General features: G+C 63.9%; 48 protein-coding genes and 1 tRNA gene (1 of these 49 running past the window's edge). 25 read left to right on the top strand and 24 right to left on the bottom strand.

Features of this window, described 5'->3' with window-relative positions; translation table 11 throughout:
* From AC5ZG1_RS35770 to AC5ZG1_RS35760, 3 genes are all read right to left on the bottom strand, one after another.
* Window positions 1–166 carry the 5' end (the start) of a hypothetical protein gene (locus AC5ZG1_RS35770; protein WP_496135691.1) on the bottom strand. The gene continues 167 nt to the left of window position 1, outside the view, so only the first 166 of its 333 coding nucleotides appear in the window; its start codon is at window positions 164–166; the stop codon falls past the left edge of the window.
* A gap of 148 nt (window positions 167–314) precedes the next feature.
* A complete protein-coding gene (locus AC5ZG1_RS35765) occupies window positions 315–1,730 on the bottom strand; it encodes a hypothetical protein (RefSeq protein ID WP_496135690.1) in 1,416 nt (471 codons plus the stop codon).
* A 192-nt stretch (window positions 1,731–1,922) separates the two neighbouring features.
* Window positions 1,923–2,147 (bottom strand): hypothetical protein, encoded by a 225-nt coding sequence (locus tag AC5ZG1_RS35760; RefSeq protein ID WP_496135689.1) that lies wholly within the window; start codon window positions 2,145–2,147, stop codon window positions 1,923–1,925.
* Between the two features lie 401 nt (window positions 2,148–2,548).
* Here AC5ZG1_RS35760 and AC5ZG1_RS35755 point away from each other — a divergent pair, with 401 nt between their 5' ends.
* On the top strand, window positions 2,549–2,842 hold the full coding sequence (locus AC5ZG1_RS35755) for a hypothetical protein (RefSeq protein WP_496135688.1): 294 nt from the start codon (window positions 2,549–2,551) through the stop codon (window positions 2,840–2,842).
* 138 nt (window positions 2,843–2,980) lie between these two features.
* On the opposite strand, the gene AC5ZG1_RS35750 is transcribed toward AC5ZG1_RS35755, so the two are convergent.
* The 3 genes from AC5ZG1_RS35750 to AC5ZG1_RS35740 all read right to left on the bottom strand — a co-directional run bounded on the left by AC5ZG1_RS35750 (window position 2,981) and on the right by AC5ZG1_RS35740 (window position 6,769).
* Window positions 2,981–3,056, bottom strand: a tRNA-Lys gene (locus tag AC5ZG1_RS35750).
* Window positions 3,057–3,313: 257 nt separating this feature from the next.
* Window positions 3,314–5,992 carry a glycosyltransferase gene (locus AC5ZG1_RS35745; protein ID WP_496135687.1) on the bottom strand — a complete coding sequence of 893 codons (2,679 nt, stop codon included), beginning with the start codon at window positions 5,990–5,992 and terminating at the stop codon, window positions 3,314–3,316.
* Window positions 5,993–6,181: 189 nt separating this feature from the next.
* Window positions 6,182–6,769 (bottom strand): hypothetical protein, encoded by a 588-nt coding sequence (locus AC5ZG1_RS35740; protein WP_028165526.1) that lies wholly within the window; start codon window positions 6,767–6,769, stop codon window positions 6,182–6,184.
* A 244-nt stretch (window positions 6,770–7,013) separates the two neighbouring features.
* On the opposite strand from AC5ZG1_RS35740, the gene AC5ZG1_RS35735 reads away from it, so the two are divergent.
* Window positions 7,014–8,639, top strand: a complete 1,626-nt coding sequence (locus AC5ZG1_RS35735; RefSeq protein ID WP_496135686.1) for a glycoside hydrolase family 17 protein — start codon at window positions 7,014–7,016, stop codon at window positions 8,637–8,639.
* On the opposite strand, the gene AC5ZG1_RS35730 is transcribed toward AC5ZG1_RS35735, so the two are convergent.
* Together AC5ZG1_RS35730 and AC5ZG1_RS35725 are read right to left on the bottom strand one after the other, a co-directional pair.
* Window positions 8,599–8,979 carry a hypothetical protein gene (locus AC5ZG1_RS35730; RefSeq protein ID WP_028165524.1) on the bottom strand — a complete coding sequence of 127 codons (381 nt, stop codon included), beginning with the start codon at window positions 8,977–8,979 and terminating at the stop codon, window positions 8,599–8,601. The genes AC5ZG1_RS35735 and AC5ZG1_RS35730 overlap by 41 nt on opposite strands.
* Window positions 8,980–9,075: 96 nt before the next feature.
* Window positions 9,076–10,404 carry a hypothetical protein gene (locus AC5ZG1_RS35725; protein ID WP_496135685.1) on the bottom strand — a complete coding sequence of 443 codons (1,329 nt, stop codon included), beginning with the start codon at window positions 10,402–10,404 and terminating at the stop codon, window positions 9,076–9,078.
* A gap of 168 nt (window positions 10,405–10,572) precedes the next feature.
* Here AC5ZG1_RS35725 and glmU point away from each other — a divergent pair, with 168 nt between their 5' ends.
* The 4 genes from glmU (at window position 10,573) to AC5ZG1_RS35705 (ending at window position 15,996) form a co-directional block, all read left to right on the top strand.
* On the top strand, window positions 10,573–11,931 hold the full coding sequence (gene glmU / locus AC5ZG1_RS35720; RefSeq protein WP_496135684.1) for a bifunctional UDP-N-acetylglucosamine diphosphorylase/glucosamine-1-phosphate N-acetyltransferase GlmU: 1,359 nt from the start codon (window positions 10,573–10,575) through the stop codon (window positions 11,929–11,931).
* 415 nt (window positions 11,932–12,346) lie between these two features.
* A complete protein-coding gene (glmS, locus tag AC5ZG1_RS35715; RefSeq protein WP_456644878.1) occupies window positions 12,347–14,173 on the top strand; it encodes a glutamine--fructose-6-phosphate transaminase (isomerizing) in 1,827 nt (608 codons plus the stop codon).
* Between the two features lie 92 nt (window positions 14,174–14,265).
* On the top strand, window positions 14,266–15,048 hold the full coding sequence (locus AC5ZG1_RS35710) for a DUF502 domain-containing protein (RefSeq protein ID WP_165435607.1): 783 nt from the start codon (window positions 14,266–14,268) through the stop codon (window positions 15,046–15,048).
* 90 nt (window positions 15,049–15,138) lie between these two features.
* A complete protein-coding gene (locus AC5ZG1_RS35705) occupies window positions 15,139–15,996 on the top strand; it encodes a DUF1932 domain-containing protein (RefSeq protein WP_496135683.1) in 858 nt (285 codons plus the stop codon).
* A gap of 111 nt (window positions 15,997–16,107) precedes the next feature.
* On the opposite strand, the gene AC5ZG1_RS35700 is transcribed toward AC5ZG1_RS35705, so the two are convergent.
* Together AC5ZG1_RS35700 and recG are read right to left on the bottom strand one after the other, a co-directional pair.
* Window positions 16,108–16,323 (bottom strand): GIY-YIG nuclease family protein, encoded by a 216-nt coding sequence (locus AC5ZG1_RS35700; protein WP_496135682.1) that lies wholly within the window; start codon window positions 16,321–16,323, stop codon window positions 16,108–16,110.
* Between the two features lie 183 nt (window positions 16,324–16,506).
* Window positions 16,507–18,615 carry an ATP-dependent DNA helicase RecG gene (recG, locus tag AC5ZG1_RS35695; protein WP_496135681.1) on the bottom strand — a complete coding sequence of 703 codons (2,109 nt, stop codon included), beginning with the start codon at window positions 18,613–18,615 and terminating at the stop codon, window positions 16,507–16,509.
* Between the two features lie 207 nt (window positions 18,616–18,822).
* On the opposite strand from recG, the gene AC5ZG1_RS35690 reads away from it, so the two are divergent.
* The 3 genes from AC5ZG1_RS35690 to AC5ZG1_RS35680 all read left to right on the top strand — a co-directional run bounded on the left by AC5ZG1_RS35690 (window position 18,823) and on the right by AC5ZG1_RS35680 (window position 23,246).
* Window positions 18,823–19,107 (top strand): FAD assembly factor SdhE, encoded by a 285-nt coding sequence (locus tag AC5ZG1_RS35690; RefSeq protein WP_028163490.1) that lies wholly within the window; start codon window positions 18,823–18,825, stop codon window positions 19,105–19,107.
* Entirely contained in the window at window positions 19,104–22,622 is a 3,519-nt protein-coding gene (mfd, locus tag AC5ZG1_RS35685) for a transcription-repair coupling factor (RefSeq protein ID WP_496135680.1), read from the top strand. Before AC5ZG1_RS35690 ends, mfd begins: the two co-directional genes overlap by 4 nt.
* A gap of 309 nt (window positions 22,623–22,931) precedes the next feature.
* Window positions 22,932–23,246 carry a hypothetical protein gene (locus AC5ZG1_RS35680; RefSeq protein WP_496135679.1) on the top strand — a complete coding sequence of 105 codons (315 nt, stop codon included), beginning with the start codon at window positions 22,932–22,934 and terminating at the stop codon, window positions 23,244–23,246.
* 9 nt (window positions 23,247–23,255) lie between these two features.
* Here the strand turns inward: AC5ZG1_RS35680 and AC5ZG1_RS35675 are convergent, their stop codons facing one another.
* The gene (locus tag AC5ZG1_RS35675) at window positions 23,256–23,576 is read right to left on the bottom strand and encodes a hypothetical protein (protein ID WP_496135678.1); all 321 of its coding nucleotides are present in this window, start codon (window positions 23,574–23,576) and stop codon (window positions 23,256–23,258) included.
* Window positions 23,577–23,955: 379 nt separating this feature from the next.
* Here AC5ZG1_RS35675 and AC5ZG1_RS35670 point away from each other — a divergent pair, with 379 nt between their 5' ends.
* Window positions 23,956–27,012 carry an autotransporter outer membrane beta-barrel domain-containing protein gene (locus AC5ZG1_RS35670; RefSeq protein WP_496135677.1) on the top strand — a complete coding sequence of 1,019 codons (3,057 nt, stop codon included), beginning with the start codon at window positions 23,956–23,958 and terminating at the stop codon, window positions 27,010–27,012.
* 299 nt (window positions 27,013–27,311) lie between these two features.
* Complete coding sequence (locus AC5ZG1_RS35665; protein WP_496135676.1) at window positions 27,312–28,706, top strand: mercuric reductase; 1,395 nt, start codon at window positions 27,312–27,314, stop codon at window positions 28,704–28,706.
* Between the two features lie 28 nt (window positions 28,707–28,734).
* Here AC5ZG1_RS35665 and AC5ZG1_RS35660 read toward each other — a convergent pair whose 3' ends face one another.
* The 3 genes from AC5ZG1_RS35660 to AC5ZG1_RS35650 form a co-directional block, all read right to left on the bottom strand.
* On the bottom strand, window positions 28,735–29,961 hold the full coding sequence (locus AC5ZG1_RS35660; protein ID WP_130229492.1) for a GGDEF domain-containing protein: 1,227 nt from the start codon (window positions 29,959–29,961) through the stop codon (window positions 28,735–28,737).
* 211 nt (window positions 29,962–30,172) lie between these two features.
* The gene (locus AC5ZG1_RS35655; RefSeq protein WP_456644887.1) at window positions 30,173–31,675 is read right to left on the bottom strand and encodes an AMP-binding protein; all 1,503 of its coding nucleotides are present in this window, start codon (window positions 31,673–31,675) and stop codon (window positions 30,173–30,175) included.
* A gap of 49 nt (window positions 31,676–31,724) precedes the next feature.
* The gene (locus tag AC5ZG1_RS35650) at window positions 31,725–33,440 is read right to left on the bottom strand and encodes an extracellular solute-binding protein (protein WP_496135705.1); all 1,716 of its coding nucleotides are present in this window, start codon (window positions 33,438–33,440) and stop codon (window positions 31,725–31,727) included.
* 378 nt (window positions 33,441–33,818) lie between these two features.
* On the opposite strand from AC5ZG1_RS35650, the gene AC5ZG1_RS35645 reads away from it, so the two are divergent.
* The gene (locus AC5ZG1_RS35645; RefSeq protein ID WP_456644888.1) at window positions 33,819–34,649 is read left to right on the top strand and encodes an invasion associated locus B family protein; all 831 of its coding nucleotides are present in this window, start codon (window positions 33,819–33,821) and stop codon (window positions 34,647–34,649) included.
* 110 nt (window positions 34,650–34,759) lie between these two features.
* Here the strand turns inward: AC5ZG1_RS35645 and hspQ are convergent, their stop codons facing one another.
* The gene (hspQ, locus tag AC5ZG1_RS35640) at window positions 34,760–35,092 is read right to left on the bottom strand and encodes a heat shock protein HspQ (protein WP_028166473.1); all 333 of its coding nucleotides are present in this window, start codon (window positions 35,090–35,092) and stop codon (window positions 34,760–34,762) included.
* 118 nt (window positions 35,093–35,210) lie between these two features.
* Between hspQ and AC5ZG1_RS35635 the strand changes: the two genes are divergently transcribed.
* A complete protein-coding gene (locus AC5ZG1_RS35635) occupies window positions 35,211–36,164 on the top strand; it encodes an AEC family transporter (RefSeq protein ID WP_496135675.1) in 954 nt (317 codons plus the stop codon).
* A gap of 6 nt (window positions 36,165–36,170) precedes the next feature.
* Here AC5ZG1_RS35635 and AC5ZG1_RS35630 read toward each other — a convergent pair whose 3' ends face one another.
* Window positions 36,171–37,361 carry a UbiH/UbiF family hydroxylase gene (locus tag AC5ZG1_RS35630; protein ID WP_496135674.1) on the bottom strand — a complete coding sequence of 397 codons (1,191 nt, stop codon included), beginning with the start codon at window positions 37,359–37,361 and terminating at the stop codon, window positions 36,171–36,173.
* 134 nt (window positions 37,362–37,495) lie between these two features.
* On the opposite strand from AC5ZG1_RS35630, the gene pcsA reads away from it, so the two are divergent.
* The 3 genes from pcsA (at window position 37,496) to AC5ZG1_RS35615 (ending at window position 40,013) form a co-directional block, all read left to right on the top strand.
* Window positions 37,496–38,236 carry a phosphatidylcholine synthase gene (gene pcsA / locus AC5ZG1_RS35625; protein WP_051397005.1) on the top strand — a complete coding sequence of 247 codons (741 nt, stop codon included), beginning with the start codon at window positions 37,496–37,498 and terminating at the stop codon, window positions 38,234–38,236.
* A complete protein-coding gene (locus tag AC5ZG1_RS35620; RefSeq protein WP_496135673.1) occupies window positions 38,233–38,958 on the top strand; it encodes a TerC family protein in 726 nt (241 codons plus the stop codon). The genes pcsA and AC5ZG1_RS35620 overlap by 4 nt, the downstream gene beginning before the upstream one ends.
* 80 nt (window positions 38,959–39,038) lie before the next feature.
* Window positions 39,039–40,013: a quinone oxidoreductase family protein gene (locus AC5ZG1_RS35615; protein ID WP_028166468.1), complete on the top strand. Its 975-nt coding sequence runs from the start codon at window positions 39,039–39,041 to the stop codon at window positions 40,011–40,013.
* 105 nt (window positions 40,014–40,118) lie between these two features.
* Here the strand turns inward: AC5ZG1_RS35615 and AC5ZG1_RS35610 are convergent, their stop codons facing one another.
* From AC5ZG1_RS35610 to rimO, 3 genes are all read right to left on the bottom strand, one after another.
* Entirely contained in the window at window positions 40,119–41,315 is a 1,197-nt protein-coding gene (locus AC5ZG1_RS35610; RefSeq protein WP_496135672.1) for an acetylornithine transaminase, read from the bottom strand.
* Between the two features lie 225 nt (window positions 41,316–41,540).
* Entirely contained in the window at window positions 41,541–42,182 is a 642-nt protein-coding gene (locus AC5ZG1_RS35605) for a hypothetical protein (RefSeq protein ID WP_496135671.1), read from the bottom strand.
* 276 nt (window positions 42,183–42,458) lie between these two features.
* Window positions 42,459–43,778, bottom strand: coding sequence for a 30S ribosomal protein S12 methylthiotransferase RimO (gene rimO, locus AC5ZG1_RS35600; protein WP_496135670.1), 1,320 nt, complete (start codon window positions 43,776–43,778; stop codon window positions 42,459–42,461).
* Window positions 43,779–43,974: 196 nt separating this feature from the next.
* Here rimO and AC5ZG1_RS35595 point away from each other — a divergent pair, with 196 nt between their 5' ends.
* From AC5ZG1_RS35595 to AC5ZG1_RS35575, 5 genes are all read left to right on the top strand, one after another.
* Window positions 43,975–44,565: an ANTAR domain-containing response regulator gene (locus AC5ZG1_RS35595; protein WP_027578578.1), complete on the top strand. Its 591-nt coding sequence runs from the start codon at window positions 43,975–43,977 to the stop codon at window positions 44,563–44,565.
* A complete protein-coding gene (locus AC5ZG1_RS35590; protein WP_496135669.1) occupies window positions 44,562–45,728 on the top strand; it encodes a CmpA/NrtA family ABC transporter substrate-binding protein in 1,167 nt (388 codons plus the stop codon). The genes AC5ZG1_RS35595 and AC5ZG1_RS35590 overlap by 4 nt, the downstream gene beginning before the upstream one ends.
* Window positions 45,729–46,073: 345 nt before the next feature.
* Window positions 46,074–47,852: a NirA family protein gene (locus AC5ZG1_RS35585; protein ID WP_496135668.1), complete on the top strand. Its 1,779-nt coding sequence runs from the start codon at window positions 46,074–46,076 to the stop codon at window positions 47,850–47,852.
* Complete coding sequence (locus AC5ZG1_RS35580) at window positions 47,849–49,444, top strand: sulfite reductase subunit alpha (RefSeq protein WP_496135667.1); 1,596 nt, start codon at window positions 47,849–47,851, stop codon at window positions 49,442–49,444. The genes AC5ZG1_RS35585 and AC5ZG1_RS35580 overlap by 4 nt, the downstream gene beginning before the upstream one ends.
* 176 nt (window positions 49,445–49,620) lie before the next feature.
* A complete protein-coding gene (locus AC5ZG1_RS35575) occupies window positions 49,621–49,773 on the top strand; it encodes a hypothetical protein (protein ID WP_165435523.1) in 153 nt (50 codons plus the stop codon).
* A gap of 146 nt (window positions 49,774–49,919) precedes the next feature.
* On the opposite strand, the gene AC5ZG1_RS35570 is transcribed toward AC5ZG1_RS35575, so the two are convergent.
* Genes AC5ZG1_RS35570 through pxpB form a run of 3 tightly spaced genes read right to left on the bottom strand, consistent with a single transcriptional unit; the run spans window position 49,920 to window position 52,503 of the window.
* On the bottom strand, window positions 49,920–50,693 hold the full coding sequence (locus tag AC5ZG1_RS35570; protein ID WP_496135666.1) for a LamB/YcsF family protein: 774 nt from the start codon (window positions 50,691–50,693) through the stop codon (window positions 49,920–49,922).
* Window positions 50,694–50,728: 35 nt separating this feature from the next.
* Window positions 50,729–51,772, bottom strand: a complete 1,044-nt coding sequence (locus tag AC5ZG1_RS35565; RefSeq protein ID WP_496135665.1) for a 5-oxoprolinase subunit C family protein — start codon at window positions 51,770–51,772, stop codon at window positions 50,729–50,731.
* Window positions 51,769–52,503, bottom strand: a complete 735-nt coding sequence (pxpB, locus tag AC5ZG1_RS35560; RefSeq protein WP_496135704.1) for a 5-oxoprolinase subunit PxpB — start codon at window positions 52,501–52,503, stop codon at window positions 51,769–51,771. The genes AC5ZG1_RS35565 and pxpB overlap by 4 nt, the downstream gene beginning before the upstream one ends.
* Before the next feature lie 210 nt (window positions 52,504–52,713).
* Here pxpB and AC5ZG1_RS35555 point away from each other — a divergent pair, with 210 nt between their 5' ends.
* Both AC5ZG1_RS35555 and AC5ZG1_RS35550 read left to right on the top strand, forming a co-directional pair.
* Window positions 52,714–53,412, top strand: a complete 699-nt coding sequence (locus AC5ZG1_RS35555; protein ID WP_496135664.1) for a ribonuclease activity regulator RraA — start codon at window positions 52,714–52,716, stop codon at window positions 53,410–53,412.
* 23 nt (window positions 53,413–53,435) lie between these two features.
* Window positions 53,436–53,840 (top strand): (R)-mandelonitrile lyase, encoded by a 405-nt coding sequence (locus AC5ZG1_RS35550; RefSeq protein ID WP_028166457.1) that lies wholly within the window; start codon window positions 53,436–53,438, stop codon window positions 53,838–53,840.
* 132 nt (window positions 53,841–53,972) lie between these two features.
* Here the strand turns inward: AC5ZG1_RS35550 and AC5ZG1_RS35545 are convergent, their stop codons facing one another.
* Together AC5ZG1_RS35545 and AC5ZG1_RS35540 are read right to left on the bottom strand one after the other, a co-directional pair.
* A complete protein-coding gene (locus AC5ZG1_RS35545; RefSeq protein ID WP_496135663.1) occupies window positions 53,973–54,788 on the bottom strand; it encodes a DUF2147 domain-containing protein in 816 nt (271 codons plus the stop codon).
* 185 nt (window positions 54,789–54,973) lie between these two features.
* Complete coding sequence (locus AC5ZG1_RS35540) at window positions 54,974–55,756, bottom strand: transporter substrate-binding domain-containing protein (RefSeq protein WP_496135662.1); 783 nt, start codon at window positions 55,754–55,756, stop codon at window positions 54,974–54,976.
* A 92-nt stretch (window positions 55,757–55,848) separates the two neighbouring features.
* On the opposite strand from AC5ZG1_RS35540, the gene AC5ZG1_RS35535 reads away from it, so the two are divergent.
* A complete protein-coding gene (locus tag AC5ZG1_RS35535) occupies window positions 55,849–56,358 on the top strand; it encodes a DUF1993 domain-containing protein (RefSeq protein ID WP_496135661.1) in 510 nt (169 codons plus the stop codon).
* Window positions 56,359–56,586: 228 nt separating this feature from the next.
* The coding region (locus AC5ZG1_RS35530) for a helix-turn-helix domain-containing protein (RefSeq protein ID WP_496135703.1) at window positions 56,587–56,702 on the top strand (116 nt) is incomplete at its 3' end.

The following is a 56,702-nucleotide window of genomic DNA, read 5'->3' as shown; positions in this document are numbered from 1 at the left end:
TGAAGAGCGACTTGAATATGTCCACACCCGCAATCAGAAACGCGACCAGGTACATCAGTGCTACGACGGCGGTTTTTGAGAAGATAGTTCTCTTCGCTATAGCGAGAACTTCGGTGACGATCTGATCATATTCTTGGTCCGAAATCTCGTTTGAAGTCGTGGTCATTGTCTGCCCCCCAGAATCTTTAGTTGCTCTAGTTTGTAACCCGCGAAACCTACCTTGGCGTAATCGCTCCGTGCAAGCCGCCCTTCATGATCCGCCCAGCGCGGGCTGCCTTCTTGTTTCTGATCTACCCGAGCAACCATGCGGGACTTCAAGCATGTTGCGTCTCGTCTCTCGGCGCCAGCCACCAGAGCGCGATGAGTAGTGCGAGCCCATTGGACAACATAGTCGTGGAAAGCGGCACGTTCATAAGCGTGAACGGAATGATTGCCCCCGAAGTGAGAATGAAGCGCGGCGACAATCCAGCCGAAGCCTTATTGGCGAGAGAAAGCAGGAGCCCACAGAAGAATGTCGTTAGCGGCATCCAGACCGGCCCGACAGAGGCCAAGCCTTCGGTGGCGAACAGAGAAGCGTTCATGTTGCCCATCTTGTATTCGTTGGCGAACACCACTCCAAGCTGGTCGGAGTATGGACAGGCCATTACCGGCTTGAGAAACGATAGCTGACAGAAGTAGGTCAGATGATGGTGGCTGAAAAACTCGAAGTAGTGATCAAGGGAGATCGACGGGATCGCCAGCAATCGGAAGTTCAGAAGTCCGAAGATGCGCTGTTGCGTAACGTCGATACCGTACAAATCGACTCCCGCGATGCTAAAAACTCCAATGGATAGGGGTACGATAAGCGACGCGACAACCGCAATCCTTGGCTCTAGCCACGCCGAAATCGCCCACATAAAGACTATGAAGGGGGCCGCAAACAGGGCCGTCTTGGTGAATGTGATCGGGAAGTAAAGCAGGGATACGATGCACAGCAGAGCCGCCATCCAGCGCCGCCCGTACAATAGGGAATAGGCAATTGCGAACGGGATCAGCGCGCCATTCACATTACCGATCGCATATTGAATGAGGCGATGATGGTCGACGGCTTCCCGAAGCGAATCCACCTCGTTTAAGCTAAAGGTCAGATGAAAACCGTTGAAAGAGCACAACAGCAACAAGATGGCTGAACCCGCAAGGGTTATCATAGGCAATCGATCAAGCGCGCTTTTCGATAGTCTCGGCCCCGGGCTTCCTCCGTGAATCGCGAGCGTAGGTAGCAGAAATGCAACCGTAGAAACCGCAGAGACGAGGAGCGCTTGCTTGTGATCGTAATCAAGCAAGCTGAACATGTTGAGCCAGAAATACCCGGCCATCATTGCGAACAGATAGAAACCTGCGAAATAGCCGAAGGTAAAGCGGGAAAAGACGAACAAGAGGCCGACAGCGCTCGTGAGCCAAACTGGAATTAGCCCGAGGTTCGACCAGTTCTCGCTAAAGCCGACATGATAAGTCGGCCGGAGCTGCGAGACTTTGAAGAGGCTGTAAAAGAACAAACAAAAAAAGACCAGAAGGATGGCGGCCCGTGCCGCGCGCCCGTCTGACCTTGGTTCGGAAAGGCCCGTGTGTGTCGCGAGGCAATCCAAGCTTCGCGTTCCGCTAAGAATTTCCTCGATCGCCGCCTTCGCCTCGCTTGATGAGTTCTTCGCCAGCGCAGAGGCCCATCGGTCGAAATCTCTGTTGTTTTTCATGCTCGCGCGCCGTGGCTCCCGAGCATGAATTATCACCCACAACTATTCCGAGCAAGCGCAGGTAGTGGCCGTAAAGCAACAGTTGCCAACTTTTCCCGAGCGTCCCATGCCAGACCTCAACGCCCTGACCCTGGGCAAACAGGCGGTCTGCCGCGGCTCACGCCGGCAAAAACTGGCGGCGCCGCTGCGGGGCTAAAGCCGAAGTTCTTGCACGCTCGTCGTGTGGGGCTTCGAGTTCTCTTCGTGGTCGATCGCTGCCTCGATTGCCTCGATCACCTGTTGCACGAGCGCTAGGTTCTGAAGGGTTTCGTGCGTCTCTTCGCCAGCCCAGACGCCTTTTAGGCTGCAGGCCAATGTTCGCCGGTTCTGAATTGCTTCCAGTCGCGCTTTCCGCAGATCGTCAAGAACTCCGCTCATCTTCTCTAGCCTTTTTTGGTGCTGGTTATTGGCGGCGGGTCACGAAAGGATACGGCAACCTATACGCGCGCGAAAGCGCCTCCAAGGGAGGGGTTGATTATTTACCGAATCGGGGCAAGGTTGTCCGTGGGCTTGATAACCCGGACTGAAGATACCGGCCTGCGACCTTTGGCGAGGTTGCCGCCGTAGTGCGTAGATGGGCTTTGGCGAGCCTGACACGCAACGTGGTGCACCTTGGCGGGTGCGACCGACCTGGCAGGCAATATGCCGGGAGCGTCGCAACATGTCCAGAGCCTTAGGGCTTAAAATTGCGCCGGACCGTCTCTTCAGCGGTTTATCAACTCCCGGCTGCCGGTCTGCCACTGGCATTGGCCTTGATAAGCCAAACTGAAGAGCATGAAATGATCACCGCCACCCTTCCGGCCACCGAATCCGCTGACTTCAAACCAACGCGCTCCTACGTCGCCTCCGAAATTTGGAGCCTGAGAAACGGCTTCGCCATTCTGCTAGGGCAGATCCGCGATATGCGCGCTATGGACGACATCAGCGCCGAATACCTTGACCGACTGATATGGACCGCCGACCACGTCAAGGGTGAGCTTGAGGAGGCCTATAAGCACGCGGAGGAGCTATCCGATGACGAGCGCGCGGAAGTAGCCGCCAGCCGGTTCGGGCTTGCACAGGCGGCTGAGTAGCCGTTCTGGTCGGTAACGGTTTGGCCCGCCTCACTCGCAAGGGGCGGGCTTCTCTTTGCAGTGTGCATGGCGTGTGCACGACCGGATTTTGATCTAGATTTTCGTTGTCGGATTTTGGGTTAAGATATTGATTTTGTTTGGTGAGCGCGGAGGGACTCGAACCCTCGACCCCATGATTAAAAGTCACGTGCTCTACCGCCTGAGCTACGCGCTCACTTCCTGGAGGTAACGACGTTCTAAACCGTCACCCCGTTCCAGCTCTTGTCTGACCATGATCCGCCGGAAACCGACTCCCGCCTTTCCGGATCATGCTCCAGCCCGCGCTGTGTAGGGGGCGGGGGCCGACGGGTCAATAGCGCAGAGGGCGGCAAATGCGTGGTCGTGCGGGCCCGGGATTGCCCTGAGATAGCTGGCGGTTAGTCCCGCTTCATCAAGCCCGACCGCGAAATCAATCCACGGCCGGATAGCGCCTCAGTTGGCGTCGCGGCGGATTTCGGAGGCGGCCTGCTGGGAAGGAGCGGCGATCGTGGGCATCGCGACCGGGCGCAGACCGATCAGTTCCGCGGTACGGATGGCGCTGTTGCGCCAGAACGAGAACGAGTTGATGCGCGAATTCTCCAGGATCGCGATCGCGACCGCTGCGAGGAAAGGCAGGCTCTGCAGCACCAGCACGCCGGCGAAGATGTAGATCTCGCGGACCTGCTTGAAGCCGTTGGTGGCGATGAGGACCGCGGCGCCGACCAAGAGGAGGACGCCGATCACCGCTTCCCAGAACGCCTGGAATTCAATCGACATCCGCGACAGGCCGCCCTTGGAGGTGCGGGCGAACGCCAGGTGCTCGGTGATCAGTCCCTGCGCCACGGCGCGCGACACCGTCCATTGCACGCTCATCGCCGCGATCATGGCGCCCAGCATCTGGCCGGCCTTCACCTTTACCCGCATCCGGTACAGCGCCACGAAATGCACGAGCGAGACGACGAAGGAGGCGATGATCGGCAACGTCAGGATCTTGTCGGGGATGGCGATGTCGGCAAAGGCGACGATCGGCACCCAGATCAGGTTGAGGATCGCGACCAAGACGCCGAGGCTCTCGGCGCCCAGCCAGTTCAGCCAGCCCAGCGAAAATTCCCGGCGCTGGTTGGGCGAGAGCCGGCTCGCACCGGGCAGGAAGCGCCGCCAGTGCTTTTTCACGATCTGGAAGCCGCCATAGGCCCAGCGGTGTCGCTGCTTCTTGAAGGCCTCGTAGGTGTCGGGCAGCAGGCCTTCGCCGTAGCGCTGGTTGGTGTAATGCGTCAGCCAGCCGCGCTCGATGATGGCAAGCCCGAGATCGGTGTCCTCGCAGATGGTGTCGCTGGACCAGCCGCCAGCCATGTCCATCGCCGCGCGGCGGATCAGGCACATCGTGCCATGCACGATGATGGCGTTGTGCTCATTGCGCTGGACCATGCCGATGTCGAAGAAGCCGGCATACTCGCCGTTCATGATGTAGTGCATCAGCGAGCGGTCGCCGTCGCGATGCTCTTGCGGCGCCTGCACCAGGCCGACCCGCGGGTCGGCGAAGACGGGCACGAGGTCCTTCAGCCAGTCCGGATGCACGACATAGTCGGCATCGATAATGCCGATGATCTCGGCGTCTGCCGCGGTGCGGTCCATGGCGATGCGCAAGGCGCCGGCCTTGAAGCCCTGGACCTTCTCGGCATTGATGAACTTGAAGCGCTCGCCGAGCGCGCGGCAATGATCCTGGATCGGCTGCCAGAACGCGGGATCTGGCGTGTTGTTGATGATGCAGACGCATTCGAAATTGGGGTAGTCGAGCCGCGACACAGCATCGAGCGTCTGCTTCAGCATCTCCACCGGCTCATAATAAGCCGGGATGTGGATTGAAACCTTGGGGAAGGTGACCTGCTCGCCGATCGTGGCGGGCGCCACCGCTGCGCTCTTCTGGATCAGGCGCCGGGGACCGCGGCCGAAGGCGACATCGGCGATCTCCTCGATCCGCGCCATCGCGATCAGGATCAGGGGGACGAGAAGGATCAGGCCGAGCGTCATCGCGAACGCCGAGCCGAACACGAAATAGTGCCCGGCCCAATAGGCGAAGACGGTCGCAACCCAGGCGCCGACGCCATTGGCGGCAGCCGAGAGTATCAAGGCCTGCATCACCGTCGGTCGTTCCAGGCGCAGGATCGGCAGCGACATCAGGATGCCGACGAGGAGGGCGATTACCGCGAGCTTCCAGTAGTTCTCGTTCACGATCGGCCCGGTCCAGGCGAATTTCGGCTCGCGGGACGCATTCAGGATGCCCCAGTACGGGCCGACGCCGCCTTCGAAGAATTTCCAGGGCTGATCGATCGCCTCGACGATGTTGTAGTCCATGCCGATGGCCTCGGCGCGGGTGACGAAATTGCGCAGCACCGAGGCCTGCTCGAACGGGCCGGGCTCCGCATTCCGGAGATTGTAGCCCGCACTCGGCCAGCCGAATTCGGCGATCACGATGCGCTTGCCCGGGAACTGGTCGCGCAAGAGCTGGAACATGGCGACCGCCTGGTCGACGGCCTGTTGGGCGGTGAAGTTCTCCCAGTAGGGCAGGACGTGGGCGGCGATGAAATCGACGGAATTGGCGAGCTGCGGATTGTCACGCCAGATATTCCAGATTTCGCCTGTGGTGACGGGGACATTGACCGATTTCTTGACGCGCTTGATCATCTCGATCAGGTCGTCGATCTTCTGCTCGCCGCGGTAGATCACTTCGTTTCCGACGACGACGCCGATCACGTTGCTGTTGCGCCGGGCGAGGTTAATCGCGGCGTCGATCTCGCGCTCGTTGCGCTCGGAATTCTTGTCGATCCAGGCGCCGACCATGACCTTCAAGCCGAATTCGGCGGCGATCGGCGGAACCAGTTCAACGCCGCCCGTCGACGAGTACAGGCGGATCGCGCGCGTCATCGTCGACAGCTTCTTCAGGTCGGCGCGAATCTTTTCGGCTTGCGGGATATTGTCGACGTCGGGATGTGCGCTGCCATCGAACGGCGCATAGGAGACGCTCGGCAGCATGCCGCGGAAGTCAGGAGCCTGCTGCTTTTCCTGCAGAAGGCCCCAGAGCGCGGCATGCACGGCGGTGACAAGCAACAGAACGGCGGCGACAGCGCGCATCGCGGCTAAACCATACGGGGCTGCTATGAAAGGAGAAAGCGAACCCGTCCCCTAGGTTCGACCGACATGGCGGTAAACTGCAAGATAATCCTGCCACGCGATTCCACAACTGATATGACCGCATGGCGTTTTGAGGGCGCCACGCAGCTCAAATGACGGAAGTCGCGTTCGTTCCAAAGTCGAAGGCGGTTATTTCGCGGCCGGCGACGGCGAGGCCGTCGGCGCTGGAGAAGGTGAGGCGGCAGGTGCCGGCGCAGCGTTGCCAGCCGTGGCGGGCGGCGCTTGCGGGTTGGGCGCTGCCGCAGCGGCTGCGGCAGCCGGAGGCTGGGCGCCGGGGTTGATCCAGCAAGCGTGGATGCGGCCATCGAGGCTGCGCGGCACCTTGTCGTCGATCGTGGCGCCAAACCGGGTCAGGCAGCGGAAGGTCGCCTGCACATGGCCGCCGGGGCAGCCGAAGCGATCGTAAAGGTCAAGGTGGCGGAAGGCGGTGTCGAGGTCATCAAGCCACATCAGCCGCACCACGCGCCGGCCGAGCCAGACGCATTCCGGGTTTCCGGCGGGGCCGTTGATCGCCTGCGTGGCCTCGACGAATTCGTCGGTCTTGCGCTGATTGTCCTTGGTGACGTCGGACGGAGCGTTTCCCTGCTTCGACTGCTCCTGCGGATTCGGCGTGCCGCTTTGGGAGAAAGCGGCACCGGTACCGATCAGAAGCGCGAGGCCGGCAGTGGCGAAATGGCGCAAGACCGCGATTTTGAACTGAAGCACCCGTCCACCCATACCTTCCCCGATCGATTTCCCGCCCAACAAATCATCTCGAACGGCCATGGCGTAATGCCGTCCAAATAGGTCTCCAGTGCGGCGGAGACGCTGGTGGAATCCCATGACCGGTATTTCAGATTTTGTCCAGCAAAGTCACAACTTTATCGCAACAGCGCAAAACTGTCGCAGGACAACCATGGTATTGCCCGACTCGTGCTCTTGGCAGACGGCGCCTGACCGGTTAATCGACGGTCCCCGGAGGATGGAACCGATTTCTCTTCGTACGCCACTGGCGCTTCTCCTGATATCGCTGGGTTTGATTGCGGCCGTGTGGTGGTGGCTCGCCACACCGATTACGCTTGCGCGTGCGCCGATCGACCCCAATGCAAAGCTGCAATGTGTCTCCTATGCGCCGTTCCGCGATACGCAGACGCCGCTGATCCCCACCACGCACATTCCGGCGGAGCAGATCGCGCAGGACCTGGCTGATCTCGCCAAGGTCACCGAGTGCGTGCGCACTTATTCGATCGAGAACGGGCTCGACCAGGTGCCAGGCATAGCGGCGAAGGTCGGACTGAAAGTCATCCAGGGCATCTGGCTCGGCAGCGACCGGATCAAGAACCAGACCCAGATCGCGGTCGCGGTCGGGCTCGCCAAGCAATATCCGGGTGTGATCACGGCGCTGGTCGTCGGTAACGAAGTGCTGCTGCGCGGGGAGATGACGACCGCGGATCTCGCCGCCTATGTCCGCGCGGTGAAGGCCCAGGTCCAGGTGCCCGTGACCTATGCCGATGTCTGGGAATTCTGGCTGCGCAACCGCGAGGTCTACGACGCCGTCGATTTCGTCACCATTCACATCCTGCCTTACTGGGAGGACATGCCAGTGCGGGCGAAATTCGCTGCTGCGCATGTGGATGCCATCCGTAAGCGGATGGCGGTGGCATTCCCGAACAAGGAGATACTGATCGGCGAGACCGGCTGGCCGAGCATGGGCAGGATGCGCGAGGGGGCGCTGCCATCGCGCACCAACCAGGCGCGGATCGTCTCGGAAATTCTCGATCTCGCCAAGCGCGAGGGTTTCCGCGTCAACCTGATCGAGGCCTATGACCAGCCTTGGAAGCGCCAGCTCGAGGGTACGGTCGGCGGCTATTGGGGCCTGTTCGACTCCGTCAATCGCGTGGTGAAATACCCGCCCGGAGTCGCCATCAGCAATTACCCGCTTTGGAAATGGTACATGGGCGCTGGCCTTGGGCTGGGCTTCGTCACCTTCCTCGTGGCCTGGCTGGCGGTCCGGCGGCGGCCATGGGCGCCGCGGGTCATGTCCTGGATCGCGGTCGGCGTCTCCGCAACCAGCGCCGGGATCCTGCTCGGGGTTGCCATCGACAAGATGATCTATGAGAGCTACGGGACCGGCGGCTGGGTGCAATGGGGGACGCTGCTTGCGGCAGCCATCCTCGCGCCGATCCTGTCGGCTCACGCGCTGATGGAGGGCAAGTCGCTGCCGACCTTCCTCGAACTGCTCGGACCGCGCCAGTACCGGCACGGCACCTTGCTCACAGCGCTGCTCGGCCTGTCGCTGATCGTGACGACCGTGATCGGGGCAGAAACCGCACTCGGCTTCACCTTCGACCCGCGCTACAAGGACTTTCCGTTCGCCTCGCTCACCATGGCGGTGGTGCCGTTTGCGCTGCTGATGCTGCTCAACCGGCCGCAGGAAGGGGTAAGGCCGATCGCGGAGGCCGTGTTCGCCGGCCTTCTGCTGGTTGCGGCCGGCTATACCTTCCTCAACGAGGGGACCGACAACTGGCAGTCGGTCTGGACCTGCGCGATGTATGTGTTGCTGGCGCTTACGCTGTGGCGGGCGCGGGTCGCGCAAAGCCTAAAATGAGCAGGCCGATCGCGATCCCCGACAGCGCGACATTGTAGAGCACGATCCCGAACCCCGCCGCGATCAGCCCGCCGGTCATCAGGACGATCGACGGCCGCAGCACGTGCAGTGTCGCGATCACGAGCGCGACGATGCCGAACACCGAGTTCCGGAACAGGGTCGTCGCCAGCGCGCGCACCTTGCAGTTCATGGTCTGCAGGCCCGCATCGCAGGCGAGCGCGACAGTTGAGAATTCGATCACGAGATAGCGCACGTAAAGTGCGTAACCGACGGTGAGGAAACCGACGATCAGCAGGAACTGCACCTGATAGGGCGTAAGGCGAAACGGGGTCTTTGTCATCGCGCGAATATGGTCGGGAAAGGGGACGAGGACAAGCCGCTTCGGGCGGCATGAAAGCGAGTGAAAATGTCGCCGCAACTTCTTGCGGTCACGCCATTATTGCTCCTTGCGACCGAACATTGAGGTGATCGCCGAGACTGCGGAAGGCGGCTCCGGCTTCTTCGGCGGCTCCTCGACCACCACTGGAGCTGCCGCTCGTTTCGGTGCCGCGTGCTGGCGTGGTGCGGGCTTGTTGGGAGTCGTCGCCGTCGGCTCCGGCTCGTCCTTGAGCGTCAGGCGCTGGCCGTCGAAAACAGCGGTCTCGCAAGGGCGGCCGTTCTCGGCGAGTACCGCGCAGATTTTCGCCGCGGCCCCGGCGTCGCGCAGCGGGCCGGCAACCAGGCGAAGCTGCATGCCGAGCCCGTTGGCGCCTTCCTTGATGACGATGATCGGGCGCAGGTTGAACAGTGGAGCGTTCGAGCGCGATTTCAACAGGCCTCGCCACAACGCGCGCAGCCCCGGCACCGTATTGGCGGTGCCGAGATCGACCCCGAATTCGGTACGCAGCACCTCGGCTTTCGGCGCGCCGGCGTCCTCTTTCGCTTTCTCCGCGTCACCAGCGGCAGGTGCCGCGGCGACCACCTCGGGCATGGGGCTGGCGGTGACCGTGGCAGCGGGCATGGCCGGCTCGACTTGCTTGCTCGCGGCAGGAACGGGCGGTCCGATTATCGACGCCGCGCCGACGAGCGGCATCGCGGGTAATGGCGCTGCCGCGGCATCGGTCGGGTCCGGATTGCTGGCTGGCACGGGGGCGGCGGGTGCCGTGTTGGCAGCAACGACCGGCGGTTTCTCCACGGGCGGCTTCTCGCTCGCAGCGGCCAGTGGCTTGTCCGAAGCCAGCACCGGGGGCTTTTCGGCGGCTGGTTTCTCGGGCGCGGTTGGAGCGGGTGTCGTTGCCGCGACTGGGGCCACGACCGGAGCCGAGGCATGATGCGCTGCCGGCTCTTGCACCCACGCGGGATATGGCGAGTGGGCGGGCTGTGGTGCAGCCGCCGTGCTCTGCTGCGCGATCGTGCCGGTAACCGAATCCAGTCCTTGCTCCAGCACGGTGACGCGGGCGTAGAGCCGGTCGCGGTCCGAATTGAGCGTCTCGATCGCGGACGCAAGCCGCCGCGCCTCGTTCTGGCTCTCCTTGGTGAGCATCTGGATCTGCTGCGCCTGCCGCGCCACCTCCGCGGCGGCACCCTGGTCGCGCCGCCACCCGAGCGAGGACTGGGGGGCGAGGACCGCGAGCGTGACGGCGCCGACTGCGGCAAAACCCCAGGAGCCGAGCCGCCACAGCGTGCGGCGGTCGAATTCGTCTTCCTCGGCAAGCAGGCCTGTAAACAAACCGCCGGTGCTTTCCGCGCCGAGATCGCCTGCCAGATTGTCAGGATCTTTGGCCAAAACCCCTTTGGCCCTCCTCAAGGCCCGCCGAATCACGCCGCAAAGATTAACAGGAAATGCGCGGGGAACCTGATCCGTAGCCAGCCCGCGAGGCGAATAGGTTTCCTCTCCCGGGGAAACCAATTAAGACGGCTTGGCGCGATCCGCGGACAATATTTGAGGGTTTTGATGACTGCTCGATCCAGCCTGACGGTGGTGCTCGCGGCCGGCGAGGGCACGCGCATGCGATCCTCGCTGCCGAAGGTCCTGCATCCCGTCGCCGGACAGTCGCTGTTGTCCCATGTGCTGCGTGCTGCGCCGAATGGCACAGGCGCTTCGCTGGCGGTGGTGGTCGGGCCGGACCATCAGGCGGTCGCGGATGAGACGCGGCGGGTCCGTTCTGACGCCAGTACCTTCGTGCAGCGCGAGCGGCTCGGCACGGCCCATGCGGTGCTGGCGGCGCGCGAGGCGATCGCTGCTGGAGCCAACGATCTCCTGATCGCGTTCGGCGACACGCCGCTGATATCGGCGGAGACCTTCGAGCGACTGCGCGCGCCGCTGAAGAATGGCGCCGCGCTCGCGGTGCTCGGCTTCCGCGCCGCCGATCCCACCGGCTACGGCCGGCTGGTGGTCGAGAACGGCAGGCTCGTTGCGATCCGCGAGCAGGCCGACGCCAGCGCCGAGGAACGCAAGATCACGCTGTGCAATGCCGGCGTGATGGCGTTCGACGGGCGCAAAGCGCTCGGCATCCTCGATGAGATCGGCAATGCCAATGCCAAGGGCGAATATTACCTGACCGATGCCGTCGCCATCGTACGTGAAAAAGGATTGGAGGCCGTCGTGATCGAGACCAGCGAAGACGAAGTGCGCGGCATCAACACCAAGGCGCAGCTTGCGGAAGCCGAAGCGGTACTGCAGGCGCGGTTGCGCAAGGCTGCGATGGAGGCCGGCGTGACGCTGATCGCGCCGGAGACCGTCTATCTCGCCGCCGACACCAAATTCGGCCGTGACGTCACCATCGAGCCCTTCGTGGTGATCGGCCCCGGCGTGAGCATCGGCGATGGCGCGGTGATCCACTCCTTCTCGCACATCGTCGAGGCCACGATCGGCAACAAGGTCTCGATCGGTCCCTATGCGCGGCTGCGGCCCGGCACCTCGCTCGGCGACGGCTCGCGGATCGGCAATTTCGTGGAGACCAAGGCTGCGATCCTGGAGGAGGGCGTCAAGGTCAATCATCTCTCTTACGTTGGCGACGCCCATGTCGGCGCCAACTCCAATCTCGGTGCCGGCACCATCACTTGCAATTATGACGGCTTCCTCAAGCACAAGACCCTGATCGGCAAGGGCGCCTTCATCGGCACCAATTCCTCGCTGGTCGCGCCCGTGAAGATCGGCGCCGGCGCCTATATCGGCTCGGGCTCCGTCATCACCAAGGACGTGCCCGACGATGCGATGGCGGTCGAACGCAGCCCGCAATCCGTCCGCGAAGGCGGCGCGGCGCGCTATCGCGAGATCAAGATGAAAGCGAAGGCCGCGAAGGGAAGCTGACGCGATAGTCCCGTAGGATGGGTAGAGCGAAGCGAAACCCATCGCGATGAAGCACGCCGCGCGATTGATGGGTTTCGCTTCGCTCTACCCATCCTACGATTCCGTCTCGTCTTTCGATGGAACGACGCTGTCATTCCGGGGCGATGCGCCAGCATCGAACCCGGAATCCATTTCTCCGCTTGCGCCCGTGGCCCAATGGATTCCGGGCTCGCGCTACGCGCGCCCCGGAATGACGGTGGCGGTTTGCGGCGAACGGGAGGGGCAGGTTGGATCTGCCTTAACTCGCCCGTTAATCTTCTCTTTAACGTTGTCTCAATCCGCAATAATTATTGAGTTTGTTGGTGCCCGCGTTTCCCGTTAAGGGAGCGTGTCGTCGGTTTGGCAAATTTTCGGCGATTTGGGGATTTTGATCCGCATGTGCGGCATTATCGGCATTCTCGGACGGGCACCGGTTGCGGAGCAACTGGTCGATTCGCTCAAGCGACTTGAGTATCGCGGCTATGATTCCGCTGGTGTCGCCACGCTGGAGGGCGACCATCTGGTGCGGCGGCGCGCGGAAGGAAAATTGAAGAACCTGGAAGCGCGGTTGCACGCCGAGCCGCTCGATGGCCACACCGGCATCGGGCATACGCGCTGGGCGACGCATGGCCGGCCGACCGAGGGCAATGCGCATCCGCATGCGACGGACAATGTCGCTGTCGTCCACAACGGCATCATCGAGAATTTTCGCGAATTGCGCCAGGAGCTCGAGAAGCAGGGCGCGAAATTCTCCAGCGAAACTGACACCGAGGTCGTCGCCCATCTCGTCAACTCCTACCTCCTGAAGGGCTATTCGCCGCAGGAGGCGGTGAAGGCGTCGCTGCCGCAGCTCCGCGGCGCGTTCGCGCTGGCGTTCCTGTTCAACGGCCACAATGATCTCTTGATCGGCGCCCGCAAGGGTTCGCCGCTCGCGGTCGGGCATGGCGACGGCGAAATGTATCTGGGATCGGACGCGATCGCGCTGGCGCCGTTCACCGATACGATCAGCTATCTCGAGGACGGCGACTGGGTGGTGCTGTCGCGCGAGGTCGGCGTGATCTATGACGAGCATGGCGCGGTCGCCAACCGCGAGGTGCTGAAGTCAGGCGCATCGGCATTCCTGGTCGATAAGGCCAACTACCGCCACTTCATGGCCAAGGAAATCCACGAGCAACCGGAAGTGGTTGGCCACACGCTCGCCCGCTATATCGACATGGCGACCGAGCGGGTCACGTTGCCGGTCAAGCTGCCGTTCGATTTCAAGGATATCCAGCGCGTCTCGATCACCGCCTGCGGCACCGCGAACTATGCGGGCTATGTCGGGAAATATTGGCTGGAGCGGTTCTCGCGCCTGCCGGTCGAGATCGATATCGCGTCCGAATTCCGCTACCGCGAGGCGCCTTTGCGGAAAGGCGATCTTGCGATCTTCATCTCGCAATCCGGCGAGACTGCCGACACGCTGGCCGCGTTGCGTTACGCGAAAGAGCAGGGCGCGCATACGGTTTCGGTGGTGAACGTGCCGACCTCGACGATAGCGCGCGAGAGCGAGACCGTGCTGCAGACGCTGGCCGGTCCCGAGATCGGTGTCGCCTCGACCAAGGCCTTCACCTGCCAACTCATGGTGCTGGCCTCGCTCGCAGTCGCCGCCGGCAAGGCGCGCGGCGAACTGTCGGACGCGGACGAAGCCAAGCTCGTGCACGGCCTCATCGAGATTCCCCGATTGATCGCGGCGGCGCTGACCACGGAGCCGCAGATCGAGAAGCTCGCGCGCGAGATCTCCAAATCGCACGATGTGCTCTATCTCGGCCGCGGCACCAGCTATCCGCTCGCGCTCGAGGGTGCGCTGAAGCTGAAGGAGATTTCCTACATCCACGCCGAGGGCTATGCCGCCGGCGAGCTCAAGCACGGGCCGATCGCGCTGATCGACGAGAACATGCCGGTCGTGGTGATCGCGCCTTTCGACAAGGTGTTCGAGAAGACCGTCTCCAACATGCAGGAAGTGGCCGCCCGCGGCGGCAACATCATCCTGATGACCGATGCCAAGGGGGCGGCGGAGGCGACCGTCGATTCCCTGGTCACGATCGTGCTACCGGACATGGCGGCGGCCTTTACGCCGATAGTCTATGCCGTTCCGGTGCAGCTCCTCGCCTATCATACCGCAGTGGTCATGGGCACGGACGTCGACCAGCCGCGCAACCTTGCGAAGTCGGTTACGGTCGAATAGCCGCAACCGCCCGGATTACGTTGGCCCTTCAAAAACCTGCTAGGATGGCTTAGCTGGGAGATTCTGGCTGCGCCCTGCGACCTGGAACCATAATGAGCCCCGAGAATCCGCCTCCGATCCCGCCCCCGGGCGAACACTCGCCAGACGGCCCGCGCGGCCTGATGGCCCGCTTTCGAAACTATTTCCTGACCGGGCTGATCGTCACGGGGCCGGTCGCGATCACCCTCTATCTGACCTGGTGGTTCGTGACCTGGGTCGACGGCCTGGTGCGACCGTTCGTGCCTTCGGCCTATCGCCCTGAAACCTACCTGCCATTCGGCGTGCCCGGTTCCGGGCTGGTCGTCGCGGTGATCGCGCTGACGCTGCTCGGTTTCCTTACCGCGAATTTGATCGGACGGACGCTGGTCGATCTCGGCGAGCGGCTGCTGGGGCGGATTCCGGCGGTGCGCGCGATCTATCGCGGCCTCAAGCAGGTGTTCGAGACGCTGTTCTCGGGCAACGGATCGAGCTTCCGCCGCGTCGGCCTGGTCGAATTTCCCTCGCCGGGCATGTGGTCGATCGTCCTGATCTCGCAATCGCCGAGCGCGAACATCGCGGCGAGTCTGCCGGGCGAGGAGGAACACATCTCGGTGTTCCTGCCATGCTCGCCGAACCCGACCACCGGATTCTTCTTCTACGTGCCGAAGAGCAAGATCATCGAGGTCGAGCTGAGCGCCGAGGATGCCGCGACATTGATCATGTCCGCCGGCGTCGTCCAGCCGGGCTCCGGCGATGCAAAGCGCGTCGCCGCGCTCGCCGGTGTCGCCAATGCCGCTCGCATCGCCAACTCCGCCTCCACGCTGCAGCCGAAGCCCGCGCCTGCGAAAGTGGAATAGGGCTCTCCCGATTTTGAAGGTGAAGCGAACTCGTGCTCGCCTTCGGATCGTTCTACAAGCGCGGTCTTACAAAACCCTTCAGGATCCATCATGTCCAATACGATCGCGATCCTCGCGCCGGGTGCCATGGGCAGCGCGGTGGCGCAACGCCTGGCCGAACACGGCGCCCGCGTCCTGACCTCACTTCACGGCCGGAGCGAAGCGAGCGCCAAACGCGCGGCTGCCGCCGGCATGATGGCGGCCGATGAGGCCGATATCGCCGCTGCCGACATCATCTTGTCGATCGTGCCGCCCGGCGAGGCGATCGCGCTGGCCGAGCAGTTGGCGGCCAATATCGCGAAACACCGAACGAGACCTGTCGTCGTCGATTGCAATGCCGTCAATGTCGAGACGGTGCAGAAAGTCGCCGACATCATCGCGGCTTCCGGCGCGCGCTTCGTCGATGGCGCGGTCATCGGCTTGCCGCCGAAACCAGGCTCAGCCGGACCGGCATTCTATGTCTCGGGCGAACATGCGCAGGACCTCGCAGTGCTCAAGCAATTCGGTCTCGACTTGCGCATCGTCGAAGGGCCGGTCGGCGCTGCTTCCGCGCTCAAGATGTCGTATGCGGGCATCAACAAGGGGCTGACAGCCGTCAGCGCCGCCATGGTGCTGGCGGCTACGCGCGCAGGCGCCGCGGACGCGTTGCGCGACGAACTGGCACTCAGCCAGCCACACATTTTGGCGCGGCTCGGGAATGCGCTGCCCGATATGGTGCCGAAGGCGTATCGCTGGGTCGCCGAGATGCGCGAGATCGCGGCGTTCCTCGGCCCGGATCATCCCGCCAGTCTCGCCTATGAGGGATTCGCGCGGCTGTTCGAGCACGTCGCTGCGGATGCGAGCGGCGCGGGCAAGGACGTCGCGAAGCTGCGGGCGTTCGCCGAGAGCTGCAAGGCGAAGAATAGCTAAAAAGCTACCACCGTCATTGCGAGGAGCGAAGCGACGAAGCAATCCATTGTCACCGCGTGCGTGGAGGCATGGATTGCTTCGCTGCGCTCGCGATGACGGGGTAAGAGCCAGTCAGATCAACGTGTCGTACAAATCTTTCCAATCCGGGTTCACAGCTTCAATCAGGGCGATCTTCTTCGCGCGGCTGCCGGCCTTGATCTGTTTTTCGCGCGCGATGGCGTCGAGCATGGTGTCGTGGAGTTCGTACCAGACCAGCACCTTGCTGCCGTATTTCGCCGTAAAGCCTTTTACGAGTCCTTCGCGATGCTCAAAGGCGAAGCAATCCATTGGCTTTCGAGAGCGCGGAAAGGTGGATTGCTTCGCTTGCGCTCGCAATGACGGCGGTTGGGGTTGCGCGGTCCTGCTGCCACAAACACCGTCATTGCGAGGAGCGAAGCGACGAAGCAATCCACGTCTCCGCTTGCCGTACCATGGATTGCTTCGCTGCGCTCGCAATGACGGGGAAGAACGTCACCCCGCGCCGATCAGGGGGATCGCTTCGTCACGTTCGAACAGGTAGAGCAGGCAGCGCAAGGCGTCGCCGCGCTCGCCTTTCAGCTTCGGATTGTCCTTCATGATGCGTAGCGCTTCGTCGCGGGCCTGCGCGATGAGCTGGCCGTGTACCTCAGGGCGCGCGATGCGGTAGCCTGGAAGGCCACTTTGGCGGATGCCGAGCACGTCGCCTTCGCCGCGCAGCTTCAGGTCTTCCTCGGCGATACGGAAGCCGTCGGTGGTTTCGCGGATCACTTTAAGCCGCGCTTTTGCGATTTCGCCGAGCGGCTCCTGGTAGAGTAGCAGGCAGGTTGACGCCTCCGAGCCGCGCCCGATCCGGCCGCGCAGTTGGTGCAGTTGCGCAAGTCCAAAACGCTCTGCGTTCTCGATCACCATGATGGTCGCCGCCGGTACGTCGACGCCGACCTCGACGACCGTGGTGGCGACCAGCAGCGTGATCTCATGCGCGGCGAACTGCGCCATCACGGCGTCCTTCTCCGCGCCCTTCATCTGGCCGTGGACGAGGCCGACACTGTCGCCGAAACGCTTCTGCAGGCTCTCGAACCGCTTCGTCGCGTTGGTCAGGTGTTCGGTGCCTTCGGCTTCGGATTCCTCCACCAGCGGGCAGATCCAGTAGACCAGCTTGCCCGCCGTCAGCGCGCGGCCGACGGCGTCGATGACGTCGCTGATGCGGCTTGCCGGCACGGCGCGGGTATCGATCGGCTGGCGGCCGGCCGGTTTTTCTCGCAATTCGGAGATGTCCATGTCGCCGAAATAGGTGAGCACCAGCGTGCGCGGGATCGGCGTGGCGCTCAGCACCAACACGTCCACCGCTTCGCCTTTCGATGTCAGCGCCAGCCGCTCGCGCACGCCGAAGCGATGCTGCTCATCGACGATCGCAAGCGCCAGCGACTTGAAGATCACGTCGTCCTGGATCAGCGCATGGGTGCCGACCAAAAGGTCGATCTCGCCGGCCTCGAGCCGGGCGAGCAGTTCACGCCGCTCCTTGCCCTTCTCGCGGCCGGTGAGGATCGCGACACGAAGACCGGCGCGCTCCGCAAGCGGGGCGATGGTCTTGATGTGCTGCCGCGCCAGGATTTCGGTCGGCGCCATCAGCGCGGCCTGCTTGCCGACTTCGGCGACGGCCGCGGCCGCGAGCAGCGCCACCACGGTCTTGCCGGACCCGACGTCGCCCTGCAGCAGGCGCAGCATGCGCACCGGCTGGCGCAGATCTTCTGCAATCGCCGCCATAGCGGAGCGTTGCGAAGCCGTCAGTGCATAGGGCAGCGCGTCGATGATCTTGTTGCGCAGATGGCCGTCGCCGGCATTGCGATCGCCGGCAGGCCGGCGGAGTTGGGCGCGGATCAGTGCCAGCGCCAATTGCCCGGCGAGCAGCTCGTCGAAGGCAAGGCGCGACCAGAACGGGCCGTCAGGCAGGATGTCGGTGAGCTCGACCGGCACATGGACACGCTGCAGCGCTTCCGCGATCGGCGGAAAGCTGCAGCGGCGCAGCACCTCCGGGCTGATCCACTCTGGCAATGCGGGCAGTTTCTGCAGCGCCTGCGCGATGGCACGGCGGAGCGAGCCGATCGCAAGTCCCTCGGTCAGCGGATAGACCGGATCGATGCCGGAGAGTTTTGCAAAGCCTTCTTCATCGACGACGCGGTCGGGATGCACGATCTGGGGGATGCCGTCGTACATCTGCAAGGTGCCGGAGACATAGCGCTTGGTTCCGACGGGAAGCAGCTTCTCGACATAGCCCGGCTGGGCGCGGAAGAAGGTGAGCACCACATCGGCGGTGTCGTCGCTGGCATAGACGAGATAGGGCGCACGCGAACTGCGCGGCGGGGCCGGGCGATGGCGGTCGATCGTGACCTCAAGCGTCACCACCGTGCCCGGAACCGCGTCGCGGATCTTCGGCCGCGCGCGGCGGTCGATCACGCTTGCGGGCAGATGCAGCAACAGATCGACCAGCCGCGGCGTCTCGCTGCGGTCAAGCAGATAGCGGAGCAGCTTGTCCTGCTTCGGCCCGACGCCTGACAGGCTCGTGACCGGCGCAAACAGGGGATTGAGCAGAGCAGGGCGCATTCAGGTCTTTCGTCGTGCGAGACGCGTCATGCGCGGACTTGATCCGCGCATCCATCTTGAAGAGAGGATGGATTGCCGGGTCAAGCCCGGCAATGACGGGAGGCGTTGATAATTGGGAACAAGAAGGGCTGACATCGGTCATCCCAGTCGCTATATCACCCCCGCCCGGCACGTCCGGGCTTTTGGCGTTTGGATGGATTTGGCGACATGACGGGAACGACACGGTCGAGCGGCGGGCTCGACGACCGCCGCAAGCGGCTATTGTTTCGCTGCTGGCATCGTGGCACCCGCGAGATGGACCTCATCCTCGGCCGCTTTGCGGACGCCGAAATCGGCAACCTCTCGGAGGCCGAACTGTCCGAACTGGAGCATCTGCTCGAGGTGCCCGATCCCGACCTCTATGCCGCGCTGATCGGCGACAGGCCGCTTGACGAGGCAGGGGCGCTGTTTGCCCGCATCAAGGCGTTTCGCGCGGTGGAACACGACACATGAAACCACAAGCCAAATCGCCCGCCGCGCTGCTGGCCCCCGGGCGCGCGGTGACCTTTGCCAATGTCGCGGAGGGGGCCGAGGGGCTCATCATCGCCGATCTCGCGCGCGCGATCGCGGCGAAGCCGAGGCGGCCGGCGGTCAGCCTTGCCGTGGTCTGCCGCGACGGGGCGCGGATGCAGCAGCTTGCCCGCGCACTGGAATTCTTCGCGCCCGATCTTGCCGTGATGCAGTTCCCGGCCTGGGACTGCCAGCCCTATGACCGTGTCTCGCCGCATGGTGGCGTCCTGGCGCAGCGCCTGACCACGCTGGCACGACTGTCGCGGCTCGCCGGCAGCGACAAGCCTCTGATCGTGCTGACCACCGTGAACGCCATCGTGCAGCGGGTGCCGGCGCGCGAGGTGGTGGCGGCGCAGGCGCTGTCGGTCGCGCCGGGCCATGTCGTGCCGATGGACTCGATTGTCGCGTGGCTTGAGCACAACGGCTATACGCGCTCCTCCACCGTGCGCGAGCCCGGCGAATATGCGGTGCGCGGCGGCATCCTCGACCTGTTTCCGGCCGGGCTCGAGCAGCCCGTGCGCTTCGATTTCTTCGGCGATTCCCTGGAGTCGATCCGCACCTTCGATGCCGAGACCCAGCGTACGCTTTTGGACATGCGCGGGCTCGATCTGGTTCCGGTCTCGGAATTCCAGCTCACCACGGAGACCATCCGCCGCTTCCGCATGGGTTATGTCGCCGCCTTCGGCGCACCGGAGCGCGACGATGCGCTGTATGAAGCCGTCACCGAAGGCCGCCGCCATCCCGGCATGGAGCACTGGCTGCCGCTGTTCCAGGAGCGGATGGACACGCTGCTCGACTATCTCGACGGCGCGCCGATCGCGATCGAGCCGCAGGGCGAGGACGCCGCGCGCGAGCGCTTCAAGCAGATTGTCGACTACTATGACGCGCGGCGCGAGGCGATGGAGCATCCCGGTGGCGGCGCGATCTACAAGCCCCTGCCGCCGGACCAGCTCTATCTCACCGAGGCAGAATGGACGCAGCGCCTGAACGATGGCGCACTGGCGCGGCTGACGCCGTTTGCCGTGCCCGAAGGCAGCACGGAGGTGTTCGACGCCGGCGCGCGGCAGGGCCGCAACTTCGCGCCGGAGCGCGCCGATACCTCCATCAACGTGTTCCAGGCCGTCGCCGCCCATGTGCAGGCCCTGCAGGCACAGCGCAAGAAGGTGGTGATTGCGTTGTGGAGCGAGGGCTCGCGCGACCGCATGGGCTCGATGCTTCAGGACCACAAGCTCCACAATGTCACCAACGTCAACACCTGGCGCATGGTGCAGGCGACGCCGCGCAACGAGGCAATGCTCGCTGTGCTCGGCATGGAATCGGGCTTCGAGACCGACGATGTCGCCGTCATCAGCGAGCAGGATATCCTGGGCGACCGCCTGGTGCGGCCGCGCAAGGCGCATCGCAAGCTCGACAACTTCATCTCGGAGGTCACGAGCCTGTCGGCCGGCGATCTCGTCGTCCATGTCGAGCACGGCATCGGCCGCTTCGTCGGCCTGCAGACGCTGGAGGTCGGGGGCGCGCCGCATGACTGTCTCGAGCTGCATTATGCGGCGGAGACAAAACTGTTTCTGCCGGTCGAGAACATCGAGCTGCTGTCGCGCTACGGCTCCGACAGCGCCAATGTCGAATTGGATCGTCTCGGCGGCACCGGCTGGCAGGCGCGCAAGGCGAAACTGAAGAACCGCATCCGCGAGATCGCGGGCGAATTGATCAAGATCGCGGCCGAGCGCATGCTGCATGAAGCGCCGAAGATGCCGGTGCAGCCGCATGTCTATGACGAGTTCTGCGCGCGCTTCCCCTATGAGGAGACCGAGGACCAGCTCGGCGCGATCAACTCGACGCTGAAGGACCTCGAGAGCGGCCGCCCCATGGACCGGCTGATCTGCGGCGATGTCGGCTTCGGCAAGACCGAAGTGGCGCTGCGCGCGGCATTTGCGGTCGCGCTCGACGGCAAGCAGGTTGCGGTGGTGGTGCCGACCACGCTGCTCGCGCGCCAGCACAGCAAGACCTTTGCCGAGCGCTTCCGCGGCTTCCCGGTCAATGTCGCGCAGGCCTCGCGGCTGATCCCGACAAAGGAGCTGACGCAGGTCAAGAAGGGGCTCACTGACGGCAGCGTCGATGTCGTCGTCGGCACCCATGCGCTGCTCGGCAAGTCGATCAAGTTCAAGGACCTGGGCCTTTTGATCGTCGACGAGGAACAGCATTTCGGCGTCGGCCACAAGGAGCGGCTGAAGCAGCTCCGGGCGCAGGTGCATGTGCTGACGCTGTCCGCGACGCCGATCCCGCGCACGCTGCAGCTTGCACTGACCGGCGTGCGCGAGCTCTCGATCATTGCCTCGCCCCCGGTCGACCGGCTCGCGGTGCGCACCTTCGTCGCGCCGCATGATCCCTTGATGATCCGCGAGGCGCTGCTTCGCGAGCGTTATCGCGGCGGGCAGGCGTTCTATGTGGTGCCGCGGATCGAGGATCTCGCTGGTGTCAAGGACTTCCTCGACAAGAACGTGCCGGAGATGAAGGTCGCGGTGGCGCACGGCCAGATGCCGCCGACCGTGATCGAGGACATCATGTCGGCGTTCTACGACGGCAAATACGACATCCTGCTGTCGACCACGATCGTCGAGTCCGGGCTCGATATCCCCAATGCCAACACGCTGATCGTGCATCGCGCCGACATGTTCGGCCTTGCCCAGCTCTATCAGCTCCGCGGCCGCGTCGGTCGCTCGAAGCTGCGGGCCTATGCGCTGTTCACGCTGCCGGCGCAGCAGAAGATTACGGCGCAGGCCGAACGGCGGCTCAAGGTGCTGCAGTCGCTGGAGACGCTGGGCGCGGGCTTCCAGCTCGCTTCCCACGACCTCGACATCCGTGGCGCCGGCAATCTGCTCGGCGAGGAGCAATCCGGTCACATCAAGGAAGTCGGCTTCGAACTCTATCAATCGATGCTGGAGGAGGCGATCGTCAACCTCAAAGCCGGCGTCGCCGAGCCTGCCGCCGACCGCTGGTCGCCGCAGATCACGATCGGCATGCCCGTGCTCATTCCGGAGGATTACGTCAACGATCTTTCGGTGCGGCTGTCGCTGTACCGGCGGCTCGCCGATCTCGACACCGAAGAGGAGATCGACAATTTCGCAGTCGAGATGCGCGACCGCTTCGGCGTGCTGCCCGACGAGGTGCGCTATCTGTTCAAGGTCGCCACCATCAAGGCCTATTGCCGCCGCGCCAATGTCGAGAAGGTCGATGCCGGCCCGAAGGGCGCCGTGATCTCGTTCCGCGACAATGCCTTTGCCCAACCCGACCGCCTGGTTGCCTTCATCCGCCAGCATGGCCAAGCCGCCAAGGTGCGGCCTGACATGAAGGTCGTGTTCTTCCAGGAATGGAAGACTCCGGAGGAACGGCTTGCAGGGACAACGGAAATCCTGCGGCAACTTGCCAATCTCGCCGAGAACAAGAAGGCGGCGTAAGCTTGCCTTCCTGTCCGCGGGATGCCGGTCGCGCAGCGCGGCCGATCCCGAGCTTTTGAGACAATAGTTGGCTGTTAATATTACTGCTTAACTACCAGTTAAGTATGCGTTGGCGGCACGAAAGCGCATGGCCTAGCGTGCGCCGAGTGCGGCTCCGTAACCGGCGAGTTGGTGCGTACCATGAGGAATCGAATCTGTGGCGCGTTGATCGCGTTTGTTGGCGCAGCAGCGCTCCTGTTTGCTGCGAATGATGCATCCGCGAGGTCGGGAGGAGCAGCGCGCGCCGGGGTTGCTTCGGCGCCGTCGGTTGTGCGCGGGCACGTTGGTCCTGCGTTCCGGCCGCATCGGCGAGGCTTTGTCGGTGGCTTCTGGCCGGGCACTGCAGGCTATTTCGATGCGCCAGCGGTCGGCGAAGGCATCGCCGGCATGCCGCAATCGCAATCTGTCTCGGGCGACTTCCGCAACACCTACACCTATGACGTCCCCTGGGACTGGGCCCATCGCTATCCGCCAATGGTTGAACCTTCCGATCGACCCTATGTCTCGAGCTGCCCCTCGGAGAGCGTGACGGTCCCCGGACGGCGCGGCGGTGAGCACACCGTCAACATCACGCGCTGCTACTGACCAAGAAGCTTACGGCTGCGCCTGGCTGCCCCACGCATCGAGGCCGAGTTTCCAGAGCGGCGGCAGATCGGCGAAAGGCGGTGTGGTGTGTGCGATGACGATGGCCGCACGGCGGCTGTCCGAGTCGATCTTGCTGTTGATCGCCTTGACGTGCGCGTTGATCGTGGCGACGCCCTGGCTCGCGTGATGGAACTCGGAAAAGCTCACAACTTCCGCGTCGATCAGGCGAATGATGCTCGTGAACGGCACGTTAGGCGGCGCGTTCAGATCGGGCTCGGACTCGGAAAGGCGAATGATCTCGGCGTCGAGATCATTGTCCCTGTTGTCCATGGGATTCTGCGTTGCAGTTTCTGGTTGAGATTGAATCTATTTTGCGCGCAGTTTGCAGCAATCGGGAACCCGATCTGTTGCAGCAAAGCCTCGCTCGTTTTTCTTAACGCTCACGCCACCGCCTGTATACCCTTGCGGTTAGTAGTCAGATCGTGATTCATCGAAGACTGTTTGGGTGCGTGCGTTGTTTCCTCGGCGTCGTTGAGGAGCCAGCGTAAGTATCAACGTTGCTGAAGTCCAATGTCGCGAGCTTTCTCGCGAACATCGGCATCGGTGATGGGCAAGTCGCCGCACAGGTTGACGTGATCAGAAGTCGTGCAAATGGCTTTGCGGCAACCACAGGCGCGTGCGGAAAATTGGTAGTGTCGTGGGGGCTGCAATGACGTGGAAATGTTCGGACCGCCAGTCGCGGGGCGACGGCTATCGTCATCGTCAGGTCCGGCGCGTCATGCGTGTCGGTTCCACAGCCTTTTGTGTGGTTATCGGCTTCACCATGGCGGCGTGGGCTGATGGCGGCCGGGGCGGCGCCGGGTTCGGCTGGTTCCCTGCTGCTGGCGGCGTTGGTTATACCGGGAATCCGGGCGATAGCGTGCGTCCTGATTCGTTGGCTGGGGCCGGCGGCGGCGGCGCTGGAGGCGGTGACGGCGGTAGTGCGTTCGGCGGTCTTCCTGGTGGCACCGGAGGTACGGCGGGCGATCCGAACGGCCATGACGGACAGACCGGCCTCCTGGGCGGAAGCGGCGGTGGCGGCGGATACAATGGCAACGGCGCCGGCACAACGATTCTGACCAACACTGGGACGATGGTCGGCGGCCGAGGCGGCAAGGGCGGCGACGCCAATTCGGGGGGCGCGGGCGGCGGCGGCGGTGGCGGGGCAGGCGGGTACGGAGCGGTGATCACCGGCAACGGCGCCAGCAGCAATAGCGGGACCATCACCGGTGGCAGTGGCGGCGACGGCGGCAAGTCGGGAATTTACGGTGGCCCCCCGTATCCTGACACCGGCGGTAGTGGCGGCAGCGGTGGCGTGGGCGTTCAATTCAGTGCCACAGGTGCCAGCTTCACCAACACCGGGACAATCGCTGGGGGCACCGGCGGGACGGCCGGCGCAGCCGTCGGCGCTGGAGGTGGTGGCGTCGGAGGCGCTGGCGGTGCCGGCCTTGTCGGGGCCGCACTTTCGGTTGTCAACACTGGCAACATCATCGGCGGCATAGGCGGCAGCGGCGCCGTGGGATATGGCGGCGTCCTGGCTCCCGCTGGGAGCGGCGGCGCTGGCGTGTCTCTGAGTGCCGCCTCGTCGCTCGACAACCGCGGCATCATTCGCGGCGGTCTCGGAGGCGGCAGCGGTGGGGCGGGGGGCAGTGGTGGCGGAGCCGGTGCCATTCTGTCGGGTTCATCGCTTACCAACACAGGATCGATCATCGGGGGAGATGGCGGGAGCGGCGGCACCCTCGGCGGCGGCGCCGGCATCGTCGGCACGGATGCCACTGTCATCAACAACGGCGCGATTTCAGGCGGCTTGTCCAACGACGGTATGACCCGCGCCAACGCTCTCACGTTTCTTGGTGGGGCAAACACACTCATCTTCGGCAGCTCGACGCCGGGCCTGACTGGCAATATTGCAATCCAGGCCGGCACGCTGACGTTTGACCAGTCGTCGGACATGACGCTCAGCAATGTGATCACCGGAGGCGGTGCTCTCATCAAGGCCGGTTCGAAGACCCTGGTTCTCAACGGCCAAAGCACCTACACCGGTCCAACCACCGTCAATGCCGGCAAGCTCGTGGTCGGCGATGACAACCACGCCGGCGCGAGCCTCGCCAGCACCGTCACTGTGAACGGCGGCGGCACGCTCGGCGGCATCGGTACCATCGGCGGCCTCGCTGTTGCGAATGGCGGCGCCGTCGCGCCCGGCAATTCGATCGGCACCCTGAACGTCGCCGGCAATGTCAGCTTCGCGGCGGGCTCGATCTACCAAGTCGAGACCAATGCGGCCGGCCAATCCGATCGGATTGTCGCTACCGGGACCGCAACCCTCACGGGGGGCACCGTGCTGGCGCTGGCGCAGAGCGGAATCTTTTCGCCGCAGACAGCCTACACCATCCTCACCGCGAACGGCGGCGTCACCGGCACGTTTGCGGATGTCAGCAGCAGCCTCATCTTCCTGACGCCGACTTTGAGCTACGGTGCCAACGACGTATTCCTGAGATTCGCCCGCAGCAGCACCGCATTCCCCGACGTCGCGGAGACCCCAAACCAGCGCACGGCGGCCGGCGCCTTGCAGGAGAGTTCACTGACCAGCCCGCTGGTGATTGCCGTGCTCAACCAGAGTGCGGCCGGCGCGCGGCAGGCGTTCGATGCGCTGTCGGGCGAAGTGCATGCCAGCGCGCAGACCGCAATGATCGACGACGCCCGCTATCTGCGCGAGGCCGTGCTCGGACGGTTGCGGCAGGCTTCATTCACCGGCGACGCGGGGCCGATGGCCGCGCTCACCTCCGGAGGCCCGCAGTTGGCCGCGTCGGCCAGTCCTGCGCTCGCCTATGCAGGGGTGGGCAAATCGGCTTTCCCGATGAAAGCGCCGCCCGCAGTGCCCGCAGTGCTTCCCGAGACGGCGTTCTGGGCGCAGGGCGTCGGCGCCTGGGGCCGGCTCGACGGCAACGGCAATGCCGCTGGCATGACGCGCGATCTTGCCGGCTTCTTTAGCGGCGTCGATCATCGCTTCGCTCCCAACTCGATCGTGGGCATCGCCGGCGGCTACACCAGTTCAACCGTCCGCGTCAGCGACCGGACGAGTTCCGCTGATGTCGAGACCGCCCATCTCGCCGGCTATGTCGGTGCGACCTACGGTGCGCTCAGCCTGCGCGGCGCTGCGGCGGCAAGCTTCAGCACGCTCGATACCAGCCGTTCGATCGTCTTCCCGAACTTCTTCGACACCGCGCGCGCCCGCTACGACGCCACCACGGCGCAGGTGTTCGGCGAGGTGGGTTATGGGCTGACCGTCGGACAGGTTGCGCTCGAACCGTTTGCGGGGCTCGCCTGGGTCCATCTCGACACCAACAGTTTCAATGAGACCGGCGGTAGCGGCATCGCCGCGTTGCTCGGCTCCGGCACCAAGGAAGACGTCGGCTACTCGACGCTCGGCGCGCGCATCGCCACCAGCTTCCTGCTGACGAACGGCATGTCGCTGACGCCGCGCGCCTCGGTGGCGTGGCAGTACGCGCTCGGTGATGTCACCCCGACGGCGGCGCTGGCGTTCCAGAGCACGGGCGCGAACTTCATGGTCGCGGGCGTGCCGCTCGCGCGCAACGCGGCGCTGGTCGAAGGCGGGCTCGACTTGCGGGTCACGCCGCAAGCCAGCGTCGGCATCTCCTATGTCGGCCAGCTCGCGGACCGCGTGCAGGATCATTCGGTCAAGGGCAGCTTCTCCTGGAGATTCTAGAGCCCGATCCGGAAAAGTAGAAACCGGCTTTCCCTCGCGACAACGCGAAGCGCTCGCGCGGAGATCATGATCTAGGAGCGCACTAGCAGAGGCGCGACGCAAACCCCACCACGCGCGACGAGTGTCGTGCGGGGAACTTCGGCGTGGCGGCAGCCAGGGCAGCGCTCTCCACCCCGAAGGTTCCAGCCGCAACCATAAGAGCGCGATCACGATCAGCGGCGCATAGCGGTGGCGCCTCTGGCGCACTCCTATGTCCCCGGAGGTAAGGGTCCGTTTCGGAGACAACAGGGAGATGATCCATGTCTCAGGCTGAACACTTCGATGTCGTCATCCTCGGCAGCGGTCAGGGCGGCAAGCAGCTCGCATGGCACCTTGGCCGTTCCGGTAAGAAAGTCGCTGTGGTCGAGCGCCGCTGGGTCGGCGGCTCCTGCCCGGCAGTCGCCTGTCTCCCGTCGAAGAATGAAATCTGGAGTGCGCGGGTCGCTCACCTCGTGCGGAACGCTGCGCATTTCGGGACACTGACTGGCGCCGTCAAGACCGATATGGGCAAGATGCGCGCTCGCAAACAGGGCATGGTCGACCGCGAGATCGCATTCCACCTGAACGCCTACAAGGAGAGCGGCGCAGAACTCATCATGGGCAGCGGCCACTTCGTGGGTCCGAAGACCCTTCAGGTCGCGTTGAACGATGGGGGTACCCGCTTGCTCGCGGGTGACGAGGTTGTCCTCAATGTTGGTACGCACGCAGCCATTCCTGAGATCGCCGGTCTCAAGGCCGCGCGTGCGCTTACTCATATCGAAGCGCTAGAGCTCGACTACGCGCCGTCGCACTTGATCGTACTCGGGGGCGGCTATGTCGGTGTCGAAATGGCACAGGGCTTCCGTCGGTTCGGCAGCCGGGTGACAATCATCGAGCCGGGTCGCCAGCTCATGGGACGGGAAGATACCGATGCGGCCGAAGAGATTCAGCGCATTCTGAGCGGTGAGGGGATTGACGTGTTGCTGAACGCCCAGCCCGTCAGTGTCCATGGTGTTTCCGGCGATACAGTCTCGGTTAGCGTGCGCACCCCCAAGGGTGAAGAGAAGATCGAAGGCAGCGACTTGCTTGTGGCGGTTGGCCGCGTCGCCAACACCGCCGGCATCGGGCTCGATGAAGCTGGAATAGAACTCGATGCCCGCGGCTTCATTCGTGTCAACGAGCGCCTGCAAACGACCGCGCCCGGTGTCTGGGCGATCGGCGAATGCTGCGGCAGCCCCCAGTTCACGCATGTCTCGATCGATGACTTCAGAATTGTAAGGGACAACATGGCCGGCGGCAGCCGCAGGACCGACGATCGCCTCATTCCCTATGTCGTGTTCACCGATCCGCCGCTCGCACGTGTCGGCCTCTCCGAGCAGGAAGCCAAGCGGCAGGGTATCCCTGCGCGTGTCGCGAAGCTGCCGATGTGTCATGTCCTGCGCACGGAGGCAACCGACGAGACCGATGGCTTCATGAAGGTGGTCGTCAGCGCGAATGACGACCGTGTCCTCGGCTTCTCAATGATCGGTTCCGAGGCCGGCGAAGTCATGGCCGTCATCCAGACCGCAATGCTCGCCGGCTTGCCGTACCCAAAGTTGCGTGATGCCGTCATCGCCCATCTCACCATCGCGGAAGGATTGGGGCCGCTATTCGCAAACGTGCCGCCGCGGTCTTGATCGGACGACGCGGGCGCTCCTTGCGCCGCTATGATGCCGCGCGGTGCGCCTCGTCGTGTAGCCGCGCGAGCAGCGATCTTGCCGTGTCGTTCGACAGCAGCGTAGCGACGCTCACGCTGGGATCGGAACGCATATCGTGCGTGCCATGGCTGGTGTGGCGCATGACGCTGGACAGGCGACGCGCGATGGCATGGGCGTTGCGCAAGTCGGCGCCCGCGAATACGACGATGACCGATCCGTCTTCCTGGGCCGCGCCGAAATCCATCTGGCGCATCAGGCGGCTGATAATGCGCGCGCCGTCGAATTGCGCGCGGGGATGGTCGGGATCGAAGGCGAAGCGCGCCACACTCAACGCGCCGCCGTGCTCGGTGGCCTGATAGACGGCGGTGGCGAAATCGCGCTCAAAGGCAATGCGGGTGAGCAGGCCAGTGCGCGCATCGATCAGGCCCTCGGCGTCGATCGCGCGCAGCGTCCGGCTCAAATGCACTTCGAATGCGTGCTGGCGCACCAAGGGCAGAGCGATCGCGGCGACGTCGGCCGGCTCGCGGGCAACCAGCTCGAGATGGGGCAGTTCGTAGCTGGGGGCAAGCCCGTCCGGCGTTACCACGACCGGCAGATTGCGGAAGCGGGCGTCTTCGGCAAGCACCGTCAGGAAGGCATCGATCACACGCAGCGTAAAGCCTTCGCCGAGAACGATGCCATCGACGTCGCGAGAATTGAGATGCTTGGCGGCCGCCTCGATGCTGAGCGCGCCGACCACGCCGCAACGCTCGCCGAGCACAACCGAGAGCGCCGGGTAGGCGCCACCGCGGCCAATCAGGAGCACGGTCGCGTCGCGGCTGGTGTCGATATCCGAAAGCAGGATCGGCGAGGGCGGTACCAGGCGCCGCATCACGGTCGAATGCAGCGAGCGGATGCGCAGCACCGCGTTCAGACGCGCGACCAGGCGACTGGGATGCTTCTCGGCATGAAAGAACGGAATGGCATTGTCGGGCAACGCCGCTTCGGGATTGACGGCGATTAGCGGCAGATAGGGCTGGCGTGGCGCGATCATCGCTGCCAATTCGGCAAGTCCCGCCTCATCTCTGCTCGAGGCAGCGGCGATCACAGCGGCTGGCTGTACCTGGGTGACGGCGCGCGCGGCGTCAGTCCATGTGGTCTCGATTACCGGGAACAGCCTGCTCTCATCGAGCGCGCGCGCAAAGGCTGGCCGGCCCGTGGTCGAGGCAATCAGGATCGGGCCTTGCTGGGGCATTCGGCAACTCGGATCGGGCGGAAGCGTTGGCCGCGATGCTAGTTGCCGCCGCTTAATGCAGCGTCAACGTTAGTTCATGATCCGATTTGACGGAATCGGATCATGAACTCATCTCCTTGTTTGAGCATGATCTCCGCGCAAACGCTTCGCGTTTGTCGCGAGGGAAAACCGGTTTCCACTTTTCCGGATCATGCTCTAACGCGGGGTTTGCTCAGATGCCGCCGGTCCGATCGCGAAAGGCTTCGACCATCAATGGATTGAGGCCGAGTTCTGTCATGGCGTTGCGGGCGCGCGCATTGTCCTGGGCGCGCCCTGCGAGGCGATGGCCGGCGAGGCGGTCGGGCAGAGCGGTGAGCAACGCGCCCTGGCCGAGTCGGCGCGACCATTCCTGCAGGTCGTTGGCGAGGAAGCGGTAGCCACCAACCGCCATGATGCCGGACGGAGGCGCGGTGATATTGATGGCGCCCGTCGAACGGTCGAGCCGCGCTGCGTATTCAGTGTCGACGTAGTCGCGGGGGGGCGGCGCTATCAACGTGTCGTTCGGCACTTGCGGCGGTGCGTAGGCTGCGGCGGGCACCATCGGCCCACGCAGGCCAAGCGTACCTGTTGGCGTCAGCAGGATCTCGCCGGCAATGGAGGAGCCCGGAAGCTCGCGCGGCGCGCCATGCGGACCCGGTTTGATCGGCGCTGGCGAACCGTCCTCGGCGGTCCGGCGCGCGCCAAACAGGCCGGCTTCGCCGAACAGATAGACGTCCGTCAGCGTCGCGCGCTGCGCGGTCCAGGACGCGCCGGCGGCGACCTGTTCGGGCGCCCGCCACAGCCCGATCACGTTGCGCAAGCTCGGCATGTTGACGTCGAGGTCAAGTTCAGCCAGCCGCAGCGCCAGAGGCGCAGGCGTAATCAGCGTGTCGCAGGCATGGTCGTTGATCTGGGTCTGCAGCACCTCTTCATCGAAGGGGTGGTGCAGCACCAAAGTGCCGCCGGTGAGCAGCCAGACCGCAAGCGAAGAAGCCAGGCCTGCGAAGGACATCGGGGTAAAAGTTGACATGATGGTTGCGCCCTGCGGCACGTCGCTTTCCAGCGACATCGCAAGTCCGCCGGCGATCACGGCGAAATGGGCACGCGGTACCGGACGGAAGCCATCGGCGGTCACATCGAAGGAGATCAGCGAGGCCTTGCGGCCGTCCTGGATCACCGCCCGCGTGGTCGAGGATTCCCGCAGGATAGCTTGGTCGAGCGACGCCATGCCTTCAGGCAGGTCGCTGCCGAAACCGCAGACATGGCGGATCGAGAACGCTTCCGCCGCCGCGTTCATCGCGAAGTCGGCGTAGATGACGCCGTCGATCCGGCTCGTCGTCACGATTGCCCGCGCGGCGGTGCGGTTCAATGCCGCGGTCAGTTCGGCGTGCCGCCAAAGCAGCGGCATCGGCGCGACCACCAGGCCGCAGCGATGGGCCGCCAGCACCGTCAGCGCGAATTCGACCGTGTTCGGCAATTGCACGGCCAGCACGGAATTGGCCGGCAATCCCGCTTCAATGAAATGCGCCGCTAGCGCCGAGATCGCGCGGTCGGCTTGCGCATAGGTCAGCCGCTTGCGCGTCTGGCCGGTGATGCGCTGCTTGTTGAGCGGATCGACCAGCGCCAGTGCGTCCGGCTGCCGCGCCAGCACGCGCTTGAACAGGGAATCAAGAGTGGGCGAAGCGGACTGGGTCACGGGTTCAACGTCGGTTGCATCAACTTCGGTTGCATTACTTGGCCTGCGGCTACTTCGGTTGCGGCTCTGGCTTCTGCCACCAGGTCTCCGGCAGGTAGCCGGTCAGGGCAGTGCTCTCTGGTCGTTCTATCCGATTCCAGCGCGCGATCCATTGCTCCGCGACGTTAAACAGGGGAATTGCGTAGAAGCCGGACATCAGCGTGCGGTCCAGCGCCCGCACCGCCGAGACGAAGGCGGGCTGCTCCCGCGCCTCCAGCAGTGCGGCGATCAGGGCGTCGATCGCCGGATCCTTGGCGCCCATGTAATTCCGGGTGCCGGGGATATCGGCGGCCTGGCTGCCCCAATAGAACGACTGCTCGTTGCCGGGCGACAGCGATTGATCCCAGCGGTTCTGGAGCATGTCGAACTCGTAGCCGAGCCGGCGCTGGTCGAACTGGACCGGATCGACCGCGCGCACCCGCGCCTCGATGCCGGCACGCTTGAGGTCGCGCTGGTAGGCGAGCGCGATCCGCTCCTGGTCGCGGGTCGTCACCAGGATCTCGAATGCAAACGGCGCCTTGGTCGCGCGGTTGCGCAGCACAGTGCCCTCGAGCTCGTAGCCGGCCTCCGACAGCAGTGCGAGTGCGCTACGCAGCGCGGTGCGATCGCGGCCCGAGCCGTCGCTGACCGGCAGGTGATAGCTGCCGTCGAGAATGTCGGGCGCAATATGCGCGTTCGCCTGCTGCAGCAATTCTCGTTCGCGCTCGTCGGCAGGGCGGCCATAGGCGGACAGTTCCGAGCCGGCGAAGAAGCTGCCGCTGCGGGCATAGAGGCCGAAGAAGTAGTTGCGGTTGATCCATTCGAAATCGAACAGGAGCGTCAGCGCCTTGCGCACGCGGACGTCTGCAAATAGCGGACGGCGGGTGTTGAACACCAGGTATTCGGAAGGTTGCGGCATTCCGGTCTTGATGGTGTCGCGGATTACCTCGCCGTTGCGGGCCGCGGGGAAATCATAGCCGTCATGCCAGCGCAGCGGCTCGGCCTCGACGCGGAAATCGTAGAGCCCGCGCTTGAAGGCTTCGAACTGGCCGTTGGCCTCGCGGTAGAAATCGAGCCTGATCTCGTCGAAATTGTAGAGGCCGCGATTGATCGGAAGGTCGCGGCCCCAATAATCCGGATTGCGCACCAGCGTGACGCTCGCGCCCGGCTTCACCGCGCCGACGCGATAGGGGCCGGAGCCGATCGGTCCCGTCAGTGTTGTGTCCTCGAAGGTCGCCGGATCGACCGCGTGTTTCGGCAACACCGGCATCAAGCCGAGAATCAGCGGCAGTTCGCGGTCGTTGGCGCCTGTGAGATCGAAGCGCACCGTGAGCGGATCGGGGGAATCGGCTTTCGCGACTTTCGCATAATATTGCCGGTGGTTGGGACGGCCGTGATCGCGCAGGAGCTCCCAGGAGAACAGCACGTCTTCGGCCGTGACGGGCTTGCCGTCAGAGAAGCGGGCGTGGGGATCGAGATGGAAGGTAACGTAGCTTCTCGCATCGTCGGTCTCGACGGTCTTGGCGAGCAGGCCGTAGAGCGTGAACGGCTCGTTGTTGCCGCGCGCCAGCAGGCTCTCGACGACGAAGCCCCTGATCTGCTGCACCGCGAGACCACGAACGATCAGCGGGTTGAGGCTGTCGAACGTCCCGAGAATGCCCCAGGTCAGCCGGCCGCCCTTGCGCGCGTCGGGATTGGCGTAGGGCATATGGGTGAAATCGGCCGGCAATGCCGGCGCGCCGTGCATCGCGATCGCATAACTTTCCGCGGCCTGCGCCGGGCTGGTCCCGACCAGCGCGAGCACGATGGCAAAACCCAGCGCGGCGAGGGCGCCACGCCCAGATGCAACCCAAGAAACGCGCGGAGCAACGCGTCGGTCTGATTCGCGAAATCTCACGGAACGAGCTTTACCACAGGACCCTGCAACTCGCCGTGACGTTGGGGCAAACCTGCTTGCCGGCATTGATCTTTTCGTCTGCCGCTGTATTGAAGGCGTGCAATTGAACAAGGCGGCAACGCCTGTCACGTATCCGCCTCAATTGACTAGGAGACAGCCGCCCCAAACGGCTAGGTGTCGGTGCCTGCAGCGGTTTCGGGCGCCGCCGTTGAGAAAGGGTTTTCCGCAATGAATTTCCGTATCTTGGCCGCGTCGGCCCGGCCGCGTGGGCGAATTTTCGCCGCCTTGGCAGCGACGGCCCTGTCCGCGGCCGTGCTTGTTCCCGAGGCCGGAGCTCAGCAGCCGGCGGCTCCCGCCGCGCCAGCGGCACCGAAGGCTGCTCCCAAGGCGGCGCCGAAGGCTGCCCCCAAGGCGCCCGCGCCGGCGGCCCAAGGTCAGCCGCCCGCCCAGGCCGCTCCGACCGCGCAAGCCCAGCCGCAGCAGCCGCCGCCCCAGGATCAGCAGGTTCAGCTCATCTACGCGCCCTGGACCAAGTTCTGCCTCAAGGGCCAGGATGCCAACGCCAAGCAGGTCTGCTTCACGGGCAAGGACGGCCGTATCGAGTCCGGCCAGCCGGTGATCGCTGCCGTGATCATCGAGCCCGAGGGTGAGCCGAAGAAGATCCTGCGCGTCACGCTCCCGCTCGGCATGCAGCTCGTGCACGGCACCCGCATCATCGTCGACAACAACCCGCCGCAGCAGGCGCCCTATGTGATCTGCTTCGCCAATGGCTGCATGTCGGACTATGAGGCAACCCCCGAGCTGCTCAACAGCCTGAAGAAGGGCCAGAACCTGGTGGTGCAGGCGATCAACGCCAACGGCGCGCCGCTGACGCTGCCGCTGCCGCTCGTCAACGAATTCGCCAAAGCCTATGACGGTCCGCCGACCGACCCGAAGGTGTTCGAGGAAAACCAGAAGAAGCTGCAGGAAGAGCTGCAGAAGCGCGCGGAAGAGGCCCGCAAGAAGCTTGAGGCCAATCCGCCGGCGACGGGCGTCTCCAGCCCGCCCCCCGCGAAGTAACAGCGGGAAGCTTCCCGATACGTCAAAGGCGCTCCGGCAGGAGCGCCTTTTTTGCTACGGGAACGATCTGATCCGCGCCGCCGCGATGCAGCATCCGTGTCGCGTGCGAGCTAATTCAGCGAAGGATTGCGCGGACGGTAGCCGCCGGACTTGTCTTGGATAAATATCTCGGCCACTTGGGAGTGCCGGACCGGTTCGCCGGAATTGTCCGGCAGCAAGTTCTGTTCGGAGACGTAGGCGACGTATTCGGTCTCGGCGTTTTCGGCGAGCAGGTGATAGAAGGGCTGATCCTTGTGCGGCCGCACCTCTTCCGGGATCGACAGCCACCACTCCTCAGTGTTGTTGAACTCCGGATCGATGTCGAAGATCACCCCCCGGAAGGAAAACACCCGGTGGCGGACGATCTGCCCAATCTGGAACTTAGCGGTACGCGCTTTTATCATAGCTCGTCGATAGACCATGATGACGGCGGATGCTAGGGGCAAGCGCGCGAATTAACCTTTCGCCTCCTGCCGAATTTTCCGGCATTTCCTTTGGAAAATCCCCAAAAAGACGCCTTCCGTGGTCGATATCCTCAATCTTGCGCTGCCTTACTTCGGGCTGATCTTCATCGGTTTCGCCTGCGGCAAGGCCAAGGGTCTGCCCGAGTCGGGGCTTGCCTGGATGAATTTCTTCCTACTCTACGTCTCGCTGCCGGCGCTTCTATTCGGCATCATGTCGAAGACGCCGTTCTCGGAACTCAACAATCCGCCGTTCCTGGTGGCGACCACGCTCGGAACGATGATCGCCTTCTTCCTGGCGATGCTGGTCGCCAAGCTCCTGGGGCGGCTGTCGCTGCGCGAGGCGACGCTCGCGGGGCTCTCCGGCGCTTATGGCAACATCGGCTATATGGGGCCGGGTCTGGCGCTCGCGGTGTTGGGGCCGAAGGCTGCAGCGCCGACCGCGCTGATCTTCTGCTGTGACAGCATCTTCCTGTTCTCGATCGTGCCGCTCTTGATCGAACTGACGGACCGCGAGCATCCCTCGCTGTTGCACGCGCTCGGGGTAACGGCGCGCCAGATCGTGCTGAACCCGCTGATCATGGCGGCGTGCTTCGGCGCACTTGCCGCGGCCCTGCACCTGCGTTTTCCGGTTGCACTGGATAATACGCTCTTGTTCCTGCAGAACGCGGCGGCGCCGGTGGCGCTGTTCGTGCTCGGCGTCACCGTCGCGCTGCGGCCGCTCGATCGAATTCCGTGGGACGTGCCGGGCGTGATCGCCGTCAAGCTTCTGGGCCATCCGCTGCTCGCGTTCGGCTTGATGCTGGCGTTCGGTCCCTTCGCTCAGCCTTGGGCTGCGACCGCGGTGCTGATGGCCTCATTGCCGCCGGCGCTCAACGTGTTCGTGATCGCGCGGCAGAACGACACCTGGGTCAAGCCGGCGTCCGTCGCCGTGCTGGTCGGCACCTTTGCCTCCGTCGTGACGCTGACCAGCGTAATGTGGGTGCTGCAGACGGGAAGGCTAAGCTTTCCCTAAAGAGCTTCAGCTTACGCGCCGCCAAGACGGCGCGAGTCCCTCGCGCATGGCGAGCCGCCGCAGCGGGCCGATCGATCCGATCAGGTGCAGGCCAGTGGCGCGGATCGACTGCATCGGGAGGAAATCGCTGAGCAGCGAACGGTTGGCGAGATCGATGACGAAGGTCCGGCTCATGACATCGCCGCGCCGGGCCGACTGGTAGCGCGCCAATACCTGCGGCGAGCCGGGGTCCTCGCCATGCGCGAGCGCTTCGCCGGCGAGCCTGGCGATATCGGCTGCGTCCCGCAGCCCGAGGTTGAGGCCCTGCGCGCCGATCGGCGGCACCACATGGGCGGACTCGCCGACCAGCGCGACCCGGTTCCTGGCAAACTGCCTGGGCTGTTCGATCGCCAGAGGAAACAGATTGCGCCCCGGCTCGACCTCGACGCGGCCGAAAATCGAATGCGACTGCTTCCCGGCGGCGTCAGACAGTTCCGCATCGGAGAGCGCCTTCAGCCGCTCGGCTTCCGCGGCCGAGGAAACCCAGACCACGCTGCAGCGGTTGCCGGGCAGGGGCACGAACACGACGGGGCCGTGCTGTGTGTGGAATTCGGTCGAGATGTTCTTGTGCGGGCGCGAGTGGGCGATGTTGAAGGTGAGGGCCGACTGCTTCAAGTCGCGGCGGCTGATTTCGATGCCGGCCGCCTCGCGCGACCGCGACTGCCGGCCGTCGGCTCCGACCACCAGCCGCGCTGCCAGCGGCTCGCCGCGGCCGGTCCGGATCGTGACCATGGTGTCTTCCGGATTGATGATCTTGGCTTCGTCGTCGATGCGGGTCAGACCAGGCAGTTCGGCCGCACGTTGTTCGAGCGCCGCGACCAACGAGCGGTTGTCGATATTGAAGCCGAACTGCTCAAGATCGATCTCGTCGGACGCGAACCTCACTTCCGGGGCGCGGATCAGCCGCCCGGTGTCATCGACCAGCCGCATCACCTTCAGCGCCGCGGCCTTCTCGGCGAGACGCCGCCAGACATCCAGCCGCTCGAGCAGGTCGACGGAGGCGCCGAGCAGCGCCGTGGTGCGGTTGTCGGCGTAGGGCGCGCGGCGGGCGAGCAGGGCGGTCTTCGCCCCGGCATCCGCAAGCGCGATGGCGGCGGTCAGCCCAGCAGGGCCACCGCCGACGACCACGGCGTCATAGACATGCGGTGCATCACTCATATCGGAACATTTGACGGGATTGGCGGCATTTTCAAGCCATCAAATTCGCTAAAATCTTTCCACCGATTTGCGCGGCGGAACGCCGCAAGCGCGGATATGCAAACACAGGCGATTCCTGATAGCACTGCCCGGCGATGGAAATCGACCAGACCAGCCAGCCAGCTACGTTTCCGGCATCGCTGCGGATGCGGATGGCGGCGTTCTCCGTGCATATCTTCACAGCGATGGGGGCGGGCGTCGCGCTGCTCGCGCTGATGGAGGCCGTGCGCGAGCACTGGGCCAATATGTTCGGCTGGCTCGGGGTGGCGCTGGTCATCGATGCGATCGACGGTCCGATTGCGCGCAAGCTCGACGTGGTGCGGCTGCAGCCGAACTGGTCCGGCGAGGTGCTCGACCTCGTCGTCGATTTCGTCACCTATGTCTTTGTTCCCGCCTATGCGATCACGGCCAGTCATTTGCTGCTGCCGCTGGCGGCGCCGATCCTCGGCATCGGTATCGTGATCTCGAGCGCGCTGTACTTCGCGGATCGCAGGATGAAGTCCGCCGACAATCATTTCCGCGGCTTTCCGGGCCTTTGGAACGCAGTGGCATTCTACCTGTTCCTGCTGCATCTGCCGCCGGCGTGGTCGAGCCTTGCCGTGGCGATTATGATCGCGCTCACCTTCGCGCCATTCCACGTGCTGCATCCCCTGCGTGTCACGCGGCTGCGCTGGCTGACACTGTGGCTGATGGCAGCCGGAGCGGTGCTGGCGCTGTACACGCTCGCCCGTGACTTTGACGTCGGCACGCCGATCATCGTGGCACTCTGCGTGATCGCGGCCTATGTCGCCGGCAGCGACGCCGTCATCCGGTTGATGAGGTCACTCAGAGCATGATCGAACTTTTGGCCAGCCCGGAAGCGTGGGCGGCGCTACTCACGTTGACTGCGCTGGAGATCGTGCTTGGCATCGACAACGTGATTTTCCTGTCGGTGCTGGTCTCCCGCATCCCGCCGCACCAGGCAAAGCGCGCGCGTCAGATCGGATTGTTCCTGGCGCTCGTGTTCCGCATCCTGCTGCTCAGCCTCCTGGTATGGCTGATCGGGTTGACGGAGCCGGTGATCACGGTGAGGGGGCTCGCGCTGTCCTGGCGCGACATCATCCTGATCGGCGGCGGGCTGTTCCTGATCGCAAAGGCGACGCATGAGATCCACGGCGAGGTGGAAGCGCGGGAGGGTGACGAAGAGGCGGCGTCCGGCCGCAGCGCGTTCTTCTGGGTGATTGTCCAGATCATCATCATCGACATGGTGTTCTCGCTGGACTCGATCGTCACCGCGATCGGCATGGCGCAGGATCTGGAGGTCATGATCGCCGCCGTCGTGATCGCCTGTATCGTCATGTACGTCTCGTCGGGGCCAGTGGCGCGTTTTGTCGCAGAGCATCCGACCACCAAGATGCTGGCGCTGGCGTTCCTGCTGTTGATCGGCGTGGCACTGGTCGCCGACGGTTTCCACTTCCACATCCCGCGCGGCTACATCTATTTTGCGATGGCATTCGCAGCCGCGGTGGAGACGTTCAACGTGCTGGCGAGGCGTAACCGCAAGAAGGCGGTCAAGTAGCCGGTCCAGCCCGTGAGTTGACAACAAGGCGCCGATGGCATTCGGTTCCGTGGCTACGGGATAAGTTGAGGAGAGCCGATATGACCAAGGCCGTGCGCGTGCACAAGGTGGGAGGCCCGGAAGTCCTCACTTACGAGGATGTCGAGGTGCCGGCACCTGCGGCGGGCGAGGTGCGGATTCGCCAGCACGCGATCGGGCTCAACTTCATCGATACCTATTTCCGCACCGGCCTCTATAAGGCGCCCGGTCTTCCCTTCATCGCCGGCAACGAGGCGGCAGGCGAAGTGGTGGCGGTCGGACCCGGCGTGACCAATTTCCATCCCGGCGACCGCGTCGCCTATTATTTCAACCTCGGCGGCTATGCCACCGAGCGCGTCATCCCCGCCGACAAGGTGGTGAAGCTGCCCGACCATATCACCTATGAGCAGGGCGCCGTGCTGATGCTGAAGGGGTTGACGGTCTGGTATCTGCTGCACAAGACCTTCAAGGTGGAGCCGCATCACCGCGTGCTGATCCACGCGGCGGCCGGCGGCATCGGATTGCTCGCCTGCCAATGGGCGCGCGCGATGGGCGCCCACGTCATCGGCACCGTCGGCTCAAAGGAGAAGGCCGATCTCGCGCTCGCCAACGGCTGCGATCACGTCATCCTCTACAATGAGGAGGATTTTGTCGCGCGGGTGAAGCAGATCAGCCGGGGCGAGCTCTGCGACGTCGTCTATGATGGCGTCGGCAAGACCACCTTCCCGGGTTCACTGTCGTGCCTGAGGCCGCGGGGCCTGTTCGTGAGCTTCGGCAACGCGTCCGGCCCGGTGCCGCCATTTGCGCTCGCCGAACTGAACAATCACGGCTCGCTGTTTGCGACCCGGCCGAAGCTCAACGACTACGTCGCCACCCGAAAGGAATTGCTCGAAGGCGCCGACACGCTGTTTGCCGCCGTGATCAATGGCAAGCTGCACGTACCGATCAACCACGCCTACGCGCTGAAGGATGCCGCGCGAGCGCATATCGATCTGGAGAGCCGCGCGACCACGGGGGCGTCTATCTTGCGGCCGTAAGTCGCCGCCGTCATTGCGAGCGAAGCGAAGCAATCCATCCCTCCATGCGTGCGGACGGAATGGATTGCTTCGTCGCTTCGCTCCTCGCAATGACGATCGAGACGGTCACGCCACCCGCCGCGCGGCTCCCACTTGCGTGAGGATCGCGTCCAGACCCTCGATCATCTCCCCGATCTCGGTCCGAGACACGTTGAGCGCGGGCATGAAGCGCAGTGCGTCGGGTTGCGGCGCGTTGATCAAGAGGCCTTTCGAGAACGCTTGCGCCACGATCGCTGCGCCGATCGGCAATTTTAGATCGAGCGCAAGCAACAGTCCGCGTCCGCGCACTTCGCCGAGGCCGTGCCGGGCCGAGAGGCGCTGCAATTCGCTTTCAAGGAACAGGCCGGCGTCGGCGGCGGACTTCAGGAATTCCGGCTTGCCGACCTGCTCGAGCACGGCAAGCCCCGCCGCGCACATCAGCGGATTGCCGTTAAAGGTGCCGCCCTGGTCGCCATGCTCGAAGCAGGCCGCATGCTCGGTCGCGAGCAGGGCGGCCAGCGGCACGCCGCCGCCGATGCCCTTGCCGAGCGTCATGATGTCAGGTGCAATCCCGGCATGCTCGTAATGGAAGAGCTTTCCAGTGCGGCCCATGCCGGTCTGGATCTCGTCGACGATCAGGAGCAGGCCTTGCTCGCCGGTCAGCGCACGCAGCTGTTTCAGGAATTGATCGGTCGCGGGCCAGACCCCGGCCTCGCCCTGGATCGGCTCCAGCATCACGGCAACCGTATTCGATGAAATCAGCTCCTTCACCGAGGCAATGTCGTTGAGCCGCGCTTTGCGGAAGCCAGGCACCTTCGGCTCGAAGAGTGGTTCGAATGCTTTCTTGCCGGAGGCCGACATGGTCGCCAGCGTGCGGCCGTGAAAGCCGCCCTCGAAGGTGATGATCTCGAAGGCGCCGTTCTTGTATTTCGTCCCATATTTGCGCGCGAGCTTGATCGCGCCTTCATTGGCTTCCGCGCCGGAATTGGCGAAGAACACCTCGTCGAAGCAGCTGTTCTCGACAAGCGCATTGGCAAGCTTGAGGCTGGGTTCATTGTAGAAGGCCGGGCTCGGGGTCAACAGACACTTGGCCTGTGCGGCCAGTGCTTCCGCGACCGCAGGCGGCGAATGGCCGAGGCAGTTGACGGCCCACCCCTGCATGAAATCGAGATAGCGGCGGCCAGAATCGTCCCAGAGATAGGAGCCTTCGCCGCGGACAAACACGGTCTTCGGGCGCGCGGTGATGTCCATCAGCGCGTCGAACGGAGGCAGGGCGTTGGGCATGTCAGGATTCCTTAGCTGGGATGAAAGGGCAGGCGGCAACGCAAGAAGGCCGCACTTTTGAGGGTGCGGCCTTCTCGAAAACCTTAGGCTGAACTAGCTAGTCAGCGCTGGCGTCGGACATGGCGCAACCCATCATCGTCGCGGGTGCGACGACGGAAAGTGGCGCGGCGAATGGTCCGGTTCAGCTTCATGGCGATGGGCCATACAGCCCAAGGGCAGGGAATGTCAAGTCGCGCGCGGCGCCTCTTCGGTCTCCTCCTCGCCCCAATCGGCATCGACAATCGAGGTGTCGATCAACTCGCCGCGGAGCAGGGCAAGCGGCGATTTGTAGTACAGCGCGATGTTGTGGAACGGATCGGTCAGGACCTTCCAGACCCAGATCAGCCCGGTCGGCACGTCCTTGATGACGAAGAGCTGAACCATGCGAGCGAGCCCGCCGGCGATGCCGATCGCGAGCCACACGGTACCGACGTGGCGGATGAAATCGAGCCTGGTGACCGGCGGTGAGAACAGGCCGAACAACGTCGGAAAGGCAAACAGCGCGACCGGCGCGAGGCCCCAGACGACCAGCAGGACGATCTTGCGGCTCTGGTTGTAGCCGACCTTGATCGCTTCCTTGTATTCGTTGGTGACCTTGTTCACGGCGTCATAGCCGTTGGGCTCGAAGAAGAAATGCCCGGTCTGCCGCGTCAACATCGCGAGCCAGCCGACCAAGCCGGCCATCGCCGGATCGGCGAACAGCAGCCCGTAGCTGACCAGGAATATGAGAGCGCTGACCAGGTGCAGCGTCTGATTGATGCGGCTCTGGTGGTAGTAGCGGTAATCGTCCCAACGTTGCGTTCGCAGTGTGTCCGAGATGCGGCTCATCATTCACCCCTTAAGATTTGAAGGTGCGCGAGCCATAGGCCCAGTCCGTGAATGGACCGTGACATCTTGAAGTTGTTATAATTATAGACGCGTATCTAAGATTGGGCGCGCGAAAGCGGCTTCGCAGGCTGCGAATTTATCGGGCGACGCCAATTCCTTGCCGCCGAGGTGGCAGCATGACTCTCTGAATTTTGAATATCGTTTCGCGGGCGCCCAACGAGCATTGCGCTGGATCAAAACATCCGAAGTGGCCGCAACTATTGATGTAGAAGCCGCTCAGAATCCGGCGACGCTGCCGTGCAGGTCGTATTCGTCCGATCGCTCGATCTTCGCTGTGACGATCTCGCCGACCTTGAGCGGGCGGCGGCTCGAGAGATAGACCGCGCCGTCGATCTCCGGCGCATCGGCCTTCGAGCGGCCTCGCGCGACGGTGGGGCCGACCTCGTCGACGATGACCTGCTGGCGCGTGCCGACCTTGCGCTTCAGCCGACGCGCGGAGATCTTCTGCTGGCGCGCCATCAGCGCGTTGTAGCGCTCCTGCTTGACCTCATCCGGCACGGCGCCGGAGAGCGCGTTGGAGGTCGCACCTGCAACCGGTTCGTATTTGAAGCAGCCGACGCGGTCGATCTCGGCTTCGTCAAGCCAGTCGAGCAGATAGGCGAAATCTGAATCGGTCTCACCAGGAAAGCCGACGATGAAGGTCGAGCGCAGCGCAAGCTCCGGGCACTGCTCGCGCCACTGCTTGATCCGCGCCAGCGTCTTGTCCTGCGCGGCGGGGCGCTTCATGGCTTTCAGGATATCCGGGCTCGCATGCTGGAACGGGATGTCGAGATAGGGCAGCACCTTGCCCTCGGTCATCAGGCCGATGACCTCGTCGACATGCGGGTAGGGATAGACATATTGCAGCCGCACCCAGGCGCCGAGTTCGCCGAGCTCTTTTGCAAGGTCGAAGAATTTGGCACGCACGGCGCGATCCTGCCATGGGCTCTCGGCATATTTCAGGTCGACGCCATAGGCCGAGGTGTCCTGCGAGATCACCAGCAGTTCCTTCACCCCGGCTTTCACCAGCCGCTCGGCCTCGTGCAGCACATCGTTGGCAGGCCGCGACACCAGGTCGCCGCGCAGCTTCGGAATGATGCAGAAGGTGCAGCGATTGTTGCAGCCCTCGGAAATCTTCAGGTAAGCGTAATGGCGCGGGGTCAGCTTGACGCCCTGCGGCGGGACCAGGTCGAGATGCGGGTTGTGCGCGGGCGGCAGCGCGCGGTGCACGGCGTCGAGCACGCTCTCATATTGCTGTGGACCGGTGATCGAGAGCACGCCGGGATAGGCGCGCTCGATCTGCTCGGGTTCCGCCCCCATGCAGCCGGTCACGATCACCTTGCCGTTCTCGGCCATGGCCTCGCCGATCGCCGAGAGCGATTCCTGCTTGGCGCTGTCGAGGAAGCCGCAGGTGTTGACGATCACGATATCGGCGCCGTCATGCTTGCGCGCGAGCTCATAGCCCTCGGCCCGCAGCCGCGTGATGATGCGCTCGGAATCCACAAGCGCCTTGGGGCAGCCCAGACTCGTAAAGGATATGCGTGGCGCTGGTTTCATGAGAGCCCCGAAACTTTACATTCGCTGTCCCAGGGACGTCCAAGCGAAACGAACGACATTTTTGGCGCGGCCGCCTGCTGCATATCTAGATCTGCCTGATTGATGGGCAGGAGCTAGTCCCAATTGTCCATAATTACAAGGCTTTGAGCTGGCTTCCATCGTGCTATGGATAGTTTTTAGAGAACACGAGTGAGCGATGGCCGCCGAGTCGTCTCCGAAAATCGTCATCGTCGATGAAAGTCCGATCCGTGCCGCGATCCTGGAGGAGGGCCTGCGCGAGGCCGGTTATACCAGCGTCGTGCATATCAGCGAGATGCACAGCCTGCTGGCGCGAATCTATGCCGTCGACCCCGACATCATCGTGATCGACCTGGAAAATCCCAGCCGCGACGTGCTGGAACAGATGTTCCAGGTCAGCCGGGCGGTGCGGCGGCCGATTGCCATGTTCGTCGACCAGAGCGACGCCGCCTCGATCCAAGCCTCCGTCGAGGCGGGCGTGTCGGCCTATATCGTCGACGGGTTCAATAAGCAGCGTATCAAGCCGATCCTCGACCTCTGCGTGTCCCGCTTCAATGCGTTCGCGCGGCTGCAGGACGAACTGGATCGCACCAAGCACGCGCTGGAGGAGCGCAAGGTGATCGACCGCGCCAAGGGCATCCTGATGAAATTGAAGGGCCTCACCGAAGACGAAGCCTATGTGCTGCTGCGTTCCACGGCGATGCGCGAAAAGAAGAAGATCGGCGAGATCGCGCAGTCGATCCTGACCGCGTCGGAGTTGCTCAAATGACCACACCGCTTCGCATCGGTTTCATTCCGCTGGTCGACGCCGCCGCGCTGATCGTCGCCGCCGACAAGGGTTTTGCCGCCGCCGAAGGGCTCGACATCACCCTGGTGCGGGAGGTGTCGTGGTCGAACGTCCGCGACAAGCTCAATATCGGCCTGTTCGATGCCGCCCATCTGCTGGCACCGGTCGCGATCGCCTCAAGCCTCGGCCTTGGCCACGTCAAGGTACCGATCGTGGCGCCCTTCAATCTCGGCCTCAACGGCAACGCGATCACGGTCTCGCCGTCGCTGCATGCTGCGATTATGGAGGAACTCGACGGCGACGGTTTCGACCCGATGGCGACGGCGCTTGCGCTTTCGCGCGTGGTTGCGAAGCGGCGCAAGAGCGGGGCGGAGCCGCTGATCTTCGGCATGACGTTCCCGTTCTCGACCCATAATTACCAGTTGCGGTTCTGGATGGCGGCTGGAGGTGTCGACCCGGACGAGGACGTGCGGCTGGTGGTGCTGCCGCCGCCTTACATGGTCGACAGCCTCGCCAATGGCCATGTCGATGCGTTCTGCGTCGGCGCGCCCTGGAACTCGATCGCGGTCGATCTCGGCATCGGCCACATCCTGCATTTCGTTTCCGACATTCTGGTCACCGCGGTCGAGAAGGTACTGGCGATCAGGCAGAACTGGGCGGAGAAGAATCCTGACGTCGTCGCGGCGCTAGTGCGGGCGCATCTGCGCGCCGCTGAATTCATCGAGCAGCCGGAAAACCGTGCCGAGGCGGCTGCGATCCTGGCGCAGCCGGAGCGGATCGGCGTCGACGCCGAGGTGATCCAGCGCACCCTCGACGGGCGGCTCAAGATATCGCCCGACGGCGCCAAGCGCGAAAGCGGTCGCTACCTGTTGGTAGGCCGGCACGGCGCAGCGCGGCCCGATCCGGCGCAGGCCGCGTGGCTCTATGCGCAGATGGTGCGGTGGGGACAGGCGGCCATGAAACCGGATGCCCTGAAGACGGCCATGGACGTGTTCCGGCCCGACCTCTACGACGCGGCTGTGGGACGTCGTCCGGCATCCACCGATGCGCCGCAGCCGATCGGCGCTTTCGCCGGGCCACCCTTCGATCCCAACGATATCCGGGGGCATCTGGCCGCGTTCAAGATCGGTTACTGGAAGCCGTAAGGCCTGTGCTGCGATCGTAGGCAGTAGCCGCAGCTCGGCTAAATTTTGAGCGGGCTGCTCGAAAATTCGCAACGCGGCTAGCCTCCGGGCTCCCGGCCTGTTCGGCTAATCCAGTGAAATAACGAGATATTTTCTTCGACGGCGTCTGGCACGCAACTTGAATGTTGCAGTGCGGCCAGCCTGTCGCAGATGCCTGCTGGCTCACGTCCAAGATGGATTTCCGCAGCAACGAAGCTGATCGGACCGTTCCCAGGAATCAAGCAAGGCAGTGCCAAGCTGGTTCCGAGCGGTCGCTTTCCACCGTTGATGCCACTCGCCGTGGCCGCAGGAGCTTCGTCGCAGACCATGAAAATCGAGCCTGTTGCAGTCGACTTCACCGACGAGCAGAAGCGCTATCTCGAAGGCTTTACCACCGGCCTGCAGATCAGCCGGGTCGGCCGCGGGCTTGGCGGGGGCGCCGCCAAAGCCAGTGCCGAGCCGAGCGGCCCGGATGCCGCGCATATCAAGGCGCAGGACAAGGTCATCGCCTCAGGCAAGAAGCTCGTCGACCAGGAAAAATTCAAACGCGACGAGCATCCCTTCGATGCCTACCCGCGCCTGAAGCAACAGGCGCTCGACAACGCGCCGCCGTCGCCTGCCGATAATTTCCGCTGGCGCTATTTCGGCCTGTTCTACGTCGCGCCGGCGCAGGATTCCTACATGTGCCGCCTGCGCATTCCGAACGGCATCCTGAAGCACTGGCAGTTCGCGGGCCTGGCCGATCTCGCCGAAGAGCTCTGCGGCCCGTACTCCCACGTCACCACGCGCGCGAATTTGCAGGTGCGCGAAATCCCGCCGAAGAACGCGGTGAAACTGATCGAGGGCATACAGGATCTCGGCCTTTGCTCGCGCGGCTCCGGCGCGGACAATATCCGCAACGTCACGGGCACACCGACCGCCGGCATCGATCCGCAGGAGCTCTTAGATACCCGCGCTTACGCGCGCGAGTGGCACTATCACATCCTCAACGAGCGCTCGCTCTACGGCCTGCCGCGCAAGTTCAACGTCGCCTTCGATGGCGGCGGCCGGATCGCAGTGCTGGAGGAGACCAACGACATCGCCTTCACGGCGGTGGAGGTGAAGGACGGGTTCGGCGTGGAGCGAGGGGTCTGGTTCCGGCTCGGCCTCGGCGGCATCACCGGGCACAAGGATTTTGCAAAATACTCCGACATCATCGTCAAGCCGGAGGAGGCGACGAAGGTGGCGGACGCCATCGTCCGCGTCTTCATCGATCTCGGCGACCGCACCAACCGCAACAAGGCGCGGCTGAAATATGTCCTGGACGGGATCGGCCACGATCAATTCCTCAAGCTGGTCGAGGAACGACTGAAGCAACCCTTCACCCGCGTGCCGGCTGAGGCGCTGGCGCCGCGGCCTTTGACGGACCGCATGGCGCATATCGGTGTGCACAAGCAGAAGCAGGAGGGATTGAACTGGATCGGCGTATCGCTGCCGCTCGGCAAGGTCACCTGCGAGCAGATGCGTGGGCTGGCCAAGATCGCGCGCGATCTCGGCGATGGCGAGATTCGTCTGACCGTCTGGCAGAACCTTTTGATATCAGGCGTGCGCGACCAGGAGCTTGAACTCGCGATCGCCGCGATCAAGACGATCGGGCTCGCGGTCGAGGCCTCGCATGTCCGCGCCGGGCTGATTGCCTGCACCGGCAATGCCGGCTGCCGCTTTGCCGCCTCGAATACCAAGCGCCATGCCGCCGAGATCGGCGATTGGTGCGAGCCGCGTGTTGCCATGGACAAGCCGGTCAACATTCATGTCACCGGCTGCCATCATTCCTGCGCGCAGCACTACATCAGCGACATCGGCCTGATCGCGGCGAAAGTGGATGTCGGCGAGGATGCCGATCCGGTCGAGGGCTATCATCTCTTCACCGGCGGCGGCTTCGGCCCCGATGCCGATGTCGGGCAGGAGCTCTATCACGACCTCAAGGCCGAGGACGCGCCGAAGACGATCGAGAAGCTGCTGAAGGCCTATCTCGCGCATCGTTCATCTGCTGACGAACCCTTCCTTTCCTTCGCGCGCCGCCATGATGGCGAGACGCTGCGCAAGCTCGCCGAGGCATCCGCATGAACCAGATCACGCCTCCACCGAAACTCGACATCATTCCCGCCAGCGCGCCGTTCTCCGACGCACAGCGCTCCTGGCTCAACGGCTTCTTTGCCGGACTTTTGTCGCCGGACGTCGCGACGCCGTTGTCCGCAGAGCAAGGCGCGGCCGTCATGCAAGGCGCAACCGGCGACGGCGATGACGGCGATGCGCCGTGGCATGATCAGACCATGCCGATCGCCGAGCGCATGAAGCTCGCCGAGGGACGCCCGCTGCGGCGGCGCATGATGGCGGCGATGGCGCAGCAGGATTGCGGGCAGTGCGGCTACAACTGCCACGACTATTCCGAGGCGATCGCCGGCAAGAGCGAAGCGCGGCTCAACCTCTGCGTCCCCGGCGGCAAGGACACCGCGCGGATGCTGAAGGCTCTCTATGAAGAGCTCGACAAGGCGCCTGCTGCACGGTCCGAAGCAGCGGCTGCCGCCGCACCGCCTGCCGGCGAGCCCGGACGCTCGCGGGACAATCCAGTGCCGGCAAAGTTCGTCTCACGGCGACTGCTCAACAAGCCCGGCTCCGAGAAGGAGACCTGGCATGTCGAGTTCGATCTCGCCGAGAGCGGGCTCGACTACGTGGTGGGCGATTCCTTCGGCATTTTCGCCAGGAACGATCTCGGCCTGGTCGACCAGATCATCGCATTGCTTGGCGCCTCGCACGTGACCGAAGTCCGCGGCAAGACATTGCGGGACGTGCTGCTCAACGACGTCTCGCTGTCGCCGGCGCCGGACTCGCTGTTCGAACTGATCACCTATCTGACCGGTGGCGCGCAGCGCGAGAAGGCGCGGGCGCTGGCGCAAGGCGAGGATCCCGACGGCGATGCGGCGACGCTCGACGTGATGGCGGTGCTGCAGAAATTCCCGAAGGTGCGGCCACACCCGGAAGCTTTCGTCGAGGCGCTGGAGCCGCTGCAGCCGCGCCTCTATTCGATCTCCTCATCGCACAATGCAACGCCCGGAAAATTGTCGCTAACGGTCGACTGCGTGCGTTACATCATCAACAAGCGCAAGCGGCTTGGGCTGGCCTCGACGTTCCTGGCCGAACGCATCAATCCCGGTGACGAGCTGAATGTCTACGTTCAGAAGGCGCACGGCTTTGCGCTGCCGCAGGATCCGAAGACGCCGATCATCATGATCGGGCCGGGCACCGGTATCGCGCCGTTCCGCGCCTTCCTGCTCGACCGCCGCGCCACCGGCGCGCAGGGGAAGAACTGGCTGTTCTTCGGCCATCAGCGCAGCGATTGCGATTTTTTCTATGCCGATGAACTCAACGCGATGAAGACGGCGGGTCTGCTCACGCGGTTGTCGCTCGCCTGGTCGCGCGATGGCGAGAAGAAGTTTTACGTGCAGGACCGCATGCGCGAGGTCGGCCGCGAGCTGTGGACTTGGCTTGCCGAAGGCGCACATGTCTATGTCTGCGGCGACGCCAAGCGCATGGCCAAGGATGTCGAACGCGCGCTGGTCGATATCGTCGCCCAGTTCGGCGCCCGCTCGGTGGACGAGGCGATCGCCTTCGTTGCCGACCTCAAGAAGAAGAGCAGGTTCCAGCTCGACGTTTACTGAGCGGTAAATCCGAGCTCAAATTCGAACGAATAATATTCTTCTCCGCCTGCCACGCGGAGAAGTTTTCCCTTCCGGGGAACTGGCTGGAAGTGCCGGCATCGCTATTTTTCGGCTCGTCTTGCGTTCGAGCGCGAACGCTATTCCATATGCGGCAAATGTTGCATTGGAGATCGACGATGCGCGAACTATCGGCGGAAGCCCGCCTGCATCTTTACGCGCGCAGCCTGTCGCGGAAATCGGGGACGGGGTTTCATACGGTTGCGCTCTACAGCGCGTTCGCCGTGATCGCAGCGATCGTGTTCGGCACGCTGTCCGTCCATCCATTTTGAGAACATTGCTTGGCTCGATCGTCTCCGGCCGTCATTGCGAGGAGCGATAGCGGCGAAGCAATCGATGTCTCCGCAAGTGGTGAGATGGATTGCTTCGCTTGCGCTCGCGATGACGCAGTCGGACGCGCCGCCACTTCAGCGGATTGTCAATGCGCCGTCTTGAACGGCGCGACCGCGATCCCCGCATCCTTTAAGGCTTGCCGCACGCCGCGCGCGATTTCGACCGCCCCGGGCGTGTCGCCGTGGATGCAGACGGTATCGGTGCGCATCTTGATCACCTTGCCTGACACCGAGACCACCGCGCCGTCCTGAACCATCCGCACCACGCGATCGGCGATCGCCTTGGGATCGTGCAGCACCGCGCCTGGCTTCTTGCGCGAGACCAGATTGCCGTCGTCCTCATAGGCGCGATCGGCGAACACCTCATGCGCCATGCGGAGGTTGGCTTCCTCGCCGGCGCGCACCAGTTTCGAGTTGGCGAGCACGACGAAGATCAGGCTCGGATCGACCGCCTTGATCGCGCTCGCGATCGCCTTCGCCGTCATGTCGTCCTCGCAGGCGACGTTGGAGAGCGCGCCATGTGCCTTCACATGGGTCACCTTGTGGCCGGCCGCGGTCGCGATCGCCTGCAGCGCGCCGATCTGGTAGGCGACGAGGTTCTCGATCTCCGATGACTTGAGGCCGGGAACCGGACGGCGGCCGAAGCCGTGCAGGTCGCGGTAGCCGGGATGCGCGCCGATGCTCACCCCGCGCGCCTTCGCCAGATCCACGGTGCGGCGCATGATGTCGGCGTCGCCGGCATGGTAGCCGCATGCGATGTTGACGGAGGTCGCAAGCTCGATCATCGCGGCGTCGTTACCCATCTCCCATGGGCCGAAGCTTTCGCCGAGATCGCAGTTGAGGTCGATGGTAGCAGTCATGGTGCTGGTCCCGCTTTGCGTCGGTTGGCTTTTGGTTAGCTAGTCGCTGATTCCGCGACCTGCCATGTCGCGGCATCGACGGCGTTGACGGCGTGGCCCGCGACGTTGGCCGCGCTCAGTGCTTCGAGGTTGAGATCAAGGCCTTCGAGCGGGCGCAGCCGATCCGGCAGGGTAGCGAGCAATTCGGCGAATTTTCGAGCTTCGGCCTGCGCCTCGGCCATAGTGACTGTCTTGAAGCGGAACGCGTGTCCGGCGGAAATCTGGGCGAAGCGACCGAAATCCGCAGAGATGACGGTGGCGATCTTGGGATAGCCGCCGCTGGTGCCGCGGTCCGGCATCAGCACGATCGGCTGGCCATTTCCGGGCACCTGGATGCTGCCGTTCACGGTGCCATCGGAGACGATGTTGTGGCCGTGCAGATGCTTGATCACCGGACCTTCGAGCCGGTAGCCCATGCGGTCGCTGGTCGCGGAAATCTTCCATTCGCTGTCGAGGAACAGCTTTTTGTTGTCCTCGGAGAATTCGTCGTCCTGCGGACCGAACAGGATGCGGATCGGTGCGTCCGGCCGTTCAGGCAACGCGATCCGCCGCTCGGCCGCACCGCTGGCACGTTGCACCTGGAGCTCGTCGCCGCTCTGGAGCGGGCGCGGATAGGGGGTGCCGAGGCCTGCGCGCGCGTTCACGGCGAGGCTGCCGAACATCGGCTCTCCCGTAATTCCGTCCTCGATCGCGAGGTAGCTGAACGCGCCGCGCTTGGCAAAACCGAGCGTCAGCGTCTCGCCTTCGGCGAGGGTCGCCGAGGTATCGAACGCCACGGCTCGTCCCGCGATGTCGGCGCTACGCGAGGCGCCTGCAAGCGCAATACGTACCGCGCCGCAACGTGCGGTGAAGCTCGCACCGAACGGTCCGATCTCCACTGCAGCAGCGAAGAGCTCATTGCCGACCAGCGTGTTCGCGGCGGCGAGGGCGAGGCGATCCATTGCACCGCTCGGCGTCAGCCCATAGCGCTGCGAGCCGGGACGGCCGCCATCCTGCACGGAACTCGCCGGACCGATCGAGGAGACGATGAGCTTGCTCATGCTGCGGCGACCAGTTCGGCGACGAATTCGCCGGCTTCCGCGGCGCGGTCCTGCTCGGCGAAAGTCTTGGCGTCGACGGCCGTGAAGCTGACGGTGTCGCCCGGCTCGAGCAGGAAGATCGGATCGCGGTGAAGCTGATAGGTGCGGACGGCGGTGCGGCCGAGCAGGTGCCAGCCGCTGGGTCCGGCGATGCACTGGATTCCGGTCTGCACGCCGCCGATCGAAATCGTGCCAGCCGGCGTCAGCACACGCGGATTCTGGCGACGCGGCATGTGCAGGAACTTGTCCAGGCCGCTGAGATAGGACCAGCCAGGAGTGAAGCCGATCATGGCGACGCGGTAGTCGCCGCCGACATGGCGCCTGACGATCTCGTCAGGCGTGGTGTCGAGGGTCTTGGCGACGTCCTCGAGGTCGATGCCATGTTCGCCGCCATAGGCCACCGGGATGCGCCAACGCCGGGTTCTTGCGGCGGCCGGATCGGGGCGCCGTGCCAGCGTGAGCAGTTGTTCCCCGAGCGCTTCGAAGTCGATCTGCACGGGATCATAGTGCACGAGCAGCGAACGATAGGTCGGAACGGTCTCGGTCACGCCGGCGATCGGCGCCGCGGCAAGGGTACGGTCGAGCGCCAGCACCCGCCGATTGGCGGCGTCATCGATGTCGCGGCTGAATTCCACCGTGATGGCGCTGTCGCCACTCGGAAGAAGACGGGGTGGGGCTTCGCGCGCGGTCATGGCATCATTGCTCATCGAGCATCAAGCTAGCGTGTTTTGCTGCGCAGTGGAATTCGGCTAGCGAAAAATCACCAAGCAACTTCAATAAATTAAACCGAGGGCCGGCGATAAGATAGCGTAATCGATGATCGCATTCTCGCCCTTGACGCGAAGGCCGCGGCTCGCAAGATGCGCGCGCCAATTCATTCCCACCGGAGCCGATCTTTCAAGATGTCCCTCACTGCAGAAGCGATCGCGACGCTGTCGCACGTGTCCACCGCCACCATCACCACGGTCCTGCTCAAGAAGGGGCTGCGTAACGTCTGGATGCGCGGCACCAAGCCGCTCAAGCCGGGCCAAAAGCGGCTGGTCGGGTCGGCCTTCACGCTGCGCTTCGTGCCGGCGCGCGAGGATCTGGCGACGCCGGAATCCTGGTCGTCACCGATCTCGACCCGCACCGCGATCGAGGCAATGCCGGAAGGCTGCATCGCCGTGGTCGACGCGATGGGCGTCAGCGACGCCGGAATCTTCGGCGACATTCTCTGCGCGCGGATGGTGAAGCGTGGCGTCACCGCGCTGATCACCGACGGCGTGGTGCGCGACCTCGAAGGCGTGCTCGGCACGGGACTGCCGGTGTGGTGCAACGGTTTTGCCGCGCCGCCATCCGTCGCCGGACTGACCTTCGTCGGCTGGGGCGAGCCAATCGGCTGCGGCGGCGTGGCGGTGTTCCCGAACGATGTCGTGGTCGCCGACCAGGATGGCGGGGTGCTGATCCCGCAGGCCTTCCTCGACCAGGTGCTGGCCGAGGGACCGGAGCAGGAACGGATGGAAGCCTGGATCGTCAATGAGGTGAACAATGGCGTGCAACTGCCGGGCCTCTATCCGATGAATGCCGAAACCAAGGCGCGCTACGCCGCGAGCAAGAAATAACTTCAGAAAAGCGAGGTAAGCCCATGGAAATCCATATCGCTGGCACGCGGCCGACCCGTCGCGGGCCGGCCGAATATTTCACCGGCACGGTGCTGCAGGATCCCGTCATCATGGCGCCCGCGCCGGCGCGGCTGAACTCGTCGCGCGTCTCCTTCGAGCCGGGCGCGCGCACGGCCTGGCACACTCATCCGCTCGGCCAGACGCTCTACGTGATCTCCGGCATCGGCCGGGTCCAGGCCGAGGGCGGTCCAATCAGGGAGATCAGGCCGGGCGACGTAGTCTGGATTCCGCCGAACGAGAAGCATTGGCATGGCGCGTCGCCAACCAATGCCATGACCCATATCGCGATGCAGGAAGCGCTCGATGGCGTCTATTCGAACTGGATGGAGCACGTCACCGACGAGCAATACAATGTGAAGGTCGGGTAGTTTTCCCAAGGACGCGAGAGTTCCGTAGCCCGGGTGAAGCGCCAGCGTCACCCGGGACCGCTCGTGCCACACGGACATTTCCCCGGATTGCGCTTCGCTTCATCCGGGCTACGCAGCATTCGTAAGGCTAGATCAGTTCACCCGCGTCCAGGTCTGGCCGCCGCAGAACATGCCGCCGAAGGCGCAGCCTTGCACGCGCAGGGTGTCGGAGCCCTTGAGCGCGATCGTCGAGTCATAGGTGCTGCCGGTGTTCGGATCGAGGATGCGGCCGCTCCATTTGTCCTTGGCAGGTTTCATGTTGATCAGGACCTGCTCGCCATTCTGGTTCGAGGTCTCGTCGACAGCATAGCCGCAGAGGTTGGCGCCGCACTGCTCGATGCGGATCTTGCCCTCCTTTTCCTCCGTCAGCCACATGCCGATCGGCGAATTGGCTTGCGCTGCCGCCGCTGGTGTCACGGGCTTCGCGACCGGCGCTTGAGTGGCTGTGGCGACCGTCGGAGCCGGGGCCGGAGCGGGCACTGCGGTCTGCTGGGTCTGCGGTGCTGCCGCGCTGGGCGGTGAGGGCTGAGGCGCGGTCGCGCTATCGCTCGGCGCAACGGCTATTGTCGTCGTCGAGGGTGCGGTGGAAGCTGCCGCCGGCGGCGCGGCAGGAACGGGCGGTGGGGCCGCCGGTGCTGCCGCTTGTCCGGACGGAGCGGGAGCCGCCGCAGCCGGCGCGGATTGCGAATCGGTCTTCGCCTCCTGCTGCTGCGATTTCTGCTTGCGAGTGCCTTCCTCACCCTTGGCGCGCTTGGATTTGCGGCCGGTATTGTCGTAGACGCCGGGGATCGAGACGGTGCCGCGATCGGGATCGATGCGGATGGTGCGGCCGCCATATTCGAAGGTGTACTGGGCCTGCGCTGCGGTGCTGGCAAGCAAAAGCGCAGCGATAGCCAGAAGCTTCTTCATGATGACCTCCAGAACAGGAATCCCCGGTCAGTGAAGCTACACATCAGTAACTTGATGCAACGTGACCTAGATCACTTTCAATGCGTAATCAAAACGTAAGTCGTGTACCACCAGCTTTGGTTCAAACGGCTGACCGACAGTCTAGTTAGGGCTCGCCTCGTGGTCAAACTTGCAGTCCGGTCGGATCATTCAAACCAGGCAGCATAAACGCGCTTGAAGGTGCCGTCCTTCATTGCGATGTCCAGCCATTGATCCACGAACAACTTCAGCGCGACGTCGCGCTGCAGCCAGTAGGCCTTTTCCGCAAAGTCGAACGGGTGATCGGGATGCACCGCGCAGAGCACGCCGGGGTGGAGTTTCTGCTGGTAACGCGTCTCGGACGCATCCGTCATCATCAGGTCGGCATCGCCCTTGGCAATCTCGTCGAAGATCCTGGTATTGTCATCGAAGACCTTGATCTCGGCGTTCTTCACATGCGCCCGCGCAAAGCGCTCGTTGGTGCCGCCGGGATTGACGATGACGCGCGTGCCGGCATGGTCGATTTCGGCAAGCGTCTGGTATTTGTTGATATCGGTGCAGCGGGTGATCGGCGTCTTGCCTTCGCGCATGATCGGGATCGAGAAGAAGCCTTTCTTCTGGCGCTCCAGCGTGATCGAGATGCCGCTCATCGCAATGTCGAAGCGGTCGGCTTCCAAATCCTTCGTCATCTGCGGCCAGGCCGTTTTGACATATTCGACCCTGACGCCGAGCGCCTTGCCGAGCGCTTCCGCCATGTCGACCTCGAATCCCCTGAAGCCGGGCGTCGTCCGGTCAACAAAACTAAACGGCGCATAGTCGCCGGTCATGCCCACACGCAACGTCCCGCGCTGGATGATGTCGTCGAGCCGCGAAGGCGACGCCGCTGGCTGAGCATGCGCGGAAGCTATCATCGACGTGGCAGCCGCAAGGCCGACGAATGCGCGCATCATCAAAGTTTCCTCCATCGATTGCCTCGACGATAATCTGTTGCCACGGCTTTAGATGGAATGAGCGTGTCGAGCCAGTCAAAGGAAGTCAAATCGTGACAATCTCAGTTTACGAAGCATCGGTCGGCGTGTTCATGCCATATCTTCGCAATCTTTCCGGGCTGCTCGATCACGCGTCCGCCTACGCAAGGGCGCGAAACATCGATCCTGCCGTGCTGCTCGGCATGCGGCTCTATCCGAACATGTACAGTCTCAAGCAGCAGGTGGGCGAGGCCAATCGCCATGCGATCGCCTGTTGTGCGCTGCTGGCCGGGCACGAGCCGCTCAGCTTCGGCGACATCGAGCCTGATCTTGATGAGCTCAAGCGCAGGATCGAGGCCGCGATCCAAAGCCTGCCGCGTGCTGCGATCGACGAGGCCGGTGACAAGGAGGTAGTGTTCACCTTCAAGAGCGGCGCGCAGCGCGCGTTCACCGGGCGGTCGCTGCTGCTCGGCTTCAGCGTGCCGCAGTTCTTCTTTCACGTCACGACCGCCTACGACATCCTGCGTCACGCCGGCGTCGATCTCGTCAAGAAGGATTTCCTGGGACCGCCAAGACCGGCGTAGAGCATGATCCGGAAAAGTGGAGACCGGTTTTCGCTCGCGACAAACGCGAAGCGTTTGCGCGGAGATCATGCTCAAACAAGGAGACGAGATCATGATCCGATTCGTCTAATCGAATCATGATCTCGATGCGGAAGCTAAAGCGGAATGAAGTTAGCTTGAATCGATTTGGGATTCCCAAATCAGGCGGTTTCTGATTCACCATGCTGGCTGGGCTGGAGGCCGGCATGGATGGGCAAGCCTTACTCTTTGGATTTGAGGAAGCGGGTGGTTGCGGCGGTTGTGAGTGGAGGGCTGTCGTGCCATGAGGCGGCCGAGCAGTTCGGGATCGCCGTCAGCACTGCCAT

It is taken from the genome of Bradyrhizobium sp. Leo78, assembly GCF_059512425.1.
The sequence above is the reverse complement of the archived record's forward strand: the minus strand, read 5'-3'. Positions and strand labels throughout refer to the sequence as shown.

Excerpts from the sequence above, each read along its gene's own strand:
- AC5ZG1_RS35765 (WP_496135690.1), bottom strand. The coding sequence starts at position 1,730 with ATGAAAAACAACAGAGATTTCGACCGATGGGCCTCTGCGCTGGCGAAG.
- AC5ZG1_RS35760 (WP_496135689.1), bottom strand. The coding sequence starts at position 2,147 with ATGAGCGGAGTTCTTGACGATCTGCGGAAAGCGCGACTGGAAGCAATT.
- AC5ZG1_RS35755 (WP_496135688.1), top strand. The coding sequence starts at position 2,549 with ATGATCACCGCCACCCTTCCGGCCACCGAATCCGCTGACTTCAAACCA.
- AC5ZG1_RS35745 (WP_496135687.1), bottom strand. The coding sequence starts at position 5,992 with ATGCGCGCTGTCGCCGCCGTTCTGTTGCTTGTCACCGCCGTGCATGCC.
- AC5ZG1_RS35740 (WP_028165526.1), bottom strand. The coding sequence starts at position 6,769 with ATGGGTGGACGGGTGCTTCAGTTCAAAATCGCGGTCTTGCGCCATTTC.
- AC5ZG1_RS35735 (WP_496135686.1), top strand. The coding sequence starts at position 7,014 with ATGGAACCGATTTCTCTTCGTACGCCACTGGCGCTTCTCCTGATATCG.
- AC5ZG1_RS35730 (WP_028165524.1), bottom strand. The coding sequence starts at position 8,979 with ATGACAAAGACCCCGTTTCGCCTTACGCCCTATCAGGTGCAGTTCCTG.
- glmU (WP_496135684.1), top strand. The coding sequence starts at position 10,573 with ATGACTGCTCGATCCAGCCTGACGGTGGTGCTCGCGGCCGGCGAGGGC.
- glmS (WP_456644878.1), top strand. The coding sequence starts at position 12,347 with ATGTGCGGCATTATCGGCATTCTCGGACGGGCACCGGTTGCGGAGCAA.
- AC5ZG1_RS35710 (WP_165435607.1), top strand. The coding sequence starts at position 14,266 with ATGAGCCCCGAGAATCCGCCTCCGATCCCGCCCCCGGGCGAACACTCG.
- AC5ZG1_RS35705 (WP_496135683.1), top strand. The coding sequence starts at position 15,139 with ATGTCCAATACGATCGCGATCCTCGCGCCGGGTGCCATGGGCAGCGCG.
- AC5ZG1_RS35700 (WP_496135682.1), bottom strand. The coding sequence starts at position 16,323 with ATGGATTGCTTCGCCTTTGAGCATCGCGAAGGACTCGTAAAAGGCTTT.
- recG (WP_496135681.1), bottom strand. The coding sequence starts at position 18,615 with ATGCGCCCTGCTCTGCTCAATCCCCTGTTTGCGCCGGTCACGAGCCTG.
- AC5ZG1_RS35690 (WP_028163490.1), top strand. The coding sequence starts at position 18,823 with ATGACGGGAACGACACGGTCGAGCGGCGGGCTCGACGACCGCCGCAAG.
- mfd (WP_496135680.1), top strand. The coding sequence starts at position 19,104 with ATGAAACCACAAGCCAAATCGCCCGCCGCGCTGCTGGCCCCCGGGCGC.
- AC5ZG1_RS35675 (WP_496135678.1), bottom strand. The coding sequence starts at position 23,576 with ATGGACAACAGGGACAATGATCTCGACGCCGAGATCATTCGCCTTTCC.
- AC5ZG1_RS35670 (WP_496135677.1), top strand. The coding sequence starts at position 23,956 with ATGACGTGGAAATGTTCGGACCGCCAGTCGCGGGGCGACGGCTATCGT.
- AC5ZG1_RS35665 (WP_496135676.1), top strand. The coding sequence starts at position 27,312 with ATGTCTCAGGCTGAACACTTCGATGTCGTCATCCTCGGCAGCGGTCAG.
- AC5ZG1_RS35660 (WP_130229492.1), bottom strand. The coding sequence starts at position 29,961 with ATGCCCCAGCAAGGCCCGATCCTGATTGCCTCGACCACGGGCCGGCCA.
- AC5ZG1_RS35650 (WP_496135705.1), bottom strand. The coding sequence starts at position 33,440 with ATGCACGGCGCGCCGGCATTGCCGGCCGATTTCACCCATATGCCCTAC.
- AC5ZG1_RS35645 (WP_456644888.1), top strand. The coding sequence starts at position 33,819 with ATGAATTTCCGTATCTTGGCCGCGTCGGCCCGGCCGCGTGGGCGAATT.
- hspQ (WP_028166473.1), bottom strand. The coding sequence starts at position 35,092 with ATGATAAAAGCGCGTACCGCTAAGTTCCAGATTGGGCAGATCGTCCGC.
- AC5ZG1_RS35630 (WP_496135674.1), bottom strand. The coding sequence starts at position 37,361 with ATGAGTGATGCACCGCATGTCTATGACGCCGTGGTCGTCGGCGGTGGC.
- pcsA (WP_051397005.1), top strand. The coding sequence starts at position 37,496 with ATGGAAATCGACCAGACCAGCCAGCCAGCTACGTTTCCGGCATCGCTG.
- AC5ZG1_RS35620 (WP_496135673.1), top strand. The coding sequence starts at position 38,233 with ATGATCGAACTTTTGGCCAGCCCGGAAGCGTGGGCGGCGCTACTCACG.
- AC5ZG1_RS35615 (WP_028166468.1), top strand. The coding sequence starts at position 39,039 with ATGACCAAGGCCGTGCGCGTGCACAAGGTGGGAGGCCCGGAAGTCCTC.
- AC5ZG1_RS35610 (WP_496135672.1), bottom strand. The coding sequence starts at position 41,315 with ATGCCCAACGCCCTGCCTCCGTTCGACGCGCTGATGGACATCACCGCG.
- AC5ZG1_RS35605 (WP_496135671.1), bottom strand. The coding sequence starts at position 42,182 with ATGAGCCGCATCTCGGACACACTGCGAACGCAACGTTGGGACGATTAC.
- rimO (WP_496135670.1), bottom strand. The coding sequence starts at position 43,778 with ATGAAACCAGCGCCACGCATATCCTTTACGAGTCTGGGCTGCCCCAAG.
- AC5ZG1_RS35595 (WP_027578578.1), top strand. The coding sequence starts at position 43,975 with ATGGCCGCCGAGTCGTCTCCGAAAATCGTCATCGTCGATGAAAGTCCG.
- AC5ZG1_RS35590 (WP_496135669.1), top strand. The coding sequence starts at position 44,562 with ATGACCACACCGCTTCGCATCGGTTTCATTCCGCTGGTCGACGCCGCC.
- AC5ZG1_RS35585 (WP_496135668.1), top strand. The coding sequence starts at position 46,074 with ATGAAAATCGAGCCTGTTGCAGTCGACTTCACCGACGAGCAGAAGCGC.
- AC5ZG1_RS35580 (WP_496135667.1), top strand. The coding sequence starts at position 47,849 with ATGAACCAGATCACGCCTCCACCGAAACTCGACATCATTCCCGCCAGC.
- AC5ZG1_RS35575 (WP_165435523.1), top strand. The coding sequence starts at position 49,621 with ATGCGCGAACTATCGGCGGAAGCCCGCCTGCATCTTTACGCGCGCAGC.
- AC5ZG1_RS35570 (WP_496135666.1), bottom strand. The coding sequence starts at position 50,693 with ATGACTGCTACCATCGACCTCAACTGCGATCTCGGCGAAAGCTTCGGC.
- AC5ZG1_RS35565 (WP_496135665.1), bottom strand. The coding sequence starts at position 51,772 with ATGAGCAAGCTCATCGTCTCCTCGATCGGTCCGGCGAGTTCCGTGCAG.
- pxpB (WP_496135704.1), bottom strand. The coding sequence starts at position 52,503 with ATGACCGCGCGCGAAGCCCCACCCCGTCTTCTTCCGAGTGGCGACAGC.
- AC5ZG1_RS35555 (WP_496135664.1), top strand. The coding sequence starts at position 52,714 with ATGTCCCTCACTGCAGAAGCGATCGCGACGCTGTCGCACGTGTCCACC.
- AC5ZG1_RS35550 (WP_028166457.1), top strand. The coding sequence starts at position 53,436 with ATGGAAATCCATATCGCTGGCACGCGGCCGACCCGTCGCGGGCCGGCC.
- AC5ZG1_RS35545 (WP_496135663.1), bottom strand. The coding sequence starts at position 54,788 with ATGAAGAAGCTTCTGGCTATCGCTGCGCTTTTGCTTGCCAGCACCGCA.
- AC5ZG1_RS35540 (WP_496135662.1), bottom strand. The coding sequence starts at position 55,756 with ATGATGCGCGCATTCGTCGGCCTTGCGGCTGCCACGTCGATGATAGCT.